Below are 54,618 nucleotides of genomic sequence, written 5' to 3' on the forward strand. Positions count from 1 at the left end.
AGCGCAGCGCGCCCCCGAAGGTCGCTTGGAAGTGCATATACAGGCCTTCCCGCCAGACCGGCGGCGGAGAGACTTGGACAACATGCTCAAAGCGCTACTGGACGGCATGACACATGCAAGCGTGTTCGAGGACGACAGCCTGATCGATGTGCTGTCTGTCGAACGATTTGCGCCATGTCCGGGCGGTAAGGTTCGGGTGTTCATTTCGGCGCACGAACCGGAGGTCTAGGATGGAAGCGAAGACTGTAATCATCGTGGGCGTCGTCAACGGTGCAGTGACCGCAACGGGGCACGGCGTCCAGATGTTTGACAGCTTTGCTCATGCGCGGGCAACATTCGCCGATCTGGATCCCAAGCGGGCGACGAAGCGTTTTGCCAAGCCTGTGTATCAACACGATGGGCTGCTGCTGCGGATCGAAACTAAGGCGGCGAGACGGCTTCGGACGATCGCGTCTCGCCAGGCGTAGGAAGCGAATGTCGATCGACCCCAAGGCCATTAACCCCGCGAACCGCTCACAAGCACGCGTCTTTTACGAGATTCTCACCGCTGAGTACTACGGAGAGAAAGGACATCCGACTGCGGTAATGGCCAGGATCGCGGGAGCGCACGATTTTCGGGTTATGGGCAGCCGGCCGCAACCGATGGCTGACGGGTGGGAATTCTGGATTGAGTTCGGATTTGTACCCCTGCTGCCCGAGTACATTCGCGCGGTGCCTTGGCGGGCCGCTTCGAATAAGACAAAATAGTTGCTCTAAGAGGAGCAGCTATGCACGCTAAATTTATCCAAATCACGACCACGCCCATCGCCGGCGGCCTGCAGCACGTACTTGCGCTGGACGAAAATGGTGCTGTTTGGAGTGCGCAGGTCACTATTACCGGCCAATTGCGCGACGGATGGAAGTTGGTGTCTCCGGCGTTCTAATCAGAGCGACGTCTAGAAGCTCGGTTCTAATGTAAGCCAAGACGACTACGGGGAGCAGACTCGTCCGATTACGCGCCTGGCACGAGTAGCTCGATATTCACGTCCTCGAATGTGTGGCACTCAGGGCACTCGATCAGTGCCAGCCCTTCGGCGACTGTATTGATCGCACCTTTCTTGTGTGCAGTAGCAGTCCAGTATTCCTTGCATACCAAGCAGTGCACGAAGGCAGATTCAATTCCCATGACACGCGGAGCCTTAGGCTCGCGCGAAATCTCGTTGGAAGTTGCCATGCTTGGCGTGACATTTCCGATGATGAAGTTTTCGGTTTTGATAGTCATGACGCTTCCAATCCGCTGAAAGTCAAAATTATTAAAGAGACGGCGACAGTCTGCGAATCGCGAGTTCGCTGACTGACAGCCGAAGCACGGATATACCCCGTGATCGACCCGAGGCCGCCCCACCTGTACAGGCGAGGCGACGTTAACACGGAACGCATCACGAATGGCAATGCCCATCATCCCCTGGCAAGGTGGCAAGCGCCGCTTGGCCGATCAGATTTTCCCGTTTTTCCCCGCTCACGATTGCTATGTCGAACCCTTCGCTGGGGGCGCTGCGCTGTTCTTTATGCGCCAAGTGCCGGCCAAGTGCGAGGTGCTCAATGACGTCAATGGTGAGCTTGTCAATCTTTACCGCGTCGTCCAGAACCATCTGGAAGAGTTCGTGCGCCAGTTCAAGTGGGCGCTGACGAGCCGGCAAGTGTTCAAGTGGATGCAGATGACGCGCACCGAGACGCTGACGGACATCCAGCGGGCGGCGCGCTTCTACTATCTCCAACAAGCCTGCTTCGGCGGCAAGGTGGATGGCCAGACATTTGGGACGGCGACGACGCAGCCGCCTGGCTTGAACCTGCTGCGCCTGGAAGAGACCCTATCTGCCGCACACCTGCGGCTGTGCGGTGCCTTTATTGAACATCTGCCGTGGCTGGAGTGCGTCGAACGATACGACCGGCCGCACACGTTCTTCTACATGGATCCGCCTTACTGGCAGACCGAGGGATACGGCGTCGAATTCGACTTCGCCCATTACGAGCACATGGCCAACGCTATGCGCACGATGAAAGGGCGGGCGATCGTGAGCCTAAACGACCATCCGGACATACGCCGAGTGTTCGACGGCTTCCACTTCGAGCGCACGACGTTGCGCTATACGGTCGGAGGCGGTGGCGGCGGCGCGGAGGCAGGCGAAGTGCTGATATTTAGCTGGGACGTGCAAAGCCAGCCGGCAGGGCTGTTTTAACGAGCGTCCGCCGGCTTGTGGTTGCGCAGCCAGTCCTTGAGCGCTGCATCTATGCGCGTTTGCCAACCTGAGCCCGTGGATCGAAAGCCATCCACGACTTCGGGTGATAAACGGATGGTGATGCGCTCCTTGGTCACATCAGCCTTCGGACGGCCGATGCGTGCGACGGGCTTAGCTTTCGCCCATTCCTCGTCAGTCATGACATAGGTATCCGGATCGGCATCGATGCCCTTTTGAATCTGGGCATCCTCTGCTGCGGTGGGGATGATCGTCCCCGCTTTAAGTTTCGGCATATCGTTTCACCTCTCTTGAATTTGCCTTACGCAGGCTGATGATTCTGCGCTGGTCGTTGCGGTCAACATAAACCGCGTAGTAGAGGCGGTCACCGATGTAGCCCAAAGCAACCATGCGGTTCTCGCCGTACTGCTTGCGGGTATCTGCTGCAATAACTGCGGTATCCCATTCGAAGCTGGCGATGTCGGTCAGTGCCACGCCGTGCTTCTCTGCGTTGGCGTTGTTTTTGGCGGGATCGAATGTGATGTCCATGTACTTATTGTATGCACATTAAGTACTCTGTGCAAGAACTATTTGTGCATACACTAAATATATCGCACTGCGCTGTAGCTCAAATGCCGCAACGCGTTGGGCCTTTCAGTTGGACGATGCATGGCTATCGAAATGGACTACGGCTACTGACGATATGCGGAACTGATTGATGCCCAAGCTCACAACATTGAAGCCACGTGTAGCGTTGGTCGGTAATCGCTTGGCGACGATGCAGCCGGGCTCGTGGCGCACGGACAAGTCCACATCGGCGCAGCGCGGGTATGGCTATAAGTGGCAGCAGGCACGACTGGGTTATCTGCGGTCGCATCCGCTCTGCTGCTATTGCGAGCGTGAGGGGCGAGTGGCAGCGGCAACTGTCGTTGACCACAAGGTTGCGCATCGAGGCGATATGAATCTGTTCTGGGACAAGGCGAACTGGCAACCGCTGTGCAAGCCATGTCACGACAGCATCAAGCAGCGCGAAGAGGCGCAGTCGATATGAACAGCAGGCCGATCATCGTGCGCGTCCGGGTGGCGTGGTGGATCTATCCCTATATCCACGGCGTCGCAATCATGCACCTGTTGACTGGCTTGGAGCCTGACTGGCACAAGGTCAATCGATGGGTGCAGCGAGCGGTCAGCTTTCGGATCGATAAGAGGCCGTAGGAGACGCGCTCTTGATTGAAGTGCGCGGTTCCCTATCGCCGCTGCGAGCGCCCTGCAGCGGGCCTGTGGAGCGGCCTGCGGGGCATTCCCGCGGGTGCCGAGGGTAGGGGGGGGTGGATTCTTGGGGGAGCCCGAAACCCTAGACCGCCCGTTCCCGCATTCAGAGAAAATTTCCCTGTTAATAGGTTTGTTAATGTCCTTGAGCGCCAAGCAACGCAAGTTTGTTGAGGCAAAGGCCCAAGGAGCGTCCAACAAACAAGCCGCCATTTCTGCGGGCTACAGCCTTGAAACTGCGGGCCCGGCAGGTTCACGTCTGGCCAAGCATCAGGACGTGGTCGCGGCACTCGCACGAAAGGCTGGCAGCGGTGACCTTGTTAAGCCTGTTAACGCCGCACCGGCAGCAAGCGCCGCCGCAACCAACGCCGAAGCGCCGCCTCCCGACGACCAAGCTCTTACCGACGCGCTTTACAGCTCAGATCCCAAGCGTTACCTCACCCAGTTGATGAATGACCTGGGCGAAGAGCCCAAGTTGCGACTTGAGGCGGCAAAGGCGCTGATGCCCTACGTGCATGCAAAGGTGCCGGAGCCGGGTAAGAAAGACGCCGCGAAGGACGCCGCGAAAAAGGCCGGGGGCGGGAAGTTTTCGTCGACAGCACCACCATTACGCATGATCCCGGGCGGTCGATAAGCCATGGAATGGACGACAGCGTGCCCAGACTGGGCGGAACGCCTGCGCGCGGGCCAAACGATCATTCCGCCGCCCATATTTCCTGAGTCGGCGGAGCAAGCGTTGGACGTCTTCAAGCAATTGAAGATCGTAGACGCGCCAGGAAGCCCAACCTTTGGCGAAGCATGTGCCCAGTGGGTGTTCGACTTAGTCGCTTCGATCTTCGGGGCGTACGACCCGGTAAGCGGCCGGCGGGTGATCACGGAATGGTTTATCTGCCTGCCGAAAAAGAATTCGAAGTCCACGATCGCGGCCGGCATCATGATCACCGCGATCATCTTGAACTGGCGCGACTCGGCAGAGTTCTCGATTCTGGCGCCGACTATCGAGATCGCGAACAACAGCTTTGCGCCATCTCGCGACATGACGCAAAAGGACGAGGATCTGAGCGATCTTCTCCACGTCCAGACCCATATCAAAACAATCACCCACCGTGAGAGAGGTGCGACGCTCAAGGTTGTCGCGGCTGACTCGAACACGGTCGGCGGAAAGAAGTCGGTCGGCACCCTGGTAGACGAGCTGTGGCTCTTCGGCAAGCAGACGAACGCAGAAAACATGCTGCGCGAGGCGATCGGTGGCTTGGCATCGCGGCCTGAAGGCTTCGTGATCTACCTGACGACGCAATCTGACGACCCGCCAGCAGGCGTCTTCAAGCAAAAACTGCAGTACGCACGCGATGTACGCGACGGAAAGATCGAAGATCGGTGCTTTGTGCCGGTGATCTTCGAACATCCGCCCGAGATGGTGGCGTCGAAAGAGCACCTAAAGGTCGAGAACCTCGCGATGGTTAACCCGAACCTCGGGTATTCGGTAGATGAGGCGTTTCTAACACGCGAATACGCGAAAGCCAAGGCGGGGGGCGAGGAATCGTTCCGCGGCTTTATGGCGAAGCATGGCAACGTTGAAATAGGCCTGGCGCTGCGCTCAGACCGTTGGGCTGGCGCGGAATTCTGGGAGGATCAGGGCGTAGAGATCGGACTGACTCTGGAAGACCTCATCGAACGATCCGAAGTGATTGATCTCGGAATCGACGGCGGCGGGCTGGACGATCTACTGGGCTTTGCTGCGGTAGGTCGTGAGAAGGGCACCAGGCGGTGGCTTCTGTGGACGCATGCATGGGCCCATCCATCGGTATTGCAGCGGCGCCAGGAAATTGCGCCGCGGCTACGCGATTTTGCGCGCGATGGGTCGTTGACCTTAGTTGAGCAGATTGGCCAAGACGTGGCAGAGGTGGCGCAGTTGGTTGCTCAGGTGGACGCGTCAGGACTGCTCGATCGTGTTGGCGTCGATCCGGCCGGCATCGGCGCAGTACTTGACGCTATCGCAGAGGCGGAAGTGTCGCCGGACAAGGTCATTGGCATATCTCAAGGGTGGAAGCTGACCGGCGCCATTAAGACATCGGAGCGAAAGCTGGCCGAGGGCGAGTTGGTGCACGACGGCAAGCCGATGATGGCTTGGTGCGTTAGCAACGCGAAGGTCGTGCCAGCGGGCAATGCCGTAATCATCACAAAACAGGCTTCCGGGTACGCAAAGATTGACCCGCTGATGGCCACGTTCAACGCTATCTCCCTCATGTCGCTGAATCCAGCGGCGCAGGGCGGTATCGCGAATTACATCGAACACGGCTTTTTTGGGCTTATAGGCTAAATATGGCATCTCGTTGGTACAACCCGCTGTCCTGGCGCATGTTCGGGTACACCGATCCTGCGACTGGGGACTATGTCGAGGTTGACGCGACCATTGGCGGCCGGCGCACGAAATCCGGCTTGGTGATCACGCCGACCAAGGCGATGACGATCCCGATCGTCTGGTCGTGCGTCAAAGTCTTAAGCGAGACTGGCGCGGGGCTACCGCAGAAGCTTTACGACGATGCGACAGGCGTGCGTGTACTGGCGCCAAAGACGGGGCGTAACGCCCGCTTGCTGCGTAAGCCTAATCCATACATGACCCGGCTGAATTTCCTCAAAGCCATGATCGTAAACATGGCGTTGCGGGGCAACGGTTTCGCGATCATCGAGCGCAACCGACAGAACGAATGGATTGGTACGGTGCCGGTGAGCGCTGATGATGTCGAGGTCAACACTGACGACGGTTTGGTCTATTGGGTGACGTTGCAGGGCAAGCGATTTCCGGTGTCGCCTGAGAACATGCTGCACTTCAAGCTGTTCAGTGCCGATGGCATCAACGGCATGTCGCCTGTCGAATGCATGGCCGAGTCAATGGGCTTGGCGAAGACCGCACAGGACTGGTCAGCGCGCTTCATGCGCAAGGGCGGGTTTACCGGTGGCTACGTTGTCTATAAGGAATTCCTGACGCAAACCCAGCAGGAGCAGATCCTCAAGAAATTCCCTGACATTCGCGAAGGTGATGTCGAAGACATTGGGAAGATGGCCATCTTGCAGGGCGGCCCATCGATCGTGCCGGCCGGCATCAGTCAGAAAGACAGCCAGTTCATCGAGTCGCAGCAATTTCAAGAAGAAGCGCTCGCCGGTGTTTGGGGCGTGCCGCTTTACCTCGCTAACCGCGCTGGCAAGACTTCGATTCAGGGTTCGAACCTGGAGCAACAGGACAGCACATTCGTGAAGTACGGGCTGGGCCCGTATGTGAAGGCGATCGAGGACGAGATCAACGACAAGCTGTTTGCCGACAGCACGTTGTTTGTCGAGTTCAGCATGGAAGGCCTATTGCGCGGCGATAGCGCCGCGCGGGCCTCTTACTACACAGCCGCCTTGGGCGGCAATAACGGATCTGGGTGGATGTCGGTAGACGACGTCCGCGATTTGGAGAACCTTCCTCGTCTCGGAGGCGATTACGGCCGGGTCACTCTGTGGGAGATGGAAAGCAATGCTAACGAAACTTGAAGTCCCGTTCGACGTTAAAGCAGTCGATGATGCGGGCAATTTCGAGGGTTATGCCTCGGTATTCAACAACATCGACCTGGGTGACGACATCATCATCCCAGGGGCGTTCACCAAGGTGAAAACCACACGAAAGGGTCAGCTAAAGCTGGCCCTTTTTCATGATCTCACCCGCTTGATTGGCGCGGCCGATTTCCGGCAGGACGACCATGGCCTTTACGTGAAGGGCAAGATCAATCTGAACGTCTCGTATGCGCGTGACGCCTACGAGCTGATGAAGGACGGCACGCTGGACAGTATGTCGATCGGCTTCAATACCATAACCGCGGCCTACGAAGAGCGCGCTGGCCGCACCGTCCGGGTCATCAAAGAGGCTGAATTGTGGGAGGCATCTGTCGTCCCCTTCGGCATGAACCCAGAAGCGCAAGTCACGAGCGTGAAATCGGACATACGTCTTTTCGAGGGTGCCTTGCGTGATCGCATGGGGCTCTCGCAGAAGGAAGCGGCGGCAGTCGCTTCGCTCGGCTATCCCGCACTACACCGTGACGGTGGCAGTGAGGCCACGGAGATCGTGGATGAGCTGAAGGCAGTTTCTCAACTATTCACATCTCATTTCGGAGCCATTTAATGGACATCAATGAAATCAAAGGCGCTCTCGAGCTGCAACTGAAAGACGGTTTCGCAGGGCTGCAGAAGAAGTACGACCAAGTCATCGAAGGCCAAGAGCGAGGCGAGAAGGTCACCAACGAACTCAAGGGCCAGATCGAGAATCAAAAGGGCGAAGTCCAAAAGGTCATCGACAAGGTGCAAGAGCTGGAAGAAAAAGGCGTTCGTTTGCGCACGCCCGGCGCCGAGAAGAAGGGCTTCATCGACTTCGTGAAGGGCAACGACGCCTACAAGCAACTCGTCGAGCGCAAGCAGGACAAGGCCGAAATCGAAATCACCAAGGGCGACTTGGCGTCGATGTCGGAAGTGAAGGTCACCAGCGCCGGCATCGTGGCGCCGAACTACGACCCGCTCATTCAGGACAAACCGCGCCAAGAGCTCAAGATCCGCGATCTGATCCCGACCACGCCCGTGACCGGCCAAAGCTACAGCTACTTCGTCGAACTGCTGCACACGCGCGGCGCCGGCATGGTGGCAGAAGGTGGCGCTAAGCCGCAGAGCAACGTCACGTTCGAGCAGAAGACCGATACGGTCAAGAAGATCGCCGTCTGGATGCCCGTCACTGACGAAGCGCTTGACGACGTGCCGCAACTCTACAGCTACATCCAGGAACTGCTGCGCTACGACCTGAAGCTGGCTGAAGAAGGTCAGATCCTCAAGGGTTCGGGTGCCGGCAACAACCTCAACGGCATCATGACGCAGGCCACCACGTTCGACGCGGCCCTGTCGAAGGCTGGCGACACGGCAATCGACACGGTTCGCCGTGCGATCTACCAAGTGCGCAAGCAGTCCAAGCGATCCGCCGACGCGGTGGTCATGACCGAGCTCGACTGGATGAACGTCGAGTTGCAGAAGGACGCCGACAATCGCTACCTGTTCGCCAATCTGCAGGGGCTGGTGACCCCGGTTCTTTGGGGCCGGCCGGTTGTTGCATCCGACAGCATGGATGAAGGCGACGGCGAAGACACGGGCGGCGAGTTCCTCGTCGGCTCGTTCGCGCAGGGTGCCCGCATCTACGACCGCATGGCCTTCACGGTCAAGGTTGGCTGGATCAACGATGACTTCATCAAGAACCAGCGCGTTGTGCTGGTGGAAGAGCGCTTGGGCCTGGCTGTGCGCCGTCCCTACGCCTTCGTGAAGGGCACGTTCGCAGCCTGATCCAACGGGAGGGGCTTCGGCCCCTCCCACATCGGAGAGCAAGATGGATATCAAGATCAAGTGGGGATTTGAAGATGACTCGCGCACGCTGGATCCCGAAATGACCGCGATCAAGGCCGGCCGTACGTTCAAGAACGTCGACAGCAAGTATGCGCATGACCTGATCGGCCGTGGCCTGGCGGAAGAAGTGAAGCCTGCGGCCAAGGTAGAAGCCAAGCCTGCGGCCAATAAGCAAACCGGCCCGAAAGAGAACAAATAATGGATCTGGACATCGTCAAGCAGCATCTGCGCGTCGACCACGACTCCGAGGATCTGTTGATCGAGGTCTACATATCTGCAGCAAAAGCTTTCGTGGCGCAGCACTGCAATTGCGAGATCGTGGAAGAGGGCATACCAGGGCCAGAGCAGATGGGCTACACCACCGATGTGCAGCAGGCCGTTTTGCTACTCGTCGGTCACTGGTATGCAAACCGCGAGACGGTGGTGGTTGGCGCCGCTCCCACCGCCGTACCCCTTGCGGTCACCAGTTTGCTCTGGACGCGCAAGCGGTTTTAAGGAGCCAGTATGTTGCGAGCAGGAAGCCTGAACCGAGCCGTCGTGATTCAAAAGGAGATCGGCGAGCAAGATGCCGCAGGGCAGCCAGTTGACGCATGGGTGGACGTAGCCACGGCATGGGCGAACATCGCTGCAAAATCGGGCCTCGAGGTGGCAGCTTCCGATTCTCAGGTGTCGGCGGCCCGATATTCAATCCGCATTCGGTACCGACCGGGAATAACCGCGGCAATGCGCGTGATCCACGCCGGCGCCGTTTACGGCATACAAGCGGTGCTGCACGATGAGGCAGGCCGGCAGCACACTGATCTGGTTTGTGAGCGACTGGACACGGCCAATGGCTGACAATATTTCACTCCGCTTCGAAGGCAACCTCATCGGTGATTTGGATCGCCTGGAGAGCGGCCTGCAGGAAAAGGTGTATCGATCGGTGGCGCATGCCGGCTCGATTGTCTACTACGACGAAGCGCGGCATTTGGTCCCGGTGGTGTCCGGGAAACTTAGGGATTCGATCTATCGTGTCTTTGCCGATGACTTATCCAACGGCCAAATCAAGGTCTACGAAGTCTCGTGGAACCACAAGAAAGCGCCTCATGGTTGGCTGGTCGAAAACGGCCACCTTTACGCGGTCAATGAAGGCGGCAAGCGCGTCATGAAGCAGACGACTGCTGTCGGATTCATTCGCCGTGCAGGGGATCGCGCTGGAGAAGTCATCAAGGCAATGGAAAAGCGCGCGGTTGAACGGATGGGCGAATTGCTCGCCGAGCAGATCGCTGGGCCCGCTCAATTGCCGGATGCAGGAGAGACAGGATGAGTGTCGAAGGTGACTTGTTCACGGTACTGAAAGGTCTGGTAGGAAATCGAGCTTACCCGGACATCGCGCCGCAAAATCCCGTGCTTCCTTTCATCGTTTACCAGCAGGTGGGTGGTCAGCCAATCAATTTTCTCTCTGGCGTGCCCGACAAGCGGAATGGACGGTTTCAGATAAACGTGTGGGCGAAGACTCGCTCCGAAGCCGGCTCGATCATCCGACAGGCCGAGGACGCAGTAAGGCTCTCCCCGACATTGTTGGCCGATACGCTGAATGGTGCGCTTTCCCGATATGAAGAAACGACCGGCTGGTATGGGTCGCAGCAAGACTTTTCCATTTGGTTCACCACTTAACCGCCCGTTCGGGCAACCGCAACAGCCACCCTCGGGTGGCTTTTTTACTGGAGCTCCACAATGACCGTCCGCCTTCCGAACGGCGCGATTGTATCGATCGCATCCACCTACGGGGTTGCCGTACCCGTTACCGGCATTTCGAACGCCAACCCTGCCGTCGTCAGCGCACCCACCCATGGCTTCGCTGACGGCGCTATCGTCGAAGTAAATTCTGGCTGGTCGTCCCTTGCCGGCCGCATTGGACGTGTTGCCGATGCAGATGCCGGAACCTTTGAGCTCGACGGCGTGAATACCACGAGCGTTATCCGCTATCCAGCTGGCGGTGGCGCGGGGACTGCCCGCAGCGTCTCGGGTTGGACGCAGATCAGCCAGGTGCTGGAATCGGCATCGTCCGGTGGCGAACAGCAGTTCTACAACTATTCGTTCCTCGAAGATACGGGCGACGAGCGCCAAATCCCGACCATTCGCAGCGCCATGCAGATGACGCTCACCATCGCCGACGATGACACGCTCGCCCATTACCCGGTGCTGACACAAGCAAACGACGATCGCACACCGCGGGCAGTCCGCTTCCAGTTGCCGTCTGGCTCCATCATTCTGTTCAATGCCTATGTCAGCATGTCCAAGATGCCGAGCACTACCAAGAACGAAGCGATGGCCCTGACCGTCACGCTCTCGATGACCGGCGAGCCGACCCGATACAGCGCAGAGGGGGCCTAATGTTTAAGGTCATAGCCAAACCAACTTTCGAGGGGACGGCGAAGATCCCGGTCGCCGGCGAGAAAGATGCAGACCTCAAGCTAATCTTCAAGCACAAAACGCGCGATGAAGCACGAGAGTACTTCGATCGTGTCGGCAAGTCCGAAGCATCGGACGGCGAGATTCTGGCGGAGATCATCGAGGGCTGGAAAGACGTGGATACCGAGTTTTCGGTTGAAGCGCTCAACCAGGTAACTCAGAACTATCACCAAGCGGTTCCGGCGATCTTCCACTGCTATACAGCCGAGCTCAACAAGGCCCGCACAAAAAACTAACGGCCGTAGGCCAGGCCCTCTACTGGAAGGTGCCAGACGCTAAGGAGCTTGGGGCGTTTGGGCTTTCAGTCGAGGACGTGAGACCTACGGGGGTTGAGATTTGGGCTGAAAACGAACGATCCGTCGACGTATTCATTTCGATGGGTACCCAGTGGCGTGTCGGCATAACGGGCGCGACCGGGCTGGATTATGGGCCCTTGCCGTTCGTGATGCGGACGCAGGGGATCAAGCGAAGTGATTGGACGACGATTCTCGATGACATCCGTGTCATGGAGATGGCAGCGTTAGAAGAAATGCACCGGGATTGATATGACGAACGTTGCTGGCAAAACAGTATTGCAAGTAGGGGTAGATGGCACCCAAGCGACTGCTGGCATCGATGGCATCAAGAAATCTGTCCAGGACTTGAATAAGACGGTCGACAAGACCGCACAATCCTCGTCTGCGTCTTTCAAGGTGCTAGGTCAGGCTTCTGACGACGCTGGGAACCGGATCAGCGCAGCAGGTCGCCGGACTCTGAAGGCGTTGGAAAATGAGGCCAATCGCGTTGGGCTGACTAAAGGTGAGTACGCTCAGCTTCGCGCTGAGAAGGCCGGTGTGGCAAACGCCGCAGCCCCTTTTGTTGCGCGGATTACTGCAGCCAGCACGGCCACGGCTAGCCTTGGTATGTCTGCCAAAGCCACGGCTGCGGCAATGCGAGGTGTGCCGGCGCAGTTGACTGACATTGTGGTCGGCCTGCAAGGTGGGCAGGCGCCATTGACGGTTCTCCTGCAGCAAGGCGGACAGCTGAAGGACATGTTTGGCGGGGTCGTGCCGGCAGCTAAGGCACTTGGCAGTAGCTTGCTTGGGCTGATCAACCCCTACACGCTTGCGGCAACGGCAGTGGCCGGCGTGACCTACGCGTATTACTCCGGTACGCAGGAGGCAGCGAAGTTCAGCAAGGCGCTGATTGAGAGCGGCAACTTTGCCGGTCAAACGGTCACGTCGCTCCAAACGCTTGCTGCTTCAGTAGCAACTTCCACCGGAGTGACGCAAAGCCAGGCGGCCGAGATCGCAACGGCTGCGGTGTCTACGGGCCAAATTACCGGCGCCATGATTGAGACAGTTACGACCGCCGCGGCGCAGTTGGAGAAGACGGGCGGTCAGGCGGTCGAGAAAACGATCGAGCAGTTCATTGCCTTGGGGAAAGAGCCGGCGCAGGCGTCAGCGGCGTTGAACCAACAGTACAACTATCTGACGGTCGCGGTGTACGACCAGATCGTTGCGCTCCAGAAGCAAGGTGATACTCAGGGAGCGGTGAAGCTGGCGATGACGACCTATGCTGATACGGTCGCCAACCGCACAAAGGATGTTCAGGAAAATCTTGGCTTTATCGAGCGCGGCTGGAATGCGGTCAAAAATGCCACTTTAGGCGCCGTCGATGCCGCGAAAGGTATCGGTCGAGGTAGTGTCGACCCGCTTGGCGACCAGATCCGCACTGCGCAGGAGGCTATCAGCCAGATCGAGGCCAGGCAGGCTGGCGGCGCAGGGCTGAATGCTGACGGTGCTGCACGCCTCTCGCGCGCCCGCGACAACCTCGCAATGCTTATCGAGCAGCGAGATACTCAAAAGGCGATCGTAGCCCTTGACGCTCGGTCAGTAGAGGAAGAGAAGCGCAAGATTGCAGCTCGTCAGGAGTTGGCCCGCCTAGACGACTCTATCGCTTCCAAGGAACAGCAGCGGGCCAAGTCGGCACGGGAAATCCGCCGCATTGGAGCAGCAAATGGCCTGAGCGAAAAGGAGATCAACGATCGGATTGCTCTGTCTGACGACAAGTACAAGGATCCGAAGACTGCGACGCCAAAGGCCTACCGCGACAGCGCGGCGGCAACAATGTTGCTGCAGCTTAAGGAACAAGAAGCGTCGCTGCGAGCCCAGGCAGACGGCGAGAAGAAGATCACTGATGCGTCGAAAGATCGAGCCAAGTTTGAGCAGCAGATCGCCGACCTGAAAGAAAAGAAGATTCTGACGGCAGACCAAAAGAGTTTGCTGGCAAATCAAGACGCCATCCGCGCCCAACTCGATCGAAACGTTGCGATCTCTGCTGAGGTGAAGCAGCGCGAGGCGCTGATCAAGCTCGAGGAACGAGCAGCGCAGATTCAAGCGTCTATGACGTCGTCTCAGGCTAGCCGTCAAGAGCAGTACGACCGAACGCTCTCAGCATATGGGCAGGGCGATCGGACTCGTCAGCGCGTGCAGTCCGAGACGGGTATTCGCCGAGAGTACCAGCGCTATCTGGACCAACTGAACAAGTCGGCTAAAGACGGGCTTATCAATAGTGATAAGTACGCCGAGGCCAGCAAGGCGATCGCTGATGGACAGGAAGTCGCTCTCCAAGCGCAGCGTGAGTTCTACGAGCAGGAGGATCAGCTTCGAGGGAGCTGGCAGCTGGGTTTCGAGAACGCTTTCCAGAACTACTCCGACAGTGCTGCCGATGCCTACAAGAGTGCCGGCAACATCTTTGGCACGGTGTTCGGAGGAATGGAAGATCAGTTGACCTCGTTCATCTCCAAAGGCAAGGTCGACTTCAAAAGCTTTGCCGACAGCATCATTTCCGACTTGGCGCGGGTTTATGCGAGGCAGGCGATTTCTGGACTGGCGGGGATGCTGGGTCAAGCATTTGGCGGTGCTGCAGCGTCTAGCGCTGCATCGACATCTGCTTACCAACCAGGAAGCGATGGGTTTATCCCAACATTGGATATCTCTGGAGGACGTGCGATCGGCGGGCCGGTTTCGTCAGGCTCGATGTATCGCGTCAACGAGAACGGATCGCCTGAATTGGCGAAAGTGGGCAGCAAGCAGTATCTGATGATGGGCAACCAATCGGGTTCAGTCACCCCGTTGAAGGCGCTTACAGGAAGTAGTTCGCAGCAAGCTGCCCCTCAAGTTGAATTCAACTTGATCAACCAGTCGAGCCAGCCCCTACAAGCCAAAGGCGGGGATATGCGGTTTGATGGTCGGCGCATGATCCAAGACGTGTTCATTGTCGACATGAAGACCAACGGGCCAATGGCTCGCGCAATGAAAGGAGCGATGGGATAATGGCGACGCCGAACTTTCCTGCTTACGCGCGCATTTTGACAGAGGGTTACGGTGAGGCGCCAGACTACGGAATGCTGAGAAGTGACATGGACGGCGGGCTTGCTAAACAGCGTCCGCGCCGTACCAAACCGATTGTCACTCGCACCGTTCGAGTAATGGTTCGCAGTACGGCGGAAAGGCTGGCGTTCGACACTTTCCATCGGGTCTCACTATTCGGCGGTAGCGCTTGGTTCACCTTTGTTGATCCGGTCGATGCTGTTTCGAAGCAAGGCCGTTTGGTGGGTGGCTCCATTGGCTGGAGCAAGATGGGGCCGCTTTGGTTCTTCAATAGTTCGATCGAGACGGTAGGCTGATGCGCAATATCTCGCTTTCTGGACGCCGCAACATCTTGGCCACCAGTTCGACGGAGCCTATGTTGGTTCTGCTGGAGATCACTCATGTGGATCTGGTGGTCGCAATCCGCGTGGTGAACAACACCGAAAGCATCGTCAGCCAGGGCAACACGTTTCTGGCCACTGCATTCGAGTTGCTATTGCCCGACGACATTGAGGGTCAAATTCCACAAGCCACGCTTTCGGTCGACAATATCGGGCAACAGCTTACCCAGTGGCTGGAAGTCAGCCGCGGTGGGCAGGGCGCTCGCTGCCGCATGATGATGGTGGCTCCCAGTCTTCCGAATCTGCTGGAGTACGACATGACGATGGACATGACCGGCCTAAAGATAGACAACCAGAAGGTGTCGGCGCAGTTGGGTTTCGTCAACACGCTTGGAAGATCGGCTGTAGCAAAGACGTTCAACCCGCAAAGCGCACCGGGGTTGTGGTAGATTTTCCTCTCATTGGGGAGGGGCTATGTACGTGAAATTGGCGGGTGGTTTGGTCGTTATTTTAATAACCGGCTGTGCAGCAGGGATGAAACCAGGCAAGGACTACACCAGTCAAAGTTTTGTTATCCCATACAGCCTCAATGAGGCTTATCGTCGGGCAGACGTTCAGGCGCGGGCTTGTTCGCCAGCTGCTTCGACTGCGGGCAGCTTCTATGCCGAAAGCGGCACAGCCCAAGTCCGCACTGGTATGCCGCCCATCAGTGATGGCGATTTATATCGCGCGGAATTACGATCCCTAAACGCATCCAGTACTGAGATAAAGCTCTCGGTTGCTGATCATGGCGTTTGGGATGATCGAATGATAGGAGCCGCAAGGCGATCTATAGAAAGCGGCACAGTGGAGTGCCGAAAGTAAAAAACTACCGCCTTCGGGCGGTTTTTTATTGCCTGGACTTTTATGCACTGGTCAGACAAATACGTGTTCGAGCCGTACATCCCAGGGGAGGGTGATTGTGCATCTCTTGCGTCGCGTGTCAGCGCCGAAGTGAGCGGAAAAGCAGTGGATCTTCCCTGTTCACACGCAACTACGTTACGAGAGCAAACCAAGCAAATTCTGCAGTTCAAAGATGAGTTGGCATCACGCATCGGTGCAGCGAAGGATGGCCAGCCGGCGCTGTTCGAGGGCCGCGGCAGGCTCTGCCATATCGGCGTGATGTGCTGGATTGCCGGCGAATGGTGGGTGCTACATGCGGATCGTGGCTGTGGATTTGTTGTTAGACAAAAGCTGCGCGAGATGACGCGGCTTCATTTCAAACTTGAAGGCTTTTATCAATGGCTGTAGCTCAATCGCCCGCGCTCGTCAGCATGCCGCACCCGCTAGTTGCCGATCGTCGTGCTGTTTGCTTCGAGCCGTTTCTCGATCGTGAGACGCTTGGCGCCTACGTAATTCGGACTGGCGTGGTTATGCCGAACGGACCCGTGGCTGTTTGGCATAACGGTTATCGAGTTCCGGATGCGCTGTGGGACAGACTGATTCCTCGCTTGGGCGATCAGATTGTCGTCCGTGGTCGAGTGGAAGGCGGCGGAGGCGGCAATAAAGTCCTGCGCACGGTTGCATTGATTGCGGTGGCTGTTGCGTCAGCTGGCGCGGGTGCTTGGGCTGCTGGAGCTTACGCACAAGCTGCAAATGTTGCTATTGGGTCAAGTGGAGCTCTTATGGCGGGGGCAGCAGCAGCCTCCGTCGTAATGATTGGCGGCAGCCTTGTAATACAAAAGCTTCTCCCACTTCCCAAGCCATCCACTCCCGCCCTCGCACAACAGAATGCCGACGCGCCCAGCTTCGCCATCGGCGCAGCTTCTAACCGCTCGCGGCCGTTTGAGCCGATGATGGTGGTGTTTGGCCGGCACCGCGTATATCCCGACCTGGCCGGCAATCCGCACACGTTCTATCAGGGTGACGACCAGTTTTTGAACCAGGCGTTTCACTTTGGCGTGCAGGAGGAAATCGACATTACCGATCTTCGGATCGGTGACACTCCGATCGTGAACTATCAGGGCGTCGAGATTCAACGCTCGGCCCACGATGGGCAATTGACTCTGGTGCCGGATAACGTCGATACGCTGCAGGGTTTCGATCTGCTGTTTGCAGACGGATGGAACGCACGAATTACGCCGGCTGACACCTACCATGTGCAGGTCGAACTCGTGGGCCAGGTGTACAAGGTCAACCCGCAGACTGGTGCGTTTGAGTCAAATGCCGTCGAGGTACAGGTCGAGTACCGCAGCTATCCAGAGGGAAATTGGGTGCCGATCGGAGGTTACACCGATCCTGTCTACGCGACGCACTACTGGGCCTTGGGCGTTTACAGCAATGCGAATGACGACCAGAACAACCGCTATTGGACGCAGATTCGGTATGGATCGCTGAACGCAGCTGACCACGTCAACGGCGAGCAGTATCAGGAGTGCTTTACGTCTGGTGGTGGCGACGTGGGAGAAACGCAGTATTGCACTACCTACGAGTGGCGCTGGCTACCCCATCCATATCAGTTGGGCCGGCCTTGGTCTGGCGTGGCGCCGGATCCGCTTATCGGGTACACGACCACCTCGAACACACGCTTGATCGGCAGTTCCAGCAAGCCGGTGCGAATGACTGTCAGCTTCAATACCGGTCACGGTCAGTATGAAGTCCGCGTGCGGAAGATGAATGAGGACGTTGCTACGAGCCTCGAAAGCAATGCTGTATCCGTCAGCCAAATCCGGGCTTATCAGGACACGCCCGCCGATTACACCGGACAGACTCGACTTGGTGTGCGGGTTCGGGCCACAGCACAGTTGAACGGCTCGATCGCCCAACTTAACGGCATGGTTGAGGCCAAGTGCAATACCTTCAACGGCACAACGTGGACTATCAAGCACACCCGCAATCCGGCTTGGTGGTTTCTGCGGTTTGCGGTAGGTCATCGGGACGGCGATGGCAATCGGGTGTGGGGCTGTGGGATGCTCTATTCGGAGGTCGAACTCGATGCTATCTACGCTTGGGCGGCTTGGTGCCATGCTCGCGGGCTGACGTTCGACTATGTGCTAACGCAGCAGAAGACGTCGCACGAAATGCTAAGCATGATCGCGCGCGCCGGCCGTGCCTCCTACACCTGGCAGACCGGCAAGCTCGGCGTGATATGGGACGCTGCGAATCAGCCCTACGTGGGCATGATCGGGCCATACAACATCAAGGCCGGCACGTTTGAAGTGTCCTATGCAGATGCCACGGTTGATGAGATCGTCGGCACCTTTATTAACCCCGCACGCAATTGGGAAGCGGACGAAGTGCGCGTGCGTGTTCCCGGCGCGCCCATGCTGAACAGCCCGTTGAAGCTAGACCTCGAGGGGACTACGGATGCGGCTTTGGCAGGGCGTGAGGTGAACCTGATTGCCGCTAGTCAGCTTTTCCACCGCCGCCGCGTGGTGTGGGAAATGGACATCGAGGGCATGATGTGCACGCGGGGCGACGTGGTGCAGGTCAGCCACGATCTGACAGTTTGGGGCTACGCCGGCCGTCTGCTGGGTGGCTCGCGGTTCGCGTTACGTCTCGATCGCTCTGTGCCCGTCGCGGCGACCTTCGGATGGATGACATTGCGCAGCCCGCTGGGCCACTTCATTACGTTTCAGGTGAGCGGGCCCGGTGGGACTGTTGCCGGTGAGTACGACACGCTTTATCCGATCGCACCCATCCAAGCGGATTTTCCCGTCCCCGACGAGGTTAACGAGGACGGCATCGTTGCTTTGGACTGGGCGTGGCAGTTCGATCCGCTTGCCACACCTGGCCGCCGCCTGAAGATCGTGCACGCGCAGCCGACGAACGATGAGGGCGTGCGATTTGAAGCCGTGGACGACGATCCCAATTACTACGCATCGGAGTGGAATCCATACATCTACACGCCGCCGCGCGATGGTGCGCTGATTGGCGGGGTGGTATTTGCACTGTCGTTCTCGGAGACCATCAACGCCGTTGCCAACGACGATATCGCTGTGAGGTTGGATTATGTTCTGTCGTCTGCCGGCCGTGTGCTGGTCGAGTATCGGATCAATGGAGAGGGCTACACCGCCGTCGAAACAACGGAGCGTTCCTTCACGATCCCGGCGCATAGTGGCGATTTCATTCTGGTCACCGTCACGCCATTGACTCTCACTGGCAAGGGCACATCAAAAGACGGCTCATATACGGTCACTGGTCTGCTTGGGCCTGTTCCTACTGTGACTGGCTTGACCAGTGTCTACCGTGATGGCCTGACAGTCTTGAAATGGAATGAGGTCGGAGATGTCCGGCCGCTGCAATACGAGATCCGTATCGGTACGTCATGGCAAAACTCGCAGACGATTGCCGTCACGCGAAACGTGGAGCTACTGGCTGTCGGCAATGGCCGGTACTTTGTCGCTGCGCGCTATGACACAACGCGTGGGGACGTCATCTACGGCACGCCGGATTCTTTGCAGGTGGCAGGAGCAACGCTTGTACGCAATGTCCTTGTCGTCAAGCAGGAGCATCCAGCGTGGTCCGGGACGGTGAGCGGCGGCGCATTCATCTTCGACGGAAAACTAACCCTTGCGGCATCCGGCGACATCTTGAGCGCTCCGGACATGCTGGCGCTTGATGATGTGCTTTGGTATGGCGGCGTGCCCGCCAGCGGCGTCTATGAGACGAATGACGCCAATATCATCGATATTGGCTACCCGGTGCCGGTGAGGGTTGATTTCGATCTGTCAGCCTACGCCATCAACTTCTCCGAGAACATCCTGGCCTTGGAAGACTTCCTCTCGGAAGCGGACATTCTGAACGACTCGAATCAGCAGTTCTACAACGTTCGACCGCAGATCCGCAGCGCGTTGGTAGCGGGGGAGTGGACTGATTGGGTGGACTATGTGCCGGGGCTGATCCAGGGTCGCTTCTTCGATGTGCGTCTTGTGCTTGAAACCCGCGATCCGATGATCGTGCCTTTCGTGGAGCGATTCACATGGACGGTGGATGTCCCCGACATGATCCAGCGCGGCGAGATCGTCACAATTCCCGCTGCCGGCGCCCGCATCACATACCCGAAACCCTTCCATGCCACGCCAAACGTCCAGATTACTTGGCTCGACGCGATCGCTGATGACCGCTACGTGCTCACGAATCAGGACGCTACAGGCTTCAACATCCGCTTTTACAACGCATCAACGCCGGTCGCTCGGCAAATGAATCACATCTCTCAGGGCTACTGACATGACCCAAACCGCTGTCCAAGTTTCTACCAATCCGCCGCTGCCAGGGCTTTCAGCCGTGCAGCAAATCAACAATGCGCTGGCTACCATCGCCACCGACTTCGCGGGCGGCGCGGATCCAGCCAGCCTTGCCGGCCCGCACATGACGTGGGCGGACATCGCAAACAGTTTGCTCAAACGGCGCAATGCGGCCAACACGGCATGGGTCACACTCAGTGATCTTTACCCGCGTGCACTGCAGGCGGATGTCAACGCTCGGACAAACGACGTCAGGTTTGTCACGCCGGCGGGTTTGGGCGGCGGAATCTCTATTAACCTCGCCGCCAACGGTCACTTGAAGCTGCCTGATTGGGAGGGTGGATTGCAGATTTGCTGGGGAAACCCTACGACCAGCGCTGGCGGTGGCATTGCGGTCTCATTCTCTCGAGCTTTCGCCCAGGCGCCGTTCTCGTGCGTTGCGAGTCTGAACGCCAACAGCGGATTCGCGATAAATATCACGTCAAGCGCGAGCGCGACCACCGGCACATTCTTCGCCAACAATAGCGCAGGGCTCGTAGCTAACACCGCTTTCTTCTTCATCGCTATCGGACGAGGATAAATCATGCCTTTCTTTTCTCCTTCTACGAACGGCTTCTACGATGATGACGATCGCCCCGAAGACGCTGTCATGGTCACGCCTGAACAGCGCAACGAGCTTTTGACCGCTCAGTACAGTGGCAAAGCAATCGTCGTTATCGACGGCTCCGTGTCGATCGAGGATATGCCTGGTCCTTCCCTTGATGACATTCGCTTGGCGACGACCGCAACGATAGAAGCCTGGCGAGACGCCGAGGAACGCGCTGGCGTGAAGTTCACCTTTGACGGCCACGAGTATGACGGCGGAGACAAATCGCGCCTTCGACTGCAAGATTCGGTCGCTTCTGGTATCGCTGCGGCCGGCCAGTTCTTCTGGACTGATGAGGCCAATGAAGATGTCCCGATGGATGCTGATAGCCTCGCTGGTCTTCACTCCGCCATGATGGCTGCTCGCGTGGAGCAAGGTTTCCGCATCCACGTCCGCCAGCGCCAGATGAAGGAAGAGGTGGCAGGCTTGGATGTCGCTGGCCTCGCCGCCTACCAAGTCGGATGGCCCCCGTCAGCTGAACCCACCGACCCCAACCAGCCCGCCTAGTGCGGGCTTTTTAACGCCTGGAGCAACGATGGACACAATCCTGCGTATTCAGCAAGGCGAGACCTGGGCGCGAGAAATCGCGTGGAATGACAACGACGGTGCAGCGGTAAATCTCGCCGGCGCTACGGCAGTGATGCAGCTTCGAGAGCGGTATTCGAGTTCAGCGGTGACTATCGAGCTCAGTTCGGCGAACGGCCGCATTGCGATTGATCCGGCCGGCAAGATCACGCTCAAGCTATCCGCCGAATTGACGTCGGCCTTGTCCGCGAAGATGGGTGTTTACGACCTTGAAGTCAGATTTCCTAACGGGTCTGTGACGAAGATCCTCCGCGGTCGGTACCTCGTCTCGCCACAGGTGACGCGATGACACTGACGATCATTAATCCAAGGTCGACGTCCATGGTCATCCAGGGGAGGTCGCCACAGCTGATAAAGATCTCGGGTGGCGTGCCTGGGCCCAGCGTGACGCCCGAGCAGATAGCGGTAGCCGTGGCTGCGTACCTGCACATCAACCCGCCAACAAACGGCGACAACGATGCGGACGCAACAGACGAGCAGGTCGCTCATGCGGTTGCAGCTTTTCTGCAAGCTAACCCGCCAGCGGCAGGCAAAGATGCTACCGACGAGCAGATTAGCGAAGGGATAGCTGCCTACTTCGCCGCCAATCCGCTGCCTGAATCAGTGCCCTTGAGAATGAAAGGCGAACCGAATGGCGTGGCGGAATTGGACGGCGGGGGCGGGCTTGCCCAGAAAATGAAGCTGCCTTCCGGTGGCGCGCCGGCCGCTATCCGCGATACGGATGGAGAAGGAAACGGTAAGGCTTCAGTGATGACCGCTTCGATTGCGACCACTGGGGCCAACACCGTCCTCGTCAAGACCGGCGTATGGCAGTCAGAGCTCGACTATGCGTTTCGCGTATTCGGCACGACAGCGGCCGGCGTGGTGGACATCACGGCCTATCGAACGGTCATTAGCGGCAGTGCGTCCTATGGCTTTACAAACAGCGGCATCGTACCTGTGACAGTCACCTTCGGCGTGTTCGCGGACGGGTACAGCGGATGGGCGATCCAGGGCTCTGGATTCGGACGGGCGCAATTTATTGTGACCGATGCCGCCGTTGTCGGGAACGGTACTGGAGACCCGCAGGTGCGCGATTGGTCGATGTACTCAGCGGCCGACACAGCGGCGCTTAATTCGCAGGTGACCGTGTCGCGGAGAATATTGGAGTGAAGATGCGGAAAGATGATTTCGCGGCAGCCACCGGGTTGTCGAGCGGCCAAGCCGATAAGTGGTATGACCCGGTCGAGCGAGCAATGATGGAGTTCGCCATCGTCTCGCCCCAGCGTGCAGCCATGTTCCTCGCGACCATTGGGCATGAGACGATGGGCTACACCCGGCTATCCGAGATTTGGGGGCCTACTGACGCGCAAAAGCGCTACGACAATCGGGCAGATCTCGGCAATACGCGTCCCGAAGCCATCCGCATCGCGGCGGCTCACGGTTCAACACCGGGATCCTGGTGGCGTGGGTATGGAGGTATCCAGATAACCGGCTACGACAACCATAGGGCAACAGGCGAGGCGCTCGGGTACGACCTGCTTAATGACCCGCAGCAGCTCACCGAACCAGTGAAAGGTATGCGCTCCGCGGGGCGATGGTGGAAGACAAATGGATGCAACGAAATCGCCGACACCGGCGATTTTTTTCGTCTGTCCATTCGAGTGAACGGCAAGAACAGAGACGGACTACCTAATGGGTGGGCCGATCGTCAACGTCGGTATAAGGCGGCAATAGCCGTATTGGGGTAGGGGAATGGATTGGCAAACGGGGCTTTATGGGGCGCTGGCGGCAGCCGCTGTCGGCTTGCTGGGAAAGTATCTCGTTCCCCTGCTCATGCGCACGCTGGAGAACAGCGTGGCGAATGCCACAGCGTCTGGCGGAATCTTAGCCACAGTGATCGCCGAACGCGATCAATGGAAGTTGAAGGCGGAATCGCTCGACAACGCCCTGCAGGAGATGCGAAAGGAATGGGCAACGATGAAGAGCGATTTCGGGCGTCTCAAGTATCAACTGAAAGAGGCCCGAGAGACGATCGCGAGCCTCACGGGCAAGCCCTTACCAATCGAGGAAAACGATGATGAGTAAATTGATCGCGCATCTTTGCCGATGCGATATGCACAAGGCTGATCGACTGCAGCTGATGATCAAGGTCTGGATGGCATATCTCGGCCTGATCTTCATCGGTGGCGTGGTGCTCGGAGCGCCGCTATACGTCTGGTTCGACCGCGAGCGCCTGGAAGCGCGTGGCATGTATCAAGCCGAGAACCAACGTATGCAAGACATCAATCGCCAGCTCTTGCTGATCATCGAGCAGCGCCTGCCGGCCATCGCCAATAAAGCTGATGTGGCAGCCGAGACGGCCCAGGTAGCGGCAGACACGGCGAAGGATGCTGTTAACAGGGTGAGTGGCGCAGCCAAAACAGCACGTGGCGCCGCGACGACTGCGAAGGCGGCCGCGACAAGCGCCAGTTCCGCGGCGACCACCGCTAGGAGCGCGGCTCAGGATCTGACCGAGGCGCTTACCCCGGTAGCATCCAAGCCCTCCGGTGAAGTGCCTGACTGGTTGAACACCCCATGAGCCGCCGATTGTGGCCCGTACTGGCAGTCGGCGTTGTGCTGGCGGCAATCTTCCTCGCCTGGCGCTACGACCGAACCCAACAATTCGGCCGAGGCTACGCCAAAGCCCAACTCGACGCTCGCTTGCTGAATTCAGACATAGAGCGAGCAACACAACAGGAGGCCGATCGTGCCGATGCTCAATACCGCGGCGCCGTGCTGGCGCGTGAAGCCGCTCAAAAGACTGTTGCCACTCAGCGTGCTCGTATTGACGGGCTGCTCGACCAGCTACGCCGTAACTCCAAGACTGCCAACGCCGGCAGCGGATCTGATGGCGCCGGAGCCGACTGGATCGGAGTACTTGGAAGCTGTGTCGCGAAATATGAGCGGCTGGGAGGCGATGCTGCGAGGCTCGCCGACAAAGTGAACGGTCTGCAGGGTTACGTGAGGGCCATCCGCGTGGGACGATGAAACCCTCGCTAGTTCGTCAGCTCGGCTTTTCGACGTTAGGGACTTTGAGCCCTTCGCTTTTAAATTGCGCAGAGATTGTCTTTGCCGAGTCCATGAACCCCTTGCTCTTACTCGCTTTGAGGAGTGCAGCTTTGCAGGATTTTTCGTTGGACGGACAGCCGTGTTTCTTATCAATGAACGCAGCGTACATTGCGACTCTAAGAGCTAGGAATGCCACGTCATCAGAGACAGCGTTATCACCAGAATAGAAGCGCTGGAGATCGACGTTAAACTCCTGCCACTTGCGATCGACTACATCATCACTGAACTGACAATTTTTAAAGGTTGGTGTGCCAACAACCGCGCCGCTTCCCTCGCAAACAACGGACGCACGTTGTTTTTTACGAAGGGAAGCGATTCGTTCAATTTTATCCTTTGGTAGTCGTGCCTGCGTTCCACCGTAAATTGGGCCCTCAAATACTATGTACGGCTCGTTTCCAATCCCGCTGTTGATCGACGCGATGGTGCCCGTCAGAAGAACGCGCTTCCCAAAATACTTCTGATCTCCTGCGACTTGGTTCTCGCGATAAACCTTCGCGACCCCAGCTGCATCAGCCAAGACTAAGCCCATCTCCTGTGAGAAGTAGGACTGCGTCCCACTTATAAAGCTGTCCCTTTCGTCCTTCTGCAAGAATTCCATGATTTGCGTTTCTTCATGGCTCGGTTGATACGCAGACGAAAGCGACGGAGATAAGATCGAACAGAAAGCGATTACAACGGATAACTCTTTCACTGGTTTCTTCCTATAGTTCGCGCAGAACCGCTGGGTTGCCTCGGGGTCACGATCCATGCAATTGAACGCCAGTGGCTTAGTGCCGGGCGGCGCGTTGTAGCGCGGGCCCAGTGTATCGGGCAGACTATACGAGTTCCACGCGATCGTCTCTAGATAGTCAGCGACGGCGCGAGATTGAGCGATACGTCCACACATCGTGTTCTCCTACGTGTGGAGTGTAGGCGTCGGCCTCTGCCGCCAGTTGAGCGGACAACACTGCCGGCAAACTTGGCCACCGAGTGTGCGCCGCATAATACATTCTGATCGCTAAGTCCCTATGGCTTTCGATCGCGCGAGGGCGGACGGCGTAGGTTAGCCCCCGATCTACAGACCGGCCACTAATGTGGGTGCATGGATATGCCCAGATCGCTGTAGACCTGCTGCAATGCTTCCATAGAGAGTGCAAGCGGCCACTTATTGGCCGTGTCTCTGTCGTGATGCACCAACCAGTACGCCAATACGCTGATTGGCTGTAACCAGAATGGATCTGCAGAGTGCCGGTAGTTGCGAATGTTTTGCGCAAGATAATCATTCTCTGACAGGAATGATGAGACCTTGCGAGTTACGTCCGCTGGAAGCTCGGAGCGCAGTTCTTCAATGACGAAGCGATTCAGTTGCACGTCAACAGGCTCATCGAGACTGTGGACTTGAGAGCTATAGATATTCGCGAGTCCTTCAAGGACTCCGTCGATGCTCGCTGAATCTTCGCGTAAGAGGCGCATTGTTTCGCAGAGGAGGTGATCTGCGGTTTCCATGAGGGCCATGCTACTTGCGGCGTAACGAATGGCGCCAGGAGGAACCTTGCCGGTCGCTTTGTAAATACTATCATGCACCATTTCAGCGTAGGCGTGTTGCAGTAGAGTTCGTATCTGCACCTCGCATGTGAGACCGGCCGGTACTGTTACACCATTCAGCGTCTGCTCGGCCTTGGACCTGACGAGATAGTGACGAGACTGGTACTGGAAACGTTCGGGATCGGCAGCCATCTCAAGATCAGGGTCTCGAGACAGTTCGAACGTCCAACTCGGTTCGGCTTCTAGAAGTGTGCCGAGTTCTTGCACATCAGTAGAAAGCAGGGTGATGAAGCGAACACCCGCGAGATCGGTCAGTTGCACCAAAGGGTCGGTGTAACCTTTACGTTGAATTTTCGAAAGGGCAGACGCCACCTCTTTCACTCGCCCAGTTGCGAACTGTAGCGACGTCTCCCGCGACATCGTAACCTTCGCTCTTGCTTCGAGCGTGGCTCTCACCCATATCTCCCACTCGACTAGTGCAGGCCTGAGAGTAGTGAGTTGACCGCGTAGCTCAGTCCAATCAATCATGTGTACGACGTAACGACGCCCTTGATTTCAATCTTAGTGTAGCCGTCGACAACTTCGCCGATACGCACCAAATCCTCGAACTTGCCGTCCGGCGGAGCCTTCACTTCCACGCCGGTGCTAAATTTTGTGGATGGTGGTTTTCGAAGGACATATTTGATGTATTCCAGATCTTTCGCTACCGCGTTGTCCGGAAATCCATGAGTTCGCAGCGCCTGTAAATATTCGCCCTGCAGTTTCTCCGCGAGATGCTCTTTTGCGAATTCATCGGCATTGATAGTTGCCGCGTTGCTTCTTAGGGTTGTGCGCAACGCCTCTCTGAGACTTATCTTTTCGTCATTGCTGAGTTCGGCGCAGTTCGATATGAACGATTTGCTCTGCTCGTAAAAAATCCGGGTTTTTTCGCGATTGCTTTCTAACACCGCCATACCTAGAAATGCATCATAAAAGTAGGATGCAGGGCGGGCAGTTTCTTTGTTGTTGAAGAGATGGTCGAACAAGAAGCACCGGAAATGCGCGGCGTCGACGATGCCGTCGGGGCCTGGCTTCATGGGGCCAATCTGTACTAAGAGTCCAACCTTGTACAGCCGCTGAGTTGCTGAGAGAAGCATGCGCTTAACAACTTGGAGCATCAGTTTGCCGTCTTTCTCGACCGCGTTGAAGCCTTTATCCGTCTCTGCTTTGATAGCGGCTATGAAGCGATTCGCCGGGTGTCCAACCGTCCCCGAAATCAGTATTAATATGCCACCGGGCCAGCGTGTGCTTGTGTGAGCTGCTTGAAGTTTGATAGCCAATTGCTGCGACCCAAGGACAAAGTCGGCGTCATCGGCGTTCAGCATCTTGGCTGCAATTTGAGCAAAGTCATCGCTTGTGTTGCGCGCAATCGCCGTCTCCACGCCATGAGATCGACTACCAAGCGCTTCGGTTAAGCGCTGCTGCACTAAAGCCTTAGCGTCGCCCTCATCGTCGTTTAGCTCTAGCAAAGATCCACTGAGCTTTGGCTCCATCACCGGCAACGCGTTGTTTTTCGCAAACACCGTGTGAGCGATCAACTGGTTAATTGTTATCGCTTTAAATTCGAATGCGGACATGTAGGATGGAGTCTGTCTGGGGGCGTTGGGGGCAATAGGCGCGACATCAGCCTAATCATTTTGGCTGAAATTAACATCTATTTACACTGCGCGCACTTATTAAACGTCCATCGCCGTGACGGAATTTGTGACAGCGGCCGCAAAATAGCCCCAATTTACGACACCTCTCACTGGGGCGGAACGTCGCGAATTGGCGTTAATTAGCGGTTGCACAGATTCGATTCCTGTCGGGCGCACCAAGTTTTCCAGCAGTGTCTCAGGGTTATGAAACCCGTTTGTGAAGACTTGCTCTTTGCAGCACGCGGCAGTTGCGATGATTCAGGCGCAATGGCCGAATCACCATCATCGTCAGCCGATACCCCTCACTCGATAAAGCGCATCAGCCGCAACGCATTTTCGCGCGCGGTCGCCATCTCGACCACGACATCGATCGACAAGGTGCGAAAGCGCTCCGCTTCGCCCACTGCCACTTTGAATGCGTCGACTTGCGAAAGCTTGTCGTGGAATGGGCTGGGTTGCTCGAGTTCCTCGGTCGCACGCACGCCAATCCTGTTGCAGGCCTCCAGAAGAATATTCAGGGCATCGCCAAGTTCGTCGTATGTGGGGGGATCGCGGTCTGACATGGGGTCCTTTATAGAAAATAGCGTCGCTGGCGCATAGATGCGCCTACGATACCGTTCCACGTAGCCCAACGCAAAAAAAAGCCCGCGCGATGCGGGCTTCTAGTCTTCGATGTCGATCGTGCCACCGATCCTTCTGCACCACTCAATCGGCGTGTTTGGCCTTCGAGTAGTCGGACCGATATTTGGTCGCCAAGCTCGTCTTCTGTTTTTCGTCGAGCACCTTGCCTGCCGTTTGAAAAAAACCGTGTTCTTCCTCTTCCAGGTGGTGATGCACCTTCTCGCTCAACTTCTTCGCTTGCGCAATCCACGACGGACTCGACGGGTCGGTTTTCTCGAGTTCTTCGATCATCTCGTCGATCTCGTGATGTTCGGCGATGCCGTGCCGCGACAGGGATATGCCCACATCGGTGCCCATCATCGGTGCATAGAAGTGCCGGTCCTCGGCCAGTTCGTGCGCCGACAGCTCTTCTTTCAATTCCTTGAAAAGCTGATGGCGTTCAGTCGAATCGCCGCTCGTTTCAAGCACACGTTTGACGAGATTGCGTTGAATCTCATGGCTTTCGCGAAGCGCTTCAAAGATCGTCATGATGGTGAGTTCCCGTTTTTATGTGTCCACGGATGAGCATGTGGCGTTCCCGCCAGGCTCACTCGAATCCGTAGAGCCGCGCCGGATTCGCCACCAGCAATGCCTGCAGCACATGGCCGTCACTGAACCAATCTCGCACTTCCTCACTGAGCCGCGCGGCGCCGATCTGGCGATAGGCGCTGACTTCCGTTGCTCGGCGTCCGGGTTCGCGATTGGTGTGCGGCCAGTCGCTGGCCCAGAGTATTCGCGCGTCATTGGCATCCGCAAAAGCATGCGCCAGCTTGCGGACGCCGTCGGCATGCCGGCTGTCGGTGTCCACGCGATACGACGCCGACAATTTCACGTACGCGCGACCGCTTGCCACCAGGGCGATGATCGCTTTGGCACGCGGATCGTCGGGCGAAGTGGATGCGGGGATCATCGCGAAGTGATCCAGCACGATGGGCACGTCGAGCGGTGGCAGATTGGCGGCGGCCGCTGCCATGGCGTCCAGTCCCGAATAGATCTGGATGTGCCAGCCCAACGGCGCAATGCGTGCGCCCCAATGCTGCAACGCCTGGCCGATCGCATGGGGATCGCTCGCGCCCACGCTCTCGAGGTTGATGCGCAACCCGCGCACCCCTTGTTCGTGCAGGGTGCTCAGCGCCTCGTCATCGATATCGCGCTCCACCACTGCCACGCCGCGCGCCGCACCGTTCATGCGCGCCATCGCATCCAGCATGCAGCGGTTGTCGCTGCCGTAGATGCTGGGTTGAACGATCACCGCACGCGTTGCACCGACGGCGCCCATATGCGCACGCAAGTCGTCCACCGATGCCGGCCCGGGGGTGTAGTGCCGGTCGGCCAGCATCGGATAGTCAGTTAGCGAACCGACGATGTGAACGTGGCAATCGCAGGTTCCCTCGGGCAGCGGTGTGGTCATCGTGATGCAGCCTTCAGGTAATGGTGCTTCCACTGCAACGCCGCCTCTGGGCAGAGGCGATGCAGCCTGACGCCGCCGGCAGGAAACGAGGCCGTCATCGTTACGCGGCCTGCAGGCGTGCAACGAACGCTGCACCGGCTTCGCGTGTGCCGAGTGAACCGCCCACGTCGCGCGTGCATTCGCCAGCTGCGATGGCATCCGCAATGGTGCGGTCGATGGCGGCAGCCGCGTCGATGAACGCCTGCTTGCCGTTGCGTTGGCCATACCAGCCCAGCAGCATGCCGGCCGACAGGATCAAGGAGATCGGATTGGCGATGTTTTGGCCGGCAATGTCGGGCGCAGAACCGTGCGCGGCTTGCCCCATGGCATAGTCGCTGCCGGCATTCAGCGAGCCGCCCAAGCCCAGGCTGCCGGAGAGTTCGGCGGTGAGGTCGGAGAGGATGTCGCCAAACATATTCGTGGTGACGATCACATCGTACTTTTGCGGGGCGCGCACCACGTGGGCCATCATCGCGTCCACGATCACGTCGTCGATTGCGACGTCGGGAAACTCGCGGCCGATACGTTGGCAGGCATCGATGAACATGCCGTCGCCGATCTTGAGCACGTTGGCCTTGTGCACGATGGTGACGTGTTTTTTTCGCGTCATGGCGAGCTCGAAGGCCGAGCGGGCAATGCGTTCGCAACACTGGCGGGTAATGCGGCGCAGCGACACCACCACGTCTGGCGTGATGAGCATTTCGCTGCCGCCCGATTCGACGTTGCGGTCGGCGTAAAAGCCTTCCGTGTTTTCACGTACGACGACAAGATCGAATTCGCCCAGGCGCGCGGTCATGCCTGGGTATGTGCGAGCAGGGCGGATGTTCGCGTGCAGATCCAGGCTTTTGCGAAAATACTTGGACGGATTGATCTCGCCGCGGGCCTCATCCTTGAAGTCGTAGGTGGCCATGGGCCCGAGCATCAAGCCATCGGCGGCTTTCACTTTCGCGAGCAACTCGGGCGTGACGGTGGCGCCGTGACGCTTCAGGCTCTCGTGACCCGCAATATCGTGATCGAGGTCGAGGTTCAAGCCAAACCGGTGCGATGCGGCTTGCAGCACGTCTACGGTGACGGCCATGGTTTCGGGGCCAATACCATCACCCGGCAATACGACGATCTTCATAACGCTTTCCTTTTTTATCGAGCCTGAATAACTACTCTACCTTGATGCCGGTGGCCTGCACCAAGCCCTTGTATTTCTCTGCTTCGCTTTTCACGAACGCGGCAAACTCCGCCGGCGTATTCGCGCGCACGGTGGTGCCGTCATCGGCAAAGCGATTATTGATGGCAGGATCCGCGAGGATGCTGTTCACTTGCTTGTTGAGTGCGTCGATTACGCTATCCGGGGTTTTTGCCGGTACGAAAAAGCCGCCCCACAAACTGAATTGAAATCCGGGCGCTGCCGTCTCGGCGATCGTGGGCACATCTTTCAGTGCTGCGATGCGTTGGGGCGTGGACACCGCCAATGCCTTGAGCTTGCCGGACTTCACATGCGGCATCACGGCGGAGGCGCTGGAGAAGAAAAAGTCGACGTGGCCGCCGAGCAGATCCGACATGGCCTGGCCCGCGCCTTTGTAAGGCACATGCACCATGCTCACCTTGGCGGCAAGCCCCAGTGCGGCTGCGGCCAAATGACCCGGCGTGGCCGTGCCCGACGACGCATACGAAATCGCATCCGGCTTGGCGCGCGCTGCCTCGATCAACGCCGCGATGGTGGGATAGGGCGATTTTTCGGGCACCGCGAGCACGAGCGGCGAATCGCCCACCAGCACTACCGGTACGAGATCCACCAAGGGGTCGTATCCCAGGTCTTTGACGACAAATTGGTTGACGGCGATTTCGCCGGTTTGGCCCATCATCAGCGTGTAGCCATCGGCGGGCGCACGCGCCACCAGCCGTGCACCGATCGCGCCCGATGCCCCAGGCCGATTTTCGACGACGTAAGTCTGCTTGAGCGCGGCGCCCAAGCGTTCGCCCACGATGCGCGCAAACACATCGCCTTGGCCGCCCGGTGCATAAGGCACGATGACCGTGACGGGTTTGGCGGGATACGCGTCGGCGGCATGCGCGCCGTGCCATGCGGTGGTCAAGGCCGCGCCTGCCGCAGCCATCAGCAGCTTGCGGCGCAAGGGATCGAGCGCTGAATCGATGTGATGCATGGTTGTCTCCATCATCGTTCTAGTTAAGCTGCATGCCCGATTGCTTGACCACGCCGCGCCACAACGCCAGTTCGCTCGAGAGCGTGCGGCCGAAGTCGGCGGGCGTGGCTTTGATCGGGTCGGCACCTTCGTGCGTCAGGCGATCGCGCACCAGATCGGCTGACGCTGCGTCGTTGACGGCGGTGTTGAGCTTGTCCACCACGGCGGCCGGCGTGCCCGCAGGTGCCAGCACGCCCCACCACGTGGAGATATCGAAGTCGGCAATGCCGGCTTCTGCCATCGTGGGCGTATCGGGAAAGAGACGCGACCGTTGCGCGCTGGTGACAGCCAAGAGATTCACGCGCTTATCGGTGATCTGCGTGAGGATCGTGGGCACCGTGGCAAAGAATACTTGCACGCGTCCGGCCAGCAGATCGATTGTGGCGGGACCGCTGCCTTTGTAAGGCACATGCGTCATTTTCACGTTCGCCTTCTGTGCGAAGCGTTCACCTGCAAGGTGGTTGATGCTGCCCGCGCCAGCCGAGCAGAAATTCACTTCCTCGCTCGAGGCCGCCGCAGCCTTTCGCAGATCGGCGATCGAGCCGATACCCGATTGCTTGCTGGCGACTACCAAGAGCGGACCCCGGCCGATCATCGCCACCGGGGCAAACGATTTCTCGACGTCGTACGAACTCGTCACTTCGGCCGCAGCATTGGTGACGAACGTCGACGTCGCGAACAACAGCGTATAGCCATCCGGTTGCGCCTTGGCGACCAGGTTGGCGCCGATCGAACCGCCACCGCCGCCGCGGTTCTCGACGACCACCGGCTGGCCGAGTTTGTCCGACAGCGTGCGTGCCATGTCGCGCGCGATGCTGTCGGTGCCGCCGCCGGCCGCGAACGGCACGACCAGCGTGATGGGGCGGGTGGGGAAGCTTTGCGCCATCGCACCGACGGGCAGCAGCAGTGCGGCCGCCAGCAAGGGGATGGACTTCAGGGTGAAGCGCTGCATGTGGGTTGTCTCCTCTTATGGGCTTCTTGGAAAAACGGGGCTAGCGTTGCCGCAGCATCTTCAGGCGTTCGAGCAGCGCCTGGTGAATATGCTGTTGGGCCGCGTGTGACGCGCGCTGCGCGTCGCGGCTGCGGATGGCGGCGACGATGTCCAAATGTTCTTGCATGGCGATGCGGGCGCGTTCAGGCGAACTGAGCGTGCTCCGGCCAAGCAGGTAAGTGGTGTCGGTAAGCGATTGCAGCGAGCGAATGAGATGGCGGTTGTGCGCGGCGGTGTACACCGCCGCATGAAACTTGAGATTGGTCGCCACGGGGTCGCCGTTCTCACCCTCATGCAAGATGGCCTCCATGTTGTCGATCTCGGCTGCCGTGGCGTGCTGGGCCGCAAATGCAGCGGCCGCGCCTTCGAGCACCTCACGCATCGCGTAGAGCTCACTGACGTCCTGCTGGTCCATCGTGGTCACGACCAGACCACGGCCGGGTTCGTGAGTGAGAAGGCCTTCGTCGTGGATGCGCTTGAGCGCTTCGCGTACCGGGGTTCGACCCATGTCGAGCAGCGACGCCACCTCGATTTCGCGCAGGCGATCGCTGGGCGCAAACGCACCGGCAAAGATGCGCTGCTTGATTTCGTTATAGGCGGCGTAGGCCTGCGAATTGGCTTTGGCGATGGGCACGGAGCGCGGTCTCGATTCGTTTTATTTATGTATATCTTTGCATACAAAAAATAAAGACGCAAGAAAATGCCGTGATGTCACGGCGTATCACCGGGTGTGCGCGTGATGGTGTGCTGCCTCGAATGCAGCGGTGCTGCCCGTGCGTGCGTATGTCGCCCCTACGACCGCTTGCGTCCGCCCCACACGAACGCCACGGCCGACAGCACGGCGAACAGCAGCATCACGCCGCCCATGGCACGCGCCGATCGGCCGTCGAAGCCCCAGGCGACGAGCGCACTCGCGGCGCTCCCCAGCAGCATCTGGATCGCGCGCAGCAACGCGGCTGCGACGCCGGCCATTTGCGGCAGCGGATGCAACGCCTCGTGCGAGGCATTGGGACCGATCAGGCCGTAGCTCAAGTTGCTCAAGACGAGAAACGGCACAAGCGTAGTGGCCGTTGCCAGGCCGGTGAACGCCAACGTCGCAACCACGCTCGTTGCCAACACGCCGAGAGTCAAACCCATGCCCAGCAGCCGGGCGCTGGGCACATGACGCGCCGTCAATCGCGTATTCAGAAACGACCCGGCGATTGTGCCGCCGGCCACGCACGCGAAGATCAGGCTGAAGGTGCCTGCGGAGACGCCGTATACGCTGATGAACACCAGGGGCGAGCCCGAGATGAACGCAAACATGCAGGCGAAGCTGGCGCCGTTGACGAGAAAGAAGCGCCGGCACACCGGTTGGCGCCAGGCGAATGCGTAGTTGGCCAACACCTGTTTGACGCTTGCCTTGCGGCGCATAGCGGCGGGGGCGGACTCTTCGAAGCCCCAGACAGTGACGGCGAGCAGTACTGCACCGCCCACGGCCAGAACCACGTAGATGCCACGCCAGCCACCGATCGGCACCAGCCCCGCGCCGATGATGGGGGCGATCACGGGTGCCAGACTGAGTACCAAGGTCACGTAAGACAACCGCATGCGTGCTTCCACGCCTTGAAATAGATCGCGCACGATGGCGATCGGCAGGACTGCCCCCGCGCCTGCGCCGATGCCCTGCAACAGGCGAGCCGCCAATAGCCATTCGATCGACGGTGAGAACACGCACAGGGCGCCCGCCAAGGCAAAGAGCATCAGGCCGCCCAGGAGGATCGGGCGGCGGCCCCACTGGTCGGATAATGGCCCCAGCACCAGCGGGCCGGCGGCGAAGCCGAAAAGAAACACGCTCAGCGTCATCCCGGCGAGCGTGGACGATGCGCCAAGGCTCTGCTCGAGGTCGGGCAGGGCGGGCAAGCCCATGTCGATGGCCAGGGGCGGCAAGGCGGCGAGTGCGCCGAGCAGCAGGATGAAGGCAAAGGATTGCCGGGAGATAGGCATTGCAGTCTTAAGTGATTGGCGGTGAGAAAGAAACTGCACTGTATCGCTGTGCGGTAAAAAGCTGAGCGAAAAACCACAATGCGGTACAGTCATCCTTCAACTTGTGTGATCCGCCATGCCTGCATCAAATGACGTTGCAGCATCGGGTGCCGTGTTGACCGCCACCTCAATGTCCACCTGAATCTCCACCTCAATGTCCACCTCAATTGCCACTGCCGCTGGGGCGTCACCCTCACATGATGGTCCCGACCGTCATGCAGGCGGCATTCAAGTCATTGCCCGTGCCGCAGCCATTCTGCGCGCGTTGAGCGAAGCGGGCCGCGGGATGAGTTATGGCGAAATTGCCGCGCGGGTCGATCTACCGCGCTCGACCGTACAGCGCATCGTCCAGGCCTTGCTTGGCGAAACGCTCGTCGCAATCGATGCGGACGGTATTTCCATCGGTGCCGGCATCGCACGCCTCGCAGCGTCGTCCTCCAGGCCCGACCTGCAAGCGGCCTTGCGCGCACACCTGCATGCCCTGCATCGCCGTGTCGACGAAACCGTCGATCTCTCGCAACTCGCGGGCGCGCACCTGCGTTTCATCGAGCAAACGGTGTCTACACAGGAGCTTCGCGTTGCGCCCTCGCGCGAGACGATGTTTCCGCTGTACTGCACCGCCAACGGCAAAGCCGCGTTGGCCACGATGCCGGATCGTGCGATCGCGCGTTTACTGGGCGACGGTTGGTACGCCTATACACCGCACACGATTGCGACCTTACCCGCGCTCTTGGCCGATATTGCAGCGGTGCGGCGCACCGGCTTTGCCTACGACCGCCAGGAGCATTCGGATGGGGTGTGTGCGATCGGCATCTCGGTCGTGCCGCCCGAGGGGCCACCCTATGCGATCTCGATCGCCGTGCCGCAGGCGCGATTCGAGCGCGTGCTGCCCGAGTTGAAAGCGGCGCTGCTGGCGTGCCGGGCTGACGTGCTGGCAACCCTCGGTACACGCGTCGTGCACACCGCAGGCATGCGTTAAACCTGCACGCAAAAACGCCAGGCAGAAGCCTGGCGGGTTTGCTTCCTCCGGACACCTGCGCCGGTGGGATTTCGCTTAGACGCGACGGCGGGGGGCACCGGTGCGGCCGCGTGCGGCCACCGTGCTGGCAGCGCGCTTGTTCATGACGCTCTGATAGAGCTTCTTGGCCAGGCCGGAGGTGATGGCGAATACGATGAGTTTGCGTAGCATGATGGATCCCCGCATGAAAATGAGAACGGCGGCATCAATCCCGGTGCGCCGTCAGCCGAGCATCCGTTGGGACGCGCGTGATTAGAAAATAAGTTTGAAAAAGCCCGTCACTACGGCCAAGCCGATGAGGAAAATGATCACGATGGCCCACAGCAGGATTTTCATTTTGACTTGCCTATCCGAATAATGAATCGAGTCCCGGCGGCAAAGATCACCGCCAGCGTTACCCGGGCCATTAGGCAAGTACCGTTCCCACGTCTGCGCCACGCGCGCGCGTCAACGGCCGGCAAGCTCGTCGCGATGGGCCTGCGCCATGGCGGCCATGCTTTCGAAGCGGAAGTCGACGTGCGGCGTGCCGGGCGGGGGCATGGTGGCACCCCAGCCTTCCGTGTCGTGGCGCCGGTCGATCCAGGCCGAGGCGAGACCGAACCGATTGGCGGTGGCATGGTCGTGGAACAGGCTCTGTGCCGTGTGCAGCACGTCGCTTTTTTCCAATCCCAGATCGCTTTTCAGCCGCTCCAGCATGTACTCGAAATTTTTAGGATTGGGCTTGTATGACCCGATATCCTGCGCACTGTAGATGGCGTCGAACGCGACCTTCAAACGCGCGTTGCTGGCGCGAAACGAGATCCGATCGACGTTGGAGAGGATGACGAGCTTGTAGTGCTGCTTCAGATATGCCAACGCCTCGACCGAATCGGGAAACTCGGGCCAGTCCGGCACCGACGCGCCGAAGATATTGGCCTCCTGATTGTCGACCTGGATGTCCCACTCTTTAGCCACGCGCTTGTACACCACGGAGAGCAACTGCGAATACGGCATGTCTGGCGTCGCCGCTTCCTGATCTGCCTCATGCCGCGCGTAGATCTCGAGCGCTTCATCTTTCGACAAGGGTTTGTCATGCTTGGCCAGCAATGGCTTCAGGCCGTCGTGTATGCCGGTTTCCCAGTCGATCAGCGTGCCATAGCAGTCGAAGGTGAGAACTTTAAAGCCGCTCAATTTCATCGTGACTCCCTGTGATGGAGACCACAGCTTACCGGGTGCAGCGGGCAGGTGCCAGATCGGCGGCGATGACGACGTCGCCGACATGGGGCGCAATGCGCGCAATACCGGCGGGGGCGACGGGTGACTGGCAATGGCCTAAACTACGGCTCTGCGTCGGGCGTCCGTCAGAGACTCGACCAAAAAAGTAGCAACGATGCCCCGGGAGGCACGCATGGTGGCCTTGCGGTTTTATCGCACGCTCAACGCACTGGGGGCGTTGATCGTTCTATGCATCCTGGGCGTGGCGCTGACCATGCTGTGGACCGACCGGCAGAGCGACTGGAACCGGTCGGCGCAATCCGCGCGTAACCTGCTGATCACGCTCGAAGATGACATCTCCCGTTCGATGCAACTGTACGACGTGACGTTGATGTCGGTCGCGCAGGCCATTCGCACGCCGGGATTCGAGCATGCCGGGCCCGCGCTACGGCAGCAGCTCTTGTTCGCCACGGCTGCGGTCACTGAACACCTGGGGTCGATCCTCGTGCTCGATACCGAAGCCAATATCCGCTTCGACTCCGGTTCGATCGTTCCGCGACAAGGCAACTTCGCCGATCGCGATTATTTCGCGATTCACAAGGCCCGTCCCGACGCGGGATTGTTCGTCAGCGCTCCTTATCAGAGCCGGTTGCGCGACGGCGATCCCAGCATAGGACTGAGCCGCAGGCTGTTCAATCCGGATGGCAGCTTTGCCGGCGTCGTGCTCGGCGCAATGCGGCTGTCGTACGTGCGCGAAAAATTTACCGGACTGGCGCTCGGCAATGAAGCCGCCATTGGATTGATGCGCGCCGACGGCATCATGCTGATGCGTCAGCCGTATATCGCCAGTGAAATCGGGCGCGATATGAGCGGTTCCGCCACATTTCGCCGGATCAAGGAAGAGCATGTAGGCAGTTTCGTCAATCGCGCCTCAACCGATAATGTCGAACGGTTGTATACGTTCAGTAATGTTCGGGGCTTCCCGTTGATTCTCAATCTCGGCCTGTCCGTCGATGAAATCATGAAACCGTGGCGCACGAAAACCATGGTGCTGGGTCCCATCACTTTGATTTTGTGCGTTGCCGTGACCACGCTCACGATGTTGTTCCAGCGTGAGCTGCGTCGCAGGCGGTTGATACAGGCCGAGTTGGACGTGCTCGCGCGCACCGACGGTTTGACGAGCCTGGCCAACCGCCGGCGCTTCGACGAAGTGATGGCGATGGAGTGGGAGCGTGCGGGACGCAGGCAATCGCCGCTGTCGATTCTCTTCATCGATGCCGATAATTTCAAGCTGTTCAACGATCGCTATGGTCACCGAGCGGGGGATGACCTGCTGCGTCGCATGGCCGATGCCATTGCGCACAGTACCGGCGACGATCACACGTTCGTCGCGCGCTATGGGGGCGAGGAATTCGTGGTGATCCTGCCCGACACCAGCGCAGAGCAAGCCGTGCCGATCGCGCACCGCATCAGCGATGCGGTCGCGGCGCTCGGCATTGCGCATCCGGACGGCGTGGGCGGCATCGCCACGGTAAGCGTAGGGGTGGCGGGCGCGACGCCGGATCGCACGCATGCGTTTCATCATCTGATCGAGCGGGCCGATGCGGCACTCTATCGTGCGAAAGGGGCGGGCCGCGCACGTGTCGAACTTGCGTGACGCAGCTATTTCGTAATATCGAACGCCAATGGTTGCCCGATACCGCACGTTGCGTACGCCACGTTAAGCCGACATAACGAAGACGGTGTCTCGTCGCCCAAAAAGAAACGCCGAACCGCGTGAGCGGTCCGGCGTTTCAACCTGTTCGACGCCTTATTGCGTGTCGGTCGGCGTTTCGGTCAACTCTTCAGCCAGCTGCTTGAAGATGCGACGGGTGGCGCCCTTCGTATGCAACGCAAACAACAACACCGAGCGGCCGGTAACCTGGTACACATCGCCCGATTCGAAATCGGGCAACTCTTCGCGTACCGGCATGTTGGTGTCGATCATGCACTGCCACTGATCGCTGCCCGGAATCTCCGGCAACGTGAAGTCCACCACATCGTGATGGGCGTTGAACACGATCAGAATCGTTGCATCCGAAGCAGGTTGACGGATGCCCGACACGCGGGCGCGTCCATCGATGACCAGACCGAAGCAGCGCATATCGGCGTCGCCCCACTGTTCATCGCTCAGCTGATCGCCCGACGGACTCAACCACTTCACATCGGCGATCTGCAGATCTTCCTGGAAATCGCCGGTCAGAAAGCGGCCGCGCCGCAACACGGGCAAGGCATGGCGCAACGTGATCAAATTCCGGGTGAACTCGATCAGCGCATTGCCTTCCTCCTGGATATCCCAGTTGACCCAACTGATGTTGTTGTCCTGGCAGTAGGCGTTGTTGTTGCCTTCCTGCGTGCGACCGAATTCATCGCCGGCGAGAATCATCGGCGTGCCTTGCGAGAGCAGCAGGGTGGCCAGCATGTTGCGCTTCTGGCGTTCACGCAGGGCACGGATTTCCGGATCGTCGGTGGGACCTTCCACGCCGCAGTTCCAGGAGCGATTGTCCGAGTGTCCGTCCTTGCCGTCTTCGCCGTTGGCGTCGTTGTGCTTCTCGTTGTACGAGGCCCAGTCGTTGAGCGTGAAGCCGTCGTGCGCGGTAATGAAGTTCACGCTGGCCCATGGACGGCGGCCGCGATGATTGAACTTGTCGCCCGACGCCGTGATGCGCGTGGCCAACTCGGCAGCGAACCCTTCCTCACCCTTCCAGAAGGCGCGCACGGTGTCGCGATACTTGTCGTTCCATTCGGCCCAGCCGGGCGGGAAGCCGCCCACCTGGTATCCGCCCGGACCGCAATCCCAGGGCTCGGCGATGAGCTTGACGCTCGAGAGGATGGGATCCTGGCGGCAGCTGTCCAGAAAGCCGCCGCCTTCGTCGAAGCCGTAGGTTTCGCGCGCAAGAATCGTCGCCAGGTCGAAACGGAAACCATCGACCTTCATTTCGGTGACCCAGTAGCGCAGGCTATCCGTGACCATCTGCAGCACGCGCGGGTGCGACAGATTGAGGGTGTTGCCGGTGCCGGTGTCGTTGATGTAATAACGCGGCTCGTCAGGCATCAGGCGGTAGTACGAGGCGTTGTCGATGCCGCGGAACGAGAGCGTAGGGCCGCGCTCGCTGCCTTCGGCCGTATGGTTGTAGACCACGTCGAGAATCACTTCCAGGCCGGCCTCGTGATACTTGTCGATCATGTGCTTGAGTTCGGCGATCGCGCCGGACCCGTTGGCGAAAAAGCGCGGATCGGCAGCGAAGAAACCGATCGTGCTGTAGCCCCAGAAATTCGTGAGGCCTTTGTCGATCAGGTAGCTGTCGTTGCAGAACGCATGGATCGGCAGCAGCTCGACCGACGTCACGCCCAGATCCTTGATGTGCTTGATGACGGCGTCATGGCCCAGGCCTTCGAACGTGCCCTGATGCTTTTCCGGTACGGCCGGGTGGCGCTTGGTGAATCCGCGCACATGCGTTTCGTAAAAAATCGTCTTTTCCCACGGCACGCGTACTTCCGAGGGATGTTCCCACGTGAAGTTCTGATCCACGACCTGGCATTTCTGCATGAACGGGGCGCTGTCGCGTTCATCGAATGTGAGGTCGGCATCGTCGGCATCCAGCGTATAGCCGAACACGGACGGATCCCATTTCAGCTCGCCGAAATGCGCACGGGCATAGGGATCCAGCAGCAGTTTGTTGGGATTGAAGCGGTGACCGGCGGCAGGATCATAAGGACCATGCACGCGGTAGCCATACAAGGCGCCCGGCTTCAGATCTTTGACGAACACGTGCCAGACTTCGTCGGTGTATTCCGGCAGCGAGATGCGGGCGATTTCATTCTCACCCGTCTCGTCATACAGACACAGCTCGACTTTGGTGGCATGGGCCGAAAATAGGGCGAAGTTCACGCCTTCGCCGCTCAAGGTGGCGCCCAGCGGAAAGGGCGCGCCTTCGGAGATGGAAAAGCTCGTTGTCATGGGGATTCCGTGGCCGTAACGGCATGGGAGGTCATGCCGGCAGGGCCATTAAGCACGTTGTGTGCCGAAACCGTGGCGTTCGTCCTTTTTTAAGAATTCGCCACGTTTCCCCCATACTTTCAGCGCGTTTTGGGCGTGCGCGCCATCAATACCAATGCCGCGCCAATCAACAACAGCACCGCGAGCATGTACATCCCGGCGTCCGTGCTCTGCGTGGCATCCTTGATCATGCCGATCAGGTAGGGCGCGGCAAAGCCGGAAAGGTTGCCGATCGAATTGATGAGCGCAATCCCGGCGGCGGCGGCCGCGCCGCCGAGAAAGGCGGTGGGCAAGCCCCAGAACACCGGCAGGCACGCCATGATGCCCATGGTGGCGAGCGTCAAGCCGGCAATCGACATCATTGCATCCGCATGGAACACCACGCTAAGGATTAACCCTGCCGCACCCACCACACCGGAAACCGCCGAATGCCAGCGACGTTCGAGCATGCGGTCGGCGCTGCGGGCGACCAGGTACATGGCGATGACGCCCAACGTCCAGGGCACGGCACTGAGCAAACCCACGTTCAGTGGATCGTTGACGCCCAATGCCTTGATGATGCTGGGCAACCAGAAGCTGATGCCGTACAAGCCGGAGGTAAAGCAGAAGTACACGATCGCCAGCAGCCACACGCGCGGATTGGCCAGTACCGAGCGCACGCCACCCTCGGCCTTGCCCGACGCCTCTGCCGCAATGTCGCGCGCCACCAGTTCACGCTCGTCCATCGTGAGCCATTTTGCATCGCGAACGCGGTCGTCGAGATAGCCCAGCACGATCAGGCCGATGGCCACGGTGGGCAAGCCCTGCAGCAAGAACAACCACTGCCAGCCATCCCAACCATTGACGCCGTTCATGGTCTTCAGGATCCAGCCCGAAAACGGGCCGCCTAAAATGCCGGCAAACGGAATCGCCGCCAGAAACAACGATGTGGCCTTGCCGCGCCGATGCGCCGGATACCAGTAAGTGAGGTACAGGATGATGCCGGGGAAAAAGCCGGCCTCGGCCGCGCCCAGGAAAAAACGCAGAATATAAAACGCCTGGGGCGTGGTGACGAACATGGTGCCGGCCGAAAGCAGACCCCACGTGATCATGATGCGGGCGATCCAGCGGCGCGCACCCACTTTATGCAGGATGACGTTGCTGGGTACTTCGAAGAGGAAGTAGCCGATGAAGAAGATGCCGGCCCCCAGGCCATACACCGTTTCGCTGAACTGCAATGCGCTCTGCATCTGCAGTTTTGCAAAGCCGACGTTCACGCGATCGAGATAGGCGGCGATGTAGCAGACGAACAGCAGCGGGATCAGCCGCCAGCCCACCTTGCGATACACGGCATCCGCACGCGATGTCTCAACGTCACCGTTTGCCGCAGCGTTCAAGGTTGTCATCCTCTTATCCTCCCGGGAGTCGTTCGTTGTTGTTAGGTCCAACCGCGGGAGCTTACACCGGACGATCCCGATGTCACCAGCTTAGGCGCGACGATCACGAAAGACGAAAAAAATCCCAGCCGAAGCTGGGATTCTTGACGCGATCGGCGATCGATCCGGAAAGGGTTTGCATAACCTGCATCACCCCTCCCGGCGCAACGCGCCGGTTGCGAATTAACGCGTCACGCGGTCACGCGACTTGCCACCCATCGTCGCGGCGATGCAAGCACTCAACGCGCCGATCATGAGCGACAGGAAGGCCCACAATGCGAAGGCAGCAGCGGCCTTGCGTGCCTTGTCGGCCGCTTCTTTCGCTGCATTCTTGGCATCTTCAACGGTCTTCTTGGCTTGAGCGATGCCATCGGTGATGCGCTTTTCAGCGGTGGCTTGGTCCACGCCGGTTTGCGCGGCAATCACGCTGGCCACGTACGACTTGTCTTCCTGCGACATATCGCCACGGCTGATGCTGCGGCTCACGATGCGACCGACTTCCGCACGCACTTCGCGCGGGTTGCCGGCTGCGTCAGGACGTCCGCCACGGAACAGCGAGTCGACCATCCCGTCCATGTCCATCGAACCCAGGTTGCCATTGCGGCTGACCATGTCGGCAGCGCCGCCCACGGTGGAGCTGATGGCCGAACCGGCACCCGACAAGGCGCTGGCGCCTGCACGTGCGGTACCGCTGACGATCGACGACAAGGCCGAGGTGAGCATGAATGCGGTGATCAGTGCACCGACGGCCCAGACGAGCAGACCATGTGCGGTATCGCGGAAATAGGCTTCGTCGGAATGGGTGTTGACCCACTTGGTGCGCAGACGGCCGGCCATATAACCGCCCAAGCCCGCTGAGATGATCTGGGTGAAGATCAGCCAGACGATCGCACCGATACCGAGGGTGGTGGCGGAGGCGCCATCGTTACCCCACGGGGACATCGTTGCAAATCCCAGGCTCGAACCCGCGGTAAGCAAGGTTAAGGACAGGGCGGCGGCGGCAATTGCGCCCGCAAAAATGGCCGCCCAGGAGACGGCCGATGCAGACGATTCGCCTTGGTACGTCGCGGCAACGGACGCATCCGTGCGCAAGGGGGTGGTGTTCATAAGGTTTCTCTCCAATTCCTCAAAGCCGGCCACGCAGAGTCAGACGTGGTGATGGCAATCGCTGCGAACATGCAGTGGTAATTTCTTTTTTTGGGCGTGATGCGAGGAACGTTGGAGGCGGCGGAAAGCCTAGGTGTCGCTGATCGTTGCGTCCGGGTATGACGCCCGCAACGCATAGCGCATCCGGCGTGCCCGTGGGCCTCGCCGGATGCGCGGGATGGCGCTTATTGCGCGCCGTGGGGGGTATAAACCAGCTTTTCGAACGTGTAGCCTTGGGCGCGAGCGGTGTCCAAGGCCTTCTGGGTGTCGGCATCCGACAGGGTCGACGTCCGCGACAGCAACCACAAATAGTCGCGGTCGGGCGCGCCCACGACGGCCCAGCGATACTGGGGATCCAGACCGATGATCCAGTAGTCGCCCTTGAAGGGTTTGAAGAACGACACTTCGAGCTTGGCGTTGTTGCTGCCGGCAACCACCGTAGCCGTACCGTCGGCTTCGTCGAAGGTGCCGTCTTCGGTACGGCAGCGATTCACGACCTTGATCGTGCCATCCGGATTGGCCGTGTATTCGGCAGTGGTGTCGCCCACGCATTTGCGTTGGAAGAACATCGGGAAGCGCGCAATCTCATACCACTTGCCCACATACCGCTTGAGGTCGACATTGGGAACGGTGGCGACGGTGGACGGCTTGGTGGCACAGGCGGTGACCAGTGCCGCCATGGCGGCAACGAGTAGCAGAGGGGCAATGCGCATGGTTCGTTCTCCTGCAAATCAAGGGGCCGCTGCGTTTCACGCCAGCGTGGACGAAGCCCGAACAAAGCCGGGCGGTGTCTTGAGCGCTTCGCGATAACGGGCGACGTAGGTGTCGAAATCGATGGCGTCGTCGGCTTCCAGCTTGCGTTGGGCTTCGATGGACGCCGCGACGCCGGCCTCGTATTCAGCAAGTAGAGCGCCCGTCAGCGGCACCTGGCGCAGCGTATCGGCATGCGCCTGGCTCTGCGCCAGGGTGTAGGCGGTAAACGACAAGCCGCTTTCGCGCATGCCGGCCAACACGCGCGCCGAGGGCGTGGCGTCGGGATTGTCGACTTTGACATGCTGCGCGGCGACCGCTTGCGCGTAGCGATCGCCGCCATACGCGCGATCGAGCACCTCGGCACAGGCGCGAATGCCGGCGAGCAGGTCGGTCGCCCAGGCTTCGCGCGAGACGGCCTCGCCGTCGCGATCGAGCATGAGGCCAGGCTTGCGGCCGGCCTTGACGATGGTCGCGAAGTTATCTTCGCTGCGTGTGCAGTACCCATTCTCGGGGAACAGGGGGCTATCGGCCGTGGCGCAATACAAGAGGAACGCATCGACGAACAGGCTGGTGTCGGCGGCGACGCCGATCGGCTCGTGGGGATCGATGTCCAGGCAACGCACTTCGATGTACTGCACGCCGCGTTCGGCCATGGCCGTGACGGGACGTTCGCAGCGGCCCGTGGCGCGTTTGGGGCGGATGATCGAGTAGTACTCGTTTTCGATCTGCAGCACGTTGGTGTTGAGCTGAATCCATTCGCCATCGCGGTGCGTGCCGATGGCTTCGTACTCGGGCCAGGGTTGCGTGACAGCGCCGTAGATGCGACCGAGAAAGGTGTCGAGATCGTTGTAGCAAAGCTTGAGCTGCGACTGGGCCTCGCTCTGATAGCCCAGATCGCTCATGCGCAAGCTGGTCGCGTAGGGCAGATAAAGCGTGTCGGCATCGAAGGTTTCGAGACCGCCGTCGCCATCGAGAAAACGGCGATCGAGCGCCGGTGCGGCACCAAACAGATACATCAGCAACCACGCATAGCGCGTGAAATTGCGGATGAGCGCGATATAGCCGGCCGACCGCCGGTCCTGCAGCGTGTCGCCCGGTGTATCCAGTTCGCTCCAGATCGCGTCCGGCAACGAGAAGTTGTAGTGCAGGCCGGCGATGCATTGCATGCGTTTGCCATAGCGCTCGGCCAGGCCGCGCCGGTAGACATGCTTGAGCATGCCGGTATTGGACGTGCCGTACCAGGCGATCGGGATCTCGGGCTCGGCAGGCAATTGCGCCGGCATCGATTGATTCCAGATCAATTCGCGGCCAAGCTTGCCGTACACATAGCGGTGGGTATCTCGCAGCTCGTCCAGCAGCGCGTCCACGCCGGTGTGCGTGCCGGTGATCAGCTCCAGCAACGCCTCGGAGTAATCGGTGGTGATTTTTTCGTTCGTGAGCGCCGACCCCAGGCTGGCGGGGTGCGGCGTCTTGGCCAGTACGCCGCTCGCGTCGACGCGCAAGCCTTCTTTTTCGATGCCGCGCAATGTCTGCGTAAGCAGATCGCGCCGGCGATCCAGGCGGTCTAGTCGGCTGTGAAATGAATCGGTCACGGTGGCGTTGTCTGTAGGGTGAAAAGTTGAGGCGAGGATTTTACGTGGTGTTGCGGCGATGCGCTGGCGCGACCTTGTATGGCACAGGGTCATGATATCCGGTGGATCGGCACGCTGGAAATATGGGCTTTGCCACTGAAATAGGCGACAATTCCGTTTGGGATCAATACGATCCGATCGATTTTGCTGGAATTTACGCCGTTGTCCGGTCTCTCTTTCTCGTGGCGCCGTGCGCTTTGTGGCGCGGTTTTGCCGCTTGCCGCCCTGTTGTCCGCCTGCTCGCCCGATTACAACTGGCGCGAATTGACGGTCGCCGACGGTCAGGTGCAAGCGATTTTTCCCGCTCGAGCCAGCACCGAATCGCGCGATCTGCCGCTGGGAAACCAGAAAATCACCTTCTCGCTGACCACGGCCACCGTCGGTGACGCGCTGTTCGCTGTGGGATACGCCCCCTTGCCGCCCGCTGCGCAAGGGGTGCCGGACATGCCGCGCCAATTGGGCGAGACGCTGATCCGATCCTTGTATGCCAATGTAGGTGCCGAGGTGCCGCAGACTTTGCCGGCCTTTGGCGACGATATTCGCATTACCGGTAAAACCGGTGTTGCCGGAAGAGCGCCACCGTGGTTGCTCGCGCGAGTATGGGTCACCGATCGGGCATTGATCGAAGTGGTGGCAATGGGCACTGCTGAGAGCCTCACGCCCGAACACGCTGCCGAATTCGTACGTGGGGCGTCGGTCAAGCGGTGACGGCATTGAGCGAACCTTGTTTCAAAGCCATCGCGACGGCGGCGGTGCGCGTGGTGGCGCCGAGTTTCGCGCGGGCATTGCCCAAATGGAAATTCACGGTGCGCTCGCTCAACTCGAGGATGCGCGCCGTTTCCCAACTGGTTTTTCCCAGGGCCACCCAATACAGACAGGCCGCCTCGCGCGGCGATAAGGGTTTGATAGACCGCATGACTTTTTTCCTTCTTGAAGCCGGTGACGTTCGCGCATTCGATCGCGATGCCCATCATGACGCCGCCGCGGCAAATAGGCCCGTGTCGATGCGCGTGCGGATTGGCGGGCCGAACGCGGCGCGCATCATGACGCCAGCCGCCGGCAGGTACGGGGTCACGCGATGACGGCATTCCTCGCGCTCTACGGTTCGGCGTTTGGCATGCTGGCGCCGTTGATCGGCATCGTCGGCATCGGCGTCGTTTGGGCCAAACGCGACTATCCGTTTGCCGGTTCGTTCATCACGGTGCTCGTCACATCGGTCACCACGCCGGCGCTGGTGTTCCACACGCTGGTCACAACGGATCTGCCGTCCGAAACCTTGTTGCTGATCGTAGGCTCCACGGTGGGCGCACTCGCGCTGGGCGCGGCAATCTCGGTGCTGATTCTCAAATTGCTCGGCATGCCGGTGCGCAAACTGTTGCTGTTGGCGGCCTTTCCCAACGCCGGCAATCTGGGGTTGCCGCTCACCCAGATGGTATTCGGCGATGAAGGGCTCTCGGCCTCGATCGCGTTTTTCGCCGTCAGCTCGTTTTTGATGCATACCTTGGGCGTGCGTTCATTGCCTGGCGCCCATGCCGCTGGCGCATGGAAAAGTCCGATTTTGCTGGCGTGCGTGGCGGCCGCGCTGGTGCGCATCACGGGTGTGGACGTGCCGGTCTGGCTGCTCGACATGACCCGCATCCTGGGTGCGGTCACCGTGCCGCTGATGTTGATCAGCCTGGGCCATGCGCTGGCACTGATTCCCACGAACAGCTTGCGTACGGGCGCCGTGGTGGGGACGATCCGGCTGTCGGTGGGCCTGTTCGTGGGGTACGCCATGGTCGCGTTCCTGCCGTTGTCGCCCCAGCTCAACGGCGCTCTGGCCATGCAGATGACGATGCCGTGCGCGGTGGTGAGCTATATGTACATTCGGCGCTACACCGATCAGCATGATGTGGCGGCGGGTGCCGTAATGGTGTCCACCGTGCTGTATGTTGTGTTGTTGCCATTCCTGATCTGGAGCACCACGCCCTGATGTGCCTGGGGCGGATAGGCGACCTACAATGACGTTGAGGCTTCGAGAATCACGATGAAAGACACTGACGCGCACGTCACCGGCGCGGACGTTCCCGCGGCTGGCGCGCAGGGTCCGCTCTACCGGCAAATCAAGGACGCCATGCTGTCCGCGCTTGCCATGGGCGAGTGGAAGCAGGGCGACGCCTTGCCGCCTGAAAAGGTGTTGGCCAGCCGGTTCGGCGTGGCGATCGGCACGCTGCGCAAGGCGATCGACGACATGGTGGCCGATGGCATCCTGACGCGGCAGCAGGGACGAGGGACGTTCGTTGCCGCGCATAAGCGCAACTCGCACTTTTTTCGCTACTTCCGCTTGCAACGCAAGGATGGCCAAAAGGCCTATCCCACCAATGCGCTGCTCACATTTCGCCGCGTGCGCGCGTCGGCCGCCGCACGTGACGCGCTGCAGCTCGGGCCGGACGAGATGGTGTTCGAGTTCAGCAACCTGCTGTCGCTGCATGGCGATGTGGTGCTGGTGGATAGCGTGGTGGTGCCGGATGCCCTGTTTCGCGGGCTGACCGAGGCGCAGCTCAAGGCGCGCCCCAGCACGCTGTACAACTTCTACCAGGATGCATTCGAGGTGAATGTGATCGCTACGGAGGAGCGGCTGTCGGTGGCGCATGCCGACCTGCAGCATGCCGTCTGGCTGGACGTGGCGCCGGGCTTTGCCGTGCTCGAGGTGCATCGCATTGCGTACTCGTATCATCAGCGCCCGGTCGAGTGGCGCATCTCCCGCATCAACACCACCCACTACGAGTACATCGGCCCGCACACGGGCGAATGACCGTATTCCCGGGTGCTAGAATATCGATCTAGTCATGGCGCCGATTTGCACTGATCCGCTTGCGGGCGCCTCATAAATCCAGCTAAAGAGGTCCGTTATGACCGCAACTCCCTTGCGCGCCACCGGCGTATCCGCCGTTGCCGCACACACACCCACAGCCGCTGATCCCGGCTCCGTCGGTGTCGTAAACGCTCAATTCCTGTCGTTCGACGTCCCGCTCAAGCTGGCCAACGGCCAGAGCCTGGATGCCTACGAGCTCGCCGTCGAAACGTATGGCACGCTCAACGCCCGCCGCGACAACGCCGTTCTCATCTGCCATGCCCTCAATGCTTCGCATCATGTGGCCGGTGTGGCGGCCGATAATCCCAAGGATATCGGCTGGTGGGACAACATGGTGGGCCCCGGCAAGCCGCTCGATACCCGCCGTTTTTTCGTGATCGGCATCAATAACCTCGGCTCGTGCTTCGGCTCCACCGGCCCGGCCAGCACCAATCCGGAAACGGGCAAGCCTTGGGGCGCGGCGTTTCCGGTGCTGACCGTGGAAGATTGGGTCCATGCACAAGCCCGCGTGGCCGATCATTTCGGTATCGACCGGTTTGCGGCCGTCATGGGCGGCTCATTGGGCGGCATGCAGGCCCTGAGCTGGGCGATTGCATTGCCCGAGCGGGTGGCGCATTGCGTGGTGATCGCCAGCACGCCGCGCCTGTCGGCGCAGAATATCGGCTTCAACGAAGTGGCGCGACGGGCGATCATCACCGACCCGGATTTTCACGGGGGCGATTACTACGCCCACGATACGGTGCCGCGCCGCGGATTATCGGTGGCGCGCATGATCGGCCACATCACGTATCAATCCGACGACGACATGGCCACCAAGTTCGGGCGCACGCAGCGGGATGCGGCGGCCGACGGCGAATACCGCTATGGCTACGACGTCGAATTCGAGGTCGAGTCGTACCTGCGCTATCAAGGCGAGAAGTTCTCGCGCTACTTCGACGCCAACACCTATCTGCTGATCACCCGGGCGCTGGATTATTTCGATCCGGCGCGGGCCACCAACGGCGATCTGGCGGTCGCGTTGGCGCCGGCGCAAGCCGATTTTCTGCTGGTGTCGTTCACCACCGATTGGCGCTTTCCGCCGGAGCGCTCGCGCGAAATGGTGCGCGCCTTGCTCAAAAGCGGCCGGCCCGTAACGTACGCCGAAATCAACGCGCCCCACGGGCACGACGCCTTCCTGCTGGACGACGAACGCTACATGGCGGTGGTGCGGGGCTACTTCGATCGCATCGCCGAAGAAATGGATTTATTGCCGCTGGATGAGAATGGGCGGGAACGTCCATGACGAGTCAGCGCACGGGAGACGCTATGACAAGCGGGTCAGCCGGTTTACGTCCGGATCTGGCGCGGATCGCCGGATGGGTGGCGCCGGGAAGCCGGGTGCTGGATCTGGGCTGTGGCGACGGCGAGTTGCTCGCGTCGCTGCGCGACGATCGGCAAGTGCTGGGCGCGGGCGTCGAAATCGACGATGCGCATGTGATTCAGTGCGTGCGGCGCGGGGTGCAGGTCATCCAGCAAAACCTGGAAGACGGGCTGGCGTTGTTCGACGACAAGCAGTTTGATACGGTCGTGCTGTCGCAGACGCTGCAGTCGATGCACCGCACCGAGCACATCCTGCGCGAGATGGCGCGGGTCGCGGATTTCGGCATCGTGTCGTTTCCCAATTTCGGTTATTGGCCGCACGGCTGGTCGATTTTGCGCGGGCGGATGCCGGTGAGCAAGCAGATGCCTTATCAGTGGTACAACACGCCTAACATCCACTTGTGCACGTTGCACGATTTCGAGGCGTTGGCCCAGGATCTGGGGTTTCGCATCCTCGAACGCGCGACGTTCAAGCACGATCGCGAAGTTCGCGTGCTGCCGCAATGGCGCAGCACGTTGGCGGCCTACCGCTTCGCGACTGTCTGATTTTCGGGAGCAGGCCCATCGCTTCGGCATATCGCATTTATTTCGGCGCACGCGTGGCGCCGTTGCTGGTGTTGGGTTTTGCGAGCGGGTTGCCGCTGGCGCTGACCGGCGGGGCACTGCAGGCCTGGGCCACCCTGGATGGGGTGTCGCTGCAGGAAATCGGCTTTCTGACGCTCGTCGGTTCGGCCTACACACTCAAGTTTCTCTGGGCACCGCTGATCGACCGCTACGTGCCGCCGTTGCTGGGCCGCCGGCGCGGCTGGATGCTGATCACGCAATTGCTGCTGTCGGTGGGCATCATGGCGATGGGCGCGTTTTCGCCCTCCAATGCACTTTTTACCCTGGCACTGCTGGCGGTGGCCGTGGCGTTCCTGTCGGCCACGCAGGACATTGCATTCGACGCCTATTGCAGCGATGTGCTGCGCCCGGAAGAACGCGGGGCCGGGGCGGCGATCCGCACCCTGGGCTATCGGCTGGCGATGGTGGTGTCCGGCGGCCTGGCGCTGGTGATTGCCGATCGCTGGCTGGGATGGGGCTATACGTACGTGATGATGGGCGGCCTGATGGCCTTGTGTGCCATCGCCACGTTGCTGGCGCCTGAGCCCGAGGCACCGGCCAGACAGCCACGGTCACTGGCGCGCGCCGTGATCGAACCTTTCAAGGATTTCTTCAGCCGCGGCGATGCGCTCACCATTCTGGCGCTCATCGTGTTCTACAAGTTGGGCGATGCATTTGCCGGCGCCTTGTCGACCACGTTCCTGATTCGCGGTGCAGGTTTTTCAGCTACCGAGGTCGGGACCGTCAACAAGGTTCTCGGTCTGACGGCCACGATTTTCGGGGCCTTGGCCGGCGGCACGCTGATGGCGCGGTTGGGCTTGTACAAGTCGCTGATGTGGTTTGGCGTGCTGCAGGCCGTGTCGAATCTGGCGTATTGGCTGATTGCGATCAGCCCGAAAAGCATCGCGCTCATGGCGCTGGGCGTAGGCATCGAGAACGTGTGCGGCGGCCTGGGCACGGCTGCGTTCGTGGCGCTGTTGATGGCGCTCTGCGCGGGCCAATTCTCGGCCACGCAATTCGCGTTGCTCTCGGCGTTGTCGGCCGTGGGCCGAACGTATCTGGCCGGGCCGTTGACGCCGGTGCTGGTGGAGTCTTTCGGTTGGCCGGTGTTCTTTTTGTTGACCGTGCTGATCGCCGTGCCGGGATTGGTGTTGCTCTGGTTGCGACGGCGCGACATCGACGCGCTGGACCGAAAGTAGGGCTGTTTGGCGGTAAGGAAGCCGGGCGTCGCGTCGCCGCCTGGCTGTGGCGGCAGGGAAAGAGCGGCAGGTAGGAGCGACAGGCAGGAAAGGCAGGCAGGAAAGGCAGGCAGGAACGGCAGGCAGGAACGGCAGGCAGGAAACATTTAGACTGTGAGCGGCTGCTAGCATCCGCGGTCCCTTGCCGTTATCGCACCAGAGGCCGCCATGGACGCAAGCACGATTCATTATGTTGCCGCAGGGCTGTTCGCCTTCGCGCTCATTCATACCTTCGCCGCAAAATCGATCGAGAAGCTGTCGCTGCGTTATCCGCGGCATGGCGGCATGTTCCATTTGCTGGGCGAGGTGGAGGTGGTATTCGGCTTCTGGGCCGCCCTTCTCATCGCTGCGATGGCACTCATCGCCGGTGGCGAATCCGCACTGAGTTACGCCGAATCTCGCAATTACACCGAGCCGCTGTTCGTCTTTGTCGTGATGGTGGTGGCCGCTTCTCGGCCGATTCCGTTGGCGATGATGCAAACCGTCGATGCCATGGCGCGTGTGCTGCCGATGCGCGATGCCACGGCGCGAGTGTGGCTGGGGCTGGCCTTGGTGCCGCTTGCCGGATCCTTGATCACCGAGCCTGCCGCGATGACGATCGCGGCGTTGATGCTGCGCGCGCAGGTGTTTCGCGCAGGCGTGCCCGAACGGCTCAAGTACGCCGCATTGGGGGTGCTGTTCGTCAATATATCGGTGGGTGGCACGCTCACCTCCTACGCCGCACCGCCGGTGCTGATGGTGGCGCAGGCCTGGGGTTGGGATACGGCGTTCATGGCCGCCACCTTCGGTTGGAAAGCGGCGATTGCCCTGCTGATCAACGCCAGCGCAATCACGTATCTGCTGCGCGAGTACGTCAATACGGCGCCGCCGATCGCCGTGCATGGCCGTGAGCGCGCGCCGATTCCGCTGCTGGTCACGGTGATTCATGTGATCTTTCTCGCCGGCGTGGTGGTGTTTGCGCATCACCCGGTCGTTTTTCTGGCGCTGTTCCTCTTTTTCATCGGTTACACACAGGCGTATCCCGCCGCCCAAAATCCACTCATCATCAAGGAAGCGTTGCTGGTCGGGTTTTTCTTGGGCGGTCTTGTGGTGCTGGGCGGCATGCAGCAATGGTGGCTGCAGCCTATCGTGTCAAGCCTGGCGCCTGCGGCGTTGTTCATCAGCGCATTGGGCCTTACGGCAATTACGGATAACGCTGCGCTCACTTACCTCGGTTCGCTGATCGTGGGCATGTCGGACGAGGCCAAGTACATGCTGATGGCGGGTGCCGTGGCAGGTGGCGGCTTGACCGTGATCGCCAATGCGCCCAATCCCGCAGGGGTGGCGCTGTTGCGCCGGGGCTTCGAGCATGAAGCCGTCGGGATGGGGAGCTTGCTGCTGGGGGCGCTGCCGCCCACCGTGGTGGCGGGCGGGCTGCTGTTTCTGCTTTGAGCGTTCAGACGCCGGGGTAGTCGTAGTCGATCGTCAGCGGCGCATGGTCGCTGAAGCGGTCGGTTTTGTAGATCGATGCCGCAGTCGCGGTGGCGGCGATATCGGCGGTGGCGATCTGGTAGTCGATGCGCCATCCCACGTTGTTGGCGCGCGCCTGTCCGCGGTTGCTCCACCAGGTGTAGGCGTCGCCCGTGGCTTCCGGGTGCAGACGGCGATACACGTCGACCCAGGCCAGCTCGTCGAACACGCGCGTGAGCCATGCCCGCTCTTCAGGCAGGAAACCGCTGTTCTTGAGATTGCCTTTCCAATTCTTCAGGTCGATTTCCTTGTGCGCGATGTTCCAGTCGCCACACAGGATGACTTCGCGTCCGCGGCGGGCGAGATCGATCAGGTGGGCGAAAAAGTGCTCCATGAACACAAACTTCGCCGACTGACGGTGATCGCCGCTCGAGCCCGACGGCAAGTAGAGCGAGATGACTGACAGCTTGTCGTAGACCAGTTCGATATACCGGCCTTCAGCATCGATTTCGGGAATGCCCAGACCTTCGATGACTTGCAGTGGCTGCTTGCGGGCGATGATGCCAACCCCGCTGTAGCCCTTCTTCTCGGCGTAGTGGAAATAGCCGTAGCAGCCATCGGGGTTGAGCATGTCTGCCGTCATGTCGGCGGCCTGCGCCTTGAGTTCTTGCAGGCAGACGAAGTCCGCGTTCTGCTGGGCGAGCCAAGGCAGAAAACCTTTGTTGACGGCTGAACGGATGCCGTTCAGATTGGCGGAGATGACGCGCATGGGAGCTCTCTATCGGGTCAGGTGACTCGCAG

66 protein-coding genes and 1 riboswitch (1 of these 67 running past the window's edge) are annotated in these 54,618 nt (G+C 59.7%); of the genes, 42 read left to right on the forward strand and 24 right to left on the reverse strand.

All coding sequences use genetic code 11. The features are described 5' to 3' along the window. The 4 genes in view from EYW45_RS14575 to EYW45_RS14590 are tightly spaced (at most 20 nt apart) and all read left to right on the forward strand, a layout consistent with a single transcriptional unit that may run on beyond the window. A protein-coding gene (locus EYW45_RS14575) for a RusA family crossover junction endodeoxyribonuclease (protein ID WP_161136102.1) crosses the window boundary here: on the forward strand, positions 1-229 show its 3' portion. Its footprint begins 143 nt before the window's first position; 229 of the gene's 372 nt are visible here — the last part of the coding sequence; its start codon lies off the left edge, out of view; its stop codon occupies positions 227-229. Position 230: 1 nt separating this feature from the next. Beyond that, positions 231-467, forward strand: coding sequence for a hypothetical protein (locus EYW45_RS14580; protein WP_161136103.1), 237 nt, complete (start codon positions 231-233; stop codon positions 465-467). 7 nt (positions 468-474) lie between these two features. Beyond that, on the forward strand, positions 475-747 hold the full coding sequence (locus EYW45_RS14585) for a hypothetical protein (protein WP_161136104.1): 273 nt from the start codon (positions 475-477) through the stop codon (positions 745-747). Positions 748-767: 20 nt separating this feature from the next. Beyond that, complete coding sequence (locus EYW45_RS14590; RefSeq protein WP_161136105.1) at positions 768-923, forward strand: hypothetical protein; 156 nt, start codon at positions 768-770, stop codon at positions 921-923. A gap of 68 nt (positions 924-991) precedes the next feature. On the opposite strand, the gene EYW45_RS14595 is transcribed toward EYW45_RS14590, so the two are convergent. Next, positions 992-1,261, reverse strand: coding sequence for a hypothetical protein (locus EYW45_RS14595; protein WP_161136106.1), 270 nt, complete (start codon positions 1,259-1,261; stop codon positions 992-994). Positions 1,262-1,424: 163 nt separating this feature from the next. On the opposite strand from EYW45_RS14595, the gene EYW45_RS14600 reads away from it, so the two are divergent. Beyond that, positions 1,425-2,219, forward strand: a complete 795-nt coding sequence (locus tag EYW45_RS14600) for a DNA adenine methylase (protein ID WP_161136107.1) — start codon at positions 1,425-1,427, stop codon at positions 2,217-2,219. Here EYW45_RS14600 and EYW45_RS14605 read toward each other — a convergent pair. Together EYW45_RS14605 and EYW45_RS14610 are read right to left on the reverse strand one after the other, a co-directional pair. Continuing rightward, positions 2,216-2,512 carry a BrnA antitoxin family protein gene (locus tag EYW45_RS14605; RefSeq protein ID WP_161136108.1) on the reverse strand — a complete coding sequence of 99 codons (297 nt, stop codon included), beginning with the start codon at positions 2,510-2,512 and terminating at the stop codon, positions 2,216-2,218. The two genes, EYW45_RS14600 and EYW45_RS14605, sit on opposite strands and share 4 nt — an antisense overlap. Continuing rightward, positions 2,499-2,765: a BrnT family toxin gene (locus tag EYW45_RS14610; protein ID WP_161136109.1), complete on the reverse strand. Its 267-nt coding sequence runs from the start codon at positions 2,763-2,765 to the stop codon at positions 2,499-2,501. Before EYW45_RS14610 ends, EYW45_RS14605 begins: the two co-directional genes overlap by 14 nt. A 169-nt stretch (positions 2,766-2,934) precedes the next feature. Here EYW45_RS14610 and EYW45_RS14615 point away from each other — a divergent pair, with 169 nt between their 5' ends. The 28 genes from EYW45_RS14615 (at position 2,935) to EYW45_RS14745 (ending at position 24,513) form a co-directional block, all read left to right on the forward strand. Beyond that, positions 2,935-3,267, forward strand: a complete 333-nt coding sequence (locus tag EYW45_RS14615) for an HNH endonuclease (protein ID WP_161136110.1) — start codon at positions 2,935-2,937, stop codon at positions 3,265-3,267. A gap of 357 nt (positions 3,268-3,624) precedes the next feature. Next, the gene (locus EYW45_RS14620; RefSeq protein ID WP_161136111.1) at positions 3,625-4,119 is read left to right on the forward strand and encodes a terminase small subunit; all 495 of its coding nucleotides are present in this window, start codon (positions 3,625-3,627) and stop codon (positions 4,117-4,119) included. 3 nt (positions 4,120-4,122) lie between these two features. Beyond that, complete coding sequence (locus EYW45_RS14625; protein ID WP_161136112.1) at positions 4,123-5,805, forward strand: terminase large subunit; 1,683 nt, start codon at positions 4,123-4,125, stop codon at positions 5,803-5,805. 2 nt (positions 5,806-5,807) lie between these two features. Next, complete coding sequence (locus tag EYW45_RS14630) at positions 5,808-7,019, forward strand: phage portal protein (RefSeq protein ID WP_161136113.1); 1,212 nt, start codon at positions 5,808-5,810, stop codon at positions 7,017-7,019. Further along, the gene (locus EYW45_RS14635; protein ID WP_161136114.1) at positions 7,003-7,644 is read left to right on the forward strand and encodes an HK97 family phage prohead protease; all 642 of its coding nucleotides are present in this window, start codon (positions 7,003-7,005) and stop codon (positions 7,642-7,644) included. Before EYW45_RS14630 ends, EYW45_RS14635 begins: the two co-directional genes overlap by 17 nt. Then, complete coding sequence (locus EYW45_RS14640; protein WP_161136115.1) at positions 7,644-8,840, forward strand: phage major capsid protein; 1,197 nt, start codon at positions 7,644-7,646, stop codon at positions 8,838-8,840. Before EYW45_RS14635 ends, EYW45_RS14640 begins: the two co-directional genes overlap by 1 nt. Before the next feature lie 43 nt (positions 8,841-8,883). After that, positions 8,884-9,099 carry a hypothetical protein gene (locus EYW45_RS24335; protein ID WP_202444709.1) on the forward strand — a complete coding sequence of 72 codons (216 nt, stop codon included), beginning with the start codon at positions 8,884-8,886 and terminating at the stop codon, positions 9,097-9,099. After that, entirely contained in the window at positions 9,099-9,395 is a 297-nt protein-coding gene (locus tag EYW45_RS14645) for a head-tail connector protein (protein ID WP_202444710.1), read from the forward strand. The genes EYW45_RS24335 and EYW45_RS14645 overlap by 1 nt, the downstream gene beginning before the upstream one ends. Before the next feature lie 9 nt (positions 9,396-9,404). Beyond that, positions 9,405-9,737, forward strand: coding sequence for a phage head closure protein (locus EYW45_RS14650; protein WP_161136116.1), 333 nt, complete (start codon positions 9,405-9,407; stop codon positions 9,735-9,737). Beyond that, positions 9,730-10,206, forward strand: coding sequence for an HK97 gp10 family phage protein (locus EYW45_RS14655; RefSeq protein WP_161136117.1), 477 nt, complete (start codon positions 9,730-9,732; stop codon positions 10,204-10,206). Before EYW45_RS14650 ends, EYW45_RS14655 begins: the two co-directional genes overlap by 8 nt. Then, positions 10,203-10,556: a DUF3168 domain-containing protein gene (locus EYW45_RS14660; protein WP_161136118.1), complete on the forward strand. Its 354-nt coding sequence runs from the start codon at positions 10,203-10,205 to the stop codon at positions 10,554-10,556. Before EYW45_RS14655 ends, EYW45_RS14660 begins: the two co-directional genes overlap by 4 nt. Before the next feature lie 60 nt (positions 10,557-10,616). Next, complete coding sequence (locus EYW45_RS14665) at positions 10,617-11,276, forward strand: phage tail protein (protein ID WP_161136119.1); 660 nt, start codon at positions 10,617-10,619, stop codon at positions 11,274-11,276. Beyond that, a complete protein-coding gene (locus tag EYW45_RS14670; protein ID WP_161136120.1) occupies positions 11,276-11,590 on the forward strand; it encodes a phage tail assembly chaperone in 315 nt (104 codons plus the stop codon). Before EYW45_RS14665 ends, EYW45_RS14670 begins: the two co-directional genes overlap by 1 nt. 29 nt (positions 11,591-11,619) lie before the next feature. Beyond that, a complete protein-coding gene (locus EYW45_RS25035; protein WP_161136121.1) occupies positions 11,620-11,898 on the forward strand; it encodes a DUF1799 domain-containing protein in 279 nt (92 codons plus the stop codon). A gap of 1 nt (position 11,899) precedes the next feature. Continuing rightward, entirely contained in the window at positions 11,900-14,671 is a 2,772-nt protein-coding gene (locus EYW45_RS14680) for a phage tail tape measure protein (RefSeq protein WP_161136122.1), read from the forward strand. Next, positions 14,671-15,024 (forward strand): hypothetical protein, encoded by a 354-nt coding sequence (locus EYW45_RS14685; RefSeq protein WP_161136123.1) that lies wholly within the window; start codon positions 14,671-14,673, stop codon positions 15,022-15,024. The genes EYW45_RS14680 and EYW45_RS14685 overlap by 1 nt, the downstream gene beginning before the upstream one ends. After that, the gene (locus EYW45_RS14690; protein ID WP_161136124.1) at positions 15,024-15,497 is read left to right on the forward strand and encodes a DUF1833 family protein; all 474 of its coding nucleotides are present in this window, start codon (positions 15,024-15,026) and stop codon (positions 15,495-15,497) included. Before EYW45_RS14685 ends, EYW45_RS14690 begins: the two co-directional genes overlap by 1 nt. A gap of 25 nt (positions 15,498-15,522) precedes the next feature. Continuing rightward, entirely contained in the window at positions 15,523-15,912 is a 390-nt protein-coding gene (locus EYW45_RS14695) for a BPTD_2524 family lipoprotein (RefSeq protein ID WP_161136125.1), read from the forward strand. Positions 15,913-15,954: 42 nt separating this feature from the next. Continuing rightward, positions 15,955-16,338, forward strand: coding sequence for a hypothetical protein (locus EYW45_RS14700; RefSeq protein WP_161136126.1), 384 nt, complete (start codon positions 15,955-15,957; stop codon positions 16,336-16,338). After that, the gene (locus EYW45_RS14705) at positions 16,329-20,255 is read left to right on the forward strand and encodes a host specificity factor TipJ family phage tail protein (RefSeq protein ID WP_161136127.1); all 3,927 of its coding nucleotides are present in this window, start codon (positions 16,329-16,331) and stop codon (positions 20,253-20,255) included. The genes EYW45_RS14700 and EYW45_RS14705 overlap by 10 nt, the downstream gene beginning before the upstream one ends. Before the next feature lies 1 nt (position 20,256). After that, a complete protein-coding gene (locus EYW45_RS14710) occupies positions 20,257-20,853 on the forward strand; it encodes a gp53-like domain-containing protein (protein WP_161136128.1) in 597 nt (198 codons plus the stop codon). 3 nt (positions 20,854-20,856) lie between these two features. Next, positions 20,857-21,426 (forward strand): DUF4376 domain-containing protein, encoded by a 570-nt coding sequence (locus tag EYW45_RS14715; RefSeq protein WP_161136129.1) that lies wholly within the window; start codon positions 20,857-20,859, stop codon positions 21,424-21,426. Positions 21,427-21,454: 28 nt separating this feature from the next. After that, positions 21,455-21,793 carry a hypothetical protein gene (locus tag EYW45_RS14720; protein WP_161136130.1) on the forward strand — a complete coding sequence of 113 codons (339 nt, stop codon included), beginning with the start codon at positions 21,455-21,457 and terminating at the stop codon, positions 21,791-21,793. Beyond that, the gene (locus EYW45_RS14725) at positions 21,790-22,656 is read left to right on the forward strand and encodes a hypothetical protein (protein ID WP_161136131.1); all 867 of its coding nucleotides are present in this window, start codon (positions 21,790-21,792) and stop codon (positions 22,654-22,656) included. Before EYW45_RS14720 ends, EYW45_RS14725 begins: the two co-directional genes overlap by 4 nt. Positions 22,657-22,658: 2 nt before the next feature. Then, the gene (locus tag EYW45_RS14730) at positions 22,659-23,234 is read left to right on the forward strand and encodes a glycoside hydrolase family 19 protein (RefSeq protein WP_161136132.1); all 576 of its coding nucleotides are present in this window, start codon (positions 22,659-22,661) and stop codon (positions 23,232-23,234) included. Positions 23,235-23,238: 4 nt separating this feature from the next. Next, a complete protein-coding gene (locus EYW45_RS14735) occupies positions 23,239-23,571 on the forward strand; it encodes a hypothetical protein (RefSeq protein ID WP_161136133.1) in 333 nt (110 codons plus the stop codon). After that, positions 23,564-24,064, forward strand: a complete 501-nt coding sequence (locus tag EYW45_RS14740; protein ID WP_161136134.1) for a hypothetical protein — start codon at positions 23,564-23,566, stop codon at positions 24,062-24,064. Before EYW45_RS14735 ends, EYW45_RS14740 begins: the two co-directional genes overlap by 8 nt. Continuing rightward, on the forward strand, positions 24,061-24,513 hold the full coding sequence (locus tag EYW45_RS14745) for a hypothetical protein (RefSeq protein ID WP_161136135.1): 453 nt from the start codon (positions 24,061-24,063) through the stop codon (positions 24,511-24,513). Before EYW45_RS14740 ends, EYW45_RS14745 begins: the two co-directional genes overlap by 4 nt. A gap of 16 nt (positions 24,514-24,529) precedes the next feature. On the opposite strand, the gene EYW45_RS14750 is transcribed toward EYW45_RS14745, so the two are convergent. The 11 genes from EYW45_RS14750 to EYW45_RS14800 form a co-directional block, all read right to left on the reverse strand. Further along, positions 24,530-25,480: an OB-fold protein gene (locus EYW45_RS14750; protein WP_161136136.1), complete on the reverse strand. Its 951-nt coding sequence runs from the start codon at positions 25,478-25,480 to the stop codon at positions 24,530-24,532. A gap of 182 nt (positions 25,481-25,662) precedes the next feature. Beyond that, complete coding sequence (locus EYW45_RS14755; RefSeq protein ID WP_161136137.1) at positions 25,663-26,574, reverse strand: GTP pyrophosphokinase; 912 nt, start codon at positions 26,572-26,574, stop codon at positions 25,663-25,665. A gap of 68 nt (positions 26,575-26,642) precedes the next feature. After that, entirely contained in the window at positions 26,643-27,734 is a 1,092-nt protein-coding gene (locus EYW45_RS14760) for a nucleoid-associated protein (RefSeq protein ID WP_161136138.1), read from the reverse strand. A 362-nt stretch (positions 27,735-28,096) separates the two neighbouring features. Beyond that, positions 28,097-28,357, reverse strand: coding sequence for a hypothetical protein (locus tag EYW45_RS14765; protein ID WP_161136139.1), 261 nt, complete (start codon positions 28,355-28,357; stop codon positions 28,097-28,099). Positions 28,358-28,499: 142 nt separating this feature from the next. Continuing rightward, entirely contained in the window at positions 28,500-28,943 is a 444-nt protein-coding gene (locus tag EYW45_RS14770; protein ID WP_202444712.1) for a hemerythrin domain-containing protein, read from the reverse strand. Between the two features lie 58 nt (positions 28,944-29,001). After that, on the reverse strand, positions 29,002-29,898 hold the full coding sequence (locus EYW45_RS14775; RefSeq protein WP_328703636.1) for an amidohydrolase family protein: 897 nt from the start codon (positions 29,896-29,898) through the stop codon (positions 29,002-29,004). A 67-nt stretch (positions 29,899-29,965) separates the two neighbouring features. Further along, entirely contained in the window at positions 29,966-31,027 is a 1,062-nt protein-coding gene (locus EYW45_RS14780) for an isocitrate/isopropylmalate dehydrogenase family protein (protein ID WP_161136140.1), read from the reverse strand. Positions 31,028-31,058: 31 nt separating this feature from the next. Beyond that, positions 31,059-32,063 (reverse strand): Bug family tripartite tricarboxylate transporter substrate binding protein, encoded by a 1,005-nt coding sequence (locus EYW45_RS14785; protein ID WP_161136141.1) that lies wholly within the window; start codon positions 32,061-32,063, stop codon positions 31,059-31,061. A 19-nt stretch (positions 32,064-32,082) separates the two neighbouring features. Next, a complete protein-coding gene (locus EYW45_RS14790; RefSeq protein WP_161136142.1) occupies positions 32,083-33,054 on the reverse strand; it encodes a tripartite tricarboxylate transporter substrate binding protein in 972 nt (323 codons plus the stop codon). 40 nt (positions 33,055-33,094) lie between these two features. After that, positions 33,095-33,727, reverse strand: coding sequence for a GntR family transcriptional regulator (locus EYW45_RS14795; RefSeq protein WP_161136143.1), 633 nt, complete (start codon positions 33,725-33,727; stop codon positions 33,095-33,097). Between the two features lie 158 nt (positions 33,728-33,885). Further along, positions 33,886-35,079, reverse strand: a complete 1,194-nt coding sequence (locus EYW45_RS14800; protein WP_161136144.1) for a multidrug effflux MFS transporter — start codon at positions 35,077-35,079, stop codon at positions 33,886-33,888. A 193-nt stretch (positions 35,080-35,272) separates the two neighbouring features. On the opposite strand from EYW45_RS14800, the gene EYW45_RS14805 reads away from it, so the two are divergent. Continuing rightward, positions 35,273-36,097: an IclR family transcriptional regulator gene (locus EYW45_RS14805; RefSeq protein WP_161136145.1), complete on the forward strand. Its 825-nt coding sequence runs from the start codon at positions 35,273-35,275 to the stop codon at positions 36,095-36,097. Positions 36,098-36,172: 75 nt separating this feature from the next. Here EYW45_RS14805 and EYW45_RS24730 read toward each other — a convergent pair whose 3' ends face one another. From EYW45_RS24730 to EYW45_RS14810, 3 genes are all read right to left on the reverse strand, one after another. Continuing rightward, on the reverse strand, positions 36,173-36,307 hold the full coding sequence (locus tag EYW45_RS24730) for a hypothetical protein (RefSeq protein ID WP_268894275.1): 135 nt from the start codon (positions 36,305-36,307) through the stop codon (positions 36,173-36,175). Between the two features lie 81 nt (positions 36,308-36,388). Continuing rightward, positions 36,389-36,472, reverse strand: coding sequence for a small membrane protein YohP (locus EYW45_RS25110; protein WP_456238880.1), 84 nt, complete (start codon positions 36,470-36,472; stop codon positions 36,389-36,391). Positions 36,473-36,583: 111 nt separating this feature from the next. Continuing rightward, positions 36,584-37,312 carry a haloacid dehalogenase type II gene (locus EYW45_RS14810; RefSeq protein ID WP_161136146.1) on the reverse strand — a complete coding sequence of 243 codons (729 nt, stop codon included), beginning with the start codon at positions 37,310-37,312 and terminating at the stop codon, positions 36,584-36,586. A gap of 193 nt (positions 37,313-37,505) precedes the next feature. On the opposite strand from EYW45_RS14810, the gene EYW45_RS14815 reads away from it, so the two are divergent. Then, the gene (locus tag EYW45_RS14815; protein ID WP_161136147.1) at positions 37,506-38,987 is read left to right on the forward strand and encodes a sensor domain-containing diguanylate cyclase; all 1,482 of its coding nucleotides are present in this window, start codon (positions 37,506-37,508) and stop codon (positions 38,985-38,987) included. Between the two features lie 153 nt (positions 38,988-39,140). On the opposite strand, the gene glgX is transcribed toward EYW45_RS14815, so the two are convergent. From glgX to gshA, 5 genes are all read right to left on the reverse strand, one after another. Next, on the reverse strand, positions 39,141-41,330 hold the full coding sequence (gene glgX, locus EYW45_RS14820) for a glycogen debranching protein GlgX (RefSeq protein WP_161136148.1): 2,190 nt from the start codon (positions 41,328-41,330) through the stop codon (positions 39,141-39,143). 119 nt (positions 41,331-41,449) lie between these two features. After that, the gene (locus EYW45_RS14825; RefSeq protein WP_161136149.1) at positions 41,450-42,754 is read right to left on the reverse strand and encodes an MFS transporter; all 1,305 of its coding nucleotides are present in this window, start codon (positions 42,752-42,754) and stop codon (positions 41,450-41,452) included. Between the two features lie 213 nt (positions 42,755-42,967). Next, a complete protein-coding gene (locus tag EYW45_RS14830) occupies positions 42,968-43,891 on the reverse strand; it encodes a hypothetical protein (protein ID WP_161136150.1) in 924 nt (307 codons plus the stop codon). A 224-nt stretch (positions 43,892-44,115) separates the two neighbouring features. Continuing rightward, positions 44,116-44,643, reverse strand: a complete 528-nt coding sequence (locus tag EYW45_RS14835) for a lipocalin family protein (protein ID WP_161136151.1) — start codon at positions 44,641-44,643, stop codon at positions 44,116-44,118. A 36-nt stretch (positions 44,644-44,679) separates the two neighbouring features. Then, positions 44,680-46,275, reverse strand: coding sequence for a glutamate--cysteine ligase (gene gshA / locus EYW45_RS14840; RefSeq protein ID WP_328703637.1), 1,596 nt, complete (start codon positions 46,273-46,275; stop codon positions 44,680-44,682). Positions 46,276-46,476: 201 nt separating this feature from the next. On the opposite strand from gshA, the gene EYW45_RS14845 reads away from it, so the two are divergent. Continuing rightward, positions 46,477-47,022: a hypothetical protein gene (locus EYW45_RS14845; RefSeq protein WP_235939039.1), complete on the forward strand. Its 546-nt coding sequence runs from the start codon at positions 46,477-46,479 to the stop codon at positions 47,020-47,022. Here EYW45_RS14845 and EYW45_RS14850 read toward each other — a convergent pair. After that, positions 47,012-47,230, reverse strand: coding sequence for a response regulator transcription factor (locus EYW45_RS14850; RefSeq protein ID WP_161136153.1), 219 nt, complete (start codon positions 47,228-47,230; stop codon positions 47,012-47,014). The two genes, EYW45_RS14845 and EYW45_RS14850, sit on opposite strands and share 11 nt — an antisense overlap. Positions 47,231-47,392: 162 nt before the next feature. On the opposite strand from EYW45_RS14850, the gene EYW45_RS14855 reads away from it, so the two are divergent. From EYW45_RS14855 to EYW45_RS14880, 6 genes are all read left to right on the forward strand, one after another. Continuing rightward, a complete protein-coding gene (locus tag EYW45_RS14855; protein ID WP_161136154.1) occupies positions 47,393-48,286 on the forward strand; it encodes an AEC family transporter in 894 nt (297 codons plus the stop codon). Positions 48,287-48,340: 54 nt separating this feature from the next. Continuing rightward, positions 48,341-49,108, forward strand: coding sequence for a GntR family transcriptional regulator (locus EYW45_RS14860; protein ID WP_161136155.1), 768 nt, complete (start codon positions 48,341-48,343; stop codon positions 49,106-49,108). Between the two features lie 27 nt (positions 49,109-49,135). Next, a riboswitch (SAM riboswitch) is annotated at positions 49,136-49,215 on the forward strand. After that, complete coding sequence (metX, locus tag EYW45_RS14865; RefSeq protein ID WP_161136156.1) at positions 49,206-50,450, forward strand: homoserine O-succinyltransferase MetX; 1,245 nt, start codon at positions 49,206-49,208, stop codon at positions 50,448-50,450. It overlaps the preceding riboswitch by 10 nt. Before the next feature lie 23 nt (positions 50,451-50,473). After that, the gene (gene metW, locus EYW45_RS14870; protein WP_161136157.1) at positions 50,474-51,073 is read left to right on the forward strand and encodes a methionine biosynthesis protein MetW; all 600 of its coding nucleotides are present in this window, start codon (positions 50,474-50,476) and stop codon (positions 51,071-51,073) included. A 17-nt stretch (positions 51,074-51,090) separates the two neighbouring features. Next, positions 51,091-52,329, forward strand: a complete 1,239-nt coding sequence (locus EYW45_RS14875) for a muropeptide transporter (protein WP_407924927.1) — start codon at positions 51,091-51,093, stop codon at positions 52,327-52,329. Positions 52,330-52,536: 207 nt separating this feature from the next. Further along, a complete protein-coding gene (locus EYW45_RS14880; RefSeq protein WP_161136159.1) occupies positions 52,537-53,799 on the forward strand; it encodes a putative Na+/H+ antiporter in 1,263 nt (420 codons plus the stop codon). A 4-nt stretch (positions 53,800-53,803) separates the two neighbouring features. On the opposite strand, the gene EYW45_RS14885 is transcribed toward EYW45_RS14880, so the two are convergent. Beyond that, positions 53,804-54,586 (reverse strand): exodeoxyribonuclease III, encoded by a 783-nt coding sequence (locus tag EYW45_RS14885; protein WP_161136160.1) that lies wholly within the window; start codon positions 54,584-54,586, stop codon positions 53,804-53,806. Between the last annotated feature and the right edge of the window lie 32 nt (positions 54,587-54,618).

Origin of the sequence: Schauerella aestuarii (assembly GCF_009866805.1) — a bacterium.
GTDB classification, from domain to species: Bacteria; Pseudomonadota; Gammaproteobacteria; order Burkholderiales; family Burkholderiaceae_B; genus Schauerella; species Schauerella aestuarii.

Coding starts and splice junctions, on each gene's coding strand:
- EYW45_RS14880 (WP_161136159.1), top strand. CDS start 52,537: ATGGACGCAAGCACGATTCATTATGTTGCCGCAGGGCTGTTCGCCTTC.
- EYW45_RS14645 (WP_202444710.1), top strand. CDS start 9,099: ATGGATCTGGACATCGTCAAGCAGCATCTGCGCGTCGACCACGACTCC.
- EYW45_RS14625 (WP_161136112.1), top strand. CDS start 4,123: ATGGAATGGACGACAGCGTGCCCAGACTGGGCGGAACGCCTGCGCGCG.
- EYW45_RS14635 (WP_161136114.1), top strand. CDS start 7,003: ATGCTAACGAAACTTGAAGTCCCGTTCGACGTTAAAGCAGTCGATGAT.
- EYW45_RS14770 (WP_202444712.1), bottom strand. CDS start 28,943: ATGACGATCTTTGAAGCGCTTCGCGAAAGCCATGAGATTCAACGCAAT.
- EYW45_RS14825 (WP_161136149.1), bottom strand. CDS start 42,754: ATGACAACCTTGAACGCTGCGGCAAACGGTGACGTTGAGACATCGCGT.
- EYW45_RS14680 (WP_161136122.1), top strand. CDS start 11,900: ATGACGAACGTTGCTGGCAAAACAGTATTGCAAGTAGGGGTAGATGGC.
- EYW45_RS25110 (WP_456238880.1), bottom strand. CDS start 36,472: ATGAAAATCCTGCTGTGGGCCATCGTGATCATTTTCCTCATCGGCTTG.
- EYW45_RS14730 (WP_161136132.1), top strand. CDS start 22,659: ATGCGGAAAGATGATTTCGCGGCAGCCACCGGGTTGTCGAGCGGCCAA.
- glgX (WP_161136148.1), bottom strand. CDS start 41,330: ATGACAACGAGCTTTTCCATCTCCGAAGGCGCGCCCTTTCCGCTGGGC.
- metX (WP_161136156.1), top strand. CDS start 49,206: ATGACCGCAACTCCCTTGCGCGCCACCGGCGTATCCGCCGTTGCCGCA.
- EYW45_RS14605 (WP_161136108.1), bottom strand. CDS start 2,512: ATGCCGAAACTTAAAGCGGGGACGATCATCCCCACCGCAGCAGAGGAT.
- metW (WP_161136157.1), top strand. CDS start 50,474: ATGACAAGCGGGTCAGCCGGTTTACGTCCGGATCTGGCGCGGATCGCC.
- EYW45_RS14860 (WP_161136155.1), top strand. CDS start 48,341: ATGAAAGACACTGACGCGCACGTCACCGGCGCGGACGTTCCCGCGGCT.
- EYW45_RS14715 (WP_161136129.1), top strand. CDS start 20,857: ATGCCTTTCTTTTCTCCTTCTACGAACGGCTTCTACGATGATGACGAT.
- EYW45_RS14660 (WP_161136118.1), top strand. CDS start 10,203: ATGAGTGTCGAAGGTGACTTGTTCACGGTACTGAAAGGTCTGGTAGGA.
- EYW45_RS14780 (WP_161136140.1), bottom strand. CDS start 31,027: ATGAAGATCGTCGTATTGCCGGGTGATGGTATTGGCCCCGAAACCATG.
- EYW45_RS14815 (WP_161136147.1), top strand. CDS start 37,506: ATGCCCCGGGAGGCACGCATGGTGGCCTTGCGGTTTTATCGCACGCTC.
- EYW45_RS14725 (WP_161136131.1), top strand. CDS start 21,790: ATGACACTGACGATCATTAATCCAAGGTCGACGTCCATGGTCATCCAG.
- EYW45_RS14630 (WP_161136113.1), top strand. CDS start 5,808: ATGGCATCTCGTTGGTACAACCCGCTGTCCTGGCGCATGTTCGGGTAC.
- EYW45_RS14585 (WP_161136104.1), top strand. CDS start 475: ATGTCGATCGACCCCAAGGCCATTAACCCCGCGAACCGCTCACAAGCA.
- EYW45_RS14620 (WP_161136111.1), top strand. CDS start 3,625: ATGTCCTTGAGCGCCAAGCAACGCAAGTTTGTTGAGGCAAAGGCCCAA.
- EYW45_RS14590 (WP_161136105.1), top strand. CDS start 768: ATGCACGCTAAATTTATCCAAATCACGACCACGCCCATCGCCGGCGGC.
- EYW45_RS14735 (WP_161136133.1), top strand. CDS start 23,239: ATGGATTGGCAAACGGGGCTTTATGGGGCGCTGGCGGCAGCCGCTGTC.
- EYW45_RS14610 (WP_161136109.1), bottom strand. CDS start 2,765: ATGGACATCACATTCGATCCCGCCAAAAACAACGCCAACGCAGAGAAG.
- EYW45_RS14790 (WP_161136142.1), bottom strand. CDS start 33,054: ATGCAGCGCTTCACCCTGAAGTCCATCCCCTTGCTGGCGGCCGCACTG.
- EYW45_RS14640 (WP_161136115.1), top strand. CDS start 7,644: ATGGACATCAATGAAATCAAAGGCGCTCTCGAGCTGCAACTGAAAGAC.
- EYW45_RS14655 (WP_161136117.1), top strand. CDS start 9,730: ATGGCTGACAATATTTCACTCCGCTTCGAAGGCAACCTCATCGGTGAT.
- EYW45_RS14785 (WP_161136141.1), bottom strand. CDS start 32,063: ATGCATCACATCGATTCAGCGCTCGATCCCTTGCGCCGCAAGCTGCTG.
- EYW45_RS14830 (WP_161136150.1), bottom strand. CDS start 43,891: ATGAACACCACCCCCTTGCGCACGGATGCGTCCGTTGCCGCGACGTAC.
- EYW45_RS14855 (WP_161136154.1), top strand. CDS start 47,393: ATGACGGCATTCCTCGCGCTCTACGGTTCGGCGTTTGGCATGCTGGCG.
- EYW45_RS14600 (WP_161136107.1), top strand. CDS start 1,425: ATGGCAATGCCCATCATCCCCTGGCAAGGTGGCAAGCGCCGCTTGGCC.
- EYW45_RS14810 (WP_161136146.1), bottom strand. CDS start 37,312: ATGAAATTGAGCGGCTTTAAAGTTCTCACCTTCGACTGCTATGGCACG.
- EYW45_RS14695 (WP_161136125.1), top strand. CDS start 15,523: ATGTACGTGAAATTGGCGGGTGGTTTGGTCGTTATTTTAATAACCGGC.
- EYW45_RS14710 (WP_161136128.1), top strand. CDS start 20,257: ATGACCCAAACCGCTGTCCAAGTTTCTACCAATCCGCCGCTGCCAGGG.
- EYW45_RS14740 (WP_161136134.1), top strand. CDS start 23,564: ATGAGTAAATTGATCGCGCATCTTTGCCGATGCGATATGCACAAGGCT.
- EYW45_RS14700 (WP_161136126.1), top strand. CDS start 15,955: ATGCACTGGTCAGACAAATACGTGTTCGAGCCGTACATCCCAGGGGAG.
- EYW45_RS14650 (WP_161136116.1), top strand. CDS start 9,405: ATGTTGCGAGCAGGAAGCCTGAACCGAGCCGTCGTGATTCAAAAGGAG.
- EYW45_RS14745 (WP_161136135.1), top strand. CDS start 24,061: ATGAGCCGCCGATTGTGGCCCGTACTGGCAGTCGGCGTTGTGCTGGCG.
- EYW45_RS14800 (WP_161136144.1), bottom strand. CDS start 35,079: ATGCCTATCTCCCGGCAATCCTTTGCCTTCATCCTGCTGCTCGGCGCA.
- EYW45_RS14765 (WP_161136139.1), bottom strand. CDS start 28,357: ATGTCAGACCGCGATCCCCCCACATACGACGAACTTGGCGATGCCCTG.
- EYW45_RS14705 (WP_161136127.1), top strand. CDS start 16,329: ATGGCTGTAGCTCAATCGCCCGCGCTCGTCAGCATGCCGCACCCGCTA.
- EYW45_RS14885 (WP_161136160.1), bottom strand. CDS start 54,586: ATGCGCGTCATCTCCGCCAATCTGAACGGCATCCGTTCAGCCGTCAAC.
- EYW45_RS14595 (WP_161136106.1), bottom strand. CDS start 1,261: ATGACTATCAAAACCGAAAACTTCATCATCGGAAATGTCACGCCAAGC.
- EYW45_RS14720 (WP_161136130.1), top strand. CDS start 21,455: ATGGACACAATCCTGCGTATTCAGCAAGGCGAGACCTGGGCGCGAGAA.
- EYW45_RS14760 (WP_161136138.1), bottom strand. CDS start 27,734: ATGTCCGCATTCGAATTTAAAGCGATAACAATTAACCAGTTGATCGCT.
- EYW45_RS14685 (WP_161136123.1), top strand. CDS start 14,671: ATGGCGACGCCGAACTTTCCTGCTTACGCGCGCATTTTGACAGAGGGT.
- EYW45_RS14580 (WP_161136103.1), top strand. CDS start 231: ATGGAAGCGAAGACTGTAATCATCGTGGGCGTCGTCAACGGTGCAGTG.
- EYW45_RS14690 (WP_161136124.1), top strand. CDS start 15,024: ATGCGCAATATCTCGCTTTCTGGACGCCGCAACATCTTGGCCACCAGT.
- EYW45_RS14835 (WP_161136151.1), bottom strand. CDS start 44,643: ATGCGCATTGCCCCTCTGCTACTCGTTGCCGCCATGGCGGCACTGGTC.
- EYW45_RS14670 (WP_161136120.1), top strand. CDS start 11,276: ATGTTTAAGGTCATAGCCAAACCAACTTTCGAGGGGACGGCGAAGATC.
- EYW45_RS14665 (WP_161136119.1), top strand. CDS start 10,617: ATGACCGTCCGCCTTCCGAACGGCGCGATTGTATCGATCGCATCCACC.
- EYW45_RS24335 (WP_202444709.1), top strand. CDS start 8,884: ATGGATATCAAGATCAAGTGGGGATTTGAAGATGACTCGCGCACGCTG.
- EYW45_RS14615 (WP_161136110.1), top strand. CDS start 2,935: ATGCCCAAGCTCACAACATTGAAGCCACGTGTAGCGTTGGTCGGTAAT.
- EYW45_RS14850 (WP_161136153.1), bottom strand. CDS start 47,230: ATGCGGTCTATCAAACCCTTATCGCCGCGCGAGGCGGCCTGTCTGTAT.
- EYW45_RS14805 (WP_161136145.1), top strand. CDS start 35,273: ATGTCCACCTCAATTGCCACTGCCGCTGGGGCGTCACCCTCACATGAT.
- EYW45_RS14750 (WP_161136136.1), bottom strand. CDS start 25,480: ATGTGTGGACGTATCGCTCAATCTCGCGCCGTCGCTGACTATCTAGAG.
- EYW45_RS24730 (WP_268894275.1), bottom strand. CDS start 36,307: ATGCTACGCAAACTCATCGTATTCGCCATCACCTCCGGCCTGGCCAAG.